Genomic DNA, 55648 nt, shown 5'->3' on the forward strand with positions numbered 1-55648 from the left:
CATGCCCTTGTCCAACCCCGTCCGCGCCGACCTTATCCCGGGCTATTTTGCGGTGCTGCGGGCGCGAACCCAGGACTAGTTCCTGCCGTCGCTAGCCGCGGCCCATGCTGGTGCCGGGGTCGCCGTCCGCTTCGGACGGATCAGCCCGCAGCTCGCCCGGGTCAGGCTCGGGAAGTCCGCCGGGGCCGGGTGCGCCATGCGCGGATGCGGCGCCCAGGCCGGTATTGCCCACATCCGGGCCTTCGCCCGGTTCCGGGGTTCCGCCGGGTGACGGGATCTGATGCGGATCATCCAGCGGCGGGGCGTCGTCAGGCCTGGTCTGGGGCCGCTCCGGAGTTCCCGGCGGGGTTTCCCCTGGATCCACGGTGTCCGTGGCATTGGAACCCTCACTGATGGAGGAATGAACCCGGATGTCCTCGTTCGGGTTGCCCGGATCCGGCACATGTCCGTCGTCAGTTCTGGGCGCCGTGCCCGCCAGGTCCTCAACGGCGTTCCTGGCAGCCTCTTCGATGCTGTCTCCGATACCCATCGATCTGCTCCTTACTCTTCCATCGACGTTGCCTGTCGGCAGGAACCGATAAGCAGTGCTGCTGACACTTCAGATTTATCAGCATGCTTATGAATAGTCCAGAGCCCGACGGCGGACCGGTGGGTCCGTTTGTAGAAGCTGCCGGTCAGTGACCGCGATGGAAAAGGCCTGCGGCCGAGGCGCCTGCAAGGGTCCGTCAGGTATCAAGTTCCATCATCAGGGCCGGCAGCTCATCGGCAAGCTCCCGGGCCAGGTACCCAAGGCTCCCTAGCCGGCTGGCCAGCCTGTCGCCGGCGGAGGCGTGGAGGTGGGTGCCCCAGCACGTGGCCTGCGCATCCGATGTTCCCCGGGCTCTGAGCCCTGCGATGGCACCGGCCAGGATGTCGCCGCTGCCGGAGGTACCCAGGCCGCCGTATCCGGTGGTGATTTCCCAGAGCTTGATGGTGCCGGTGCCATCGGCGTCCCCGGCGATGACTCCCTGGCAACTCACCACTGCACGGTAGCGCTGGGCGATCTCGGCAACGTCCTGATGCAGGTCCTTGACGTCCCGTCCCAGCAGGATTCCGGACTCGGTGATGTTCGGTGTCAGGATGAGCCGCCCGGCCCACGGACCGAGGTCATCGAGGATCTTTGGCAGGCAGCCCAAAGCGTAGGCATCAAGCACGACGGCGGGCCTGTCGGCGGACTCACCACCGGGGCTGTCGACGTCGGAGCTCCCGGACTCCAGCCGCAACAGCTCCCTCAGGAGGGACTCCGTTTCCCCCATGTCGTCCAGCCCCGGGCCCACCAGGATGGCCGCCGCTTTCTCCAGTTCGTCGGAGAGGGCGGATACCCCGTGCCCCAGGACGGCGCCGTCGTCCGTTTCAGAAAGGCCCACCACCCCTGCCTCCGGCAACGCCACCGCCACCTGAACCGCCGTCGAACCCGCCACCGCCAGGGTGAGCCGGCCCGCGCCGGCGCGCAAGGCGGCGGTGCCGGCCAGGAGTGCGGCGCCCGGAGTTTTGCGTGCACCGCCGATGACCAGCACGGACCCGCGGTCATCCTTGCCGGACCCGCCGCCCGGCAGCGGCCAGCCGCGCAGGAGGGTGGGAGTGACAAGCTCGGCTGCCGGTTTAGGCCGGGTGGACATTGGCGTCTCCCGCGTGTTCGGTCACCGGAACACCTTCACTGACCAGGTGATCGGCCATGTTGAAGCTCTCCAGGATCCAGGGGCCGGTCCCGTCCGGCCGGACGAACCGGGTGAGGGAGGCGTTGAGGACGGTGGACGTCGCGGCAATGTCCAGGACCTCCGGCTCGGTGAGCCCTTCCAGGATGTAGCGGAACAGCAGGATCAGGGCGTCGTGGCACACCAGCACCACCCGGTCAGCGCCCGGCTGGCGTTCAAGGTCAGCCAGCAGGGAGCGAAGGCGAAGCACGACGTCGGCCCAGGACTCGCCGCCTGGCGGCCGGTAGTAGAACTTGCCCAGCCACCGCCTACGCGCCGCTTCCTCCGGAAGCCGGGCTTCCACGCCCGCGGAGGTCAGCATGTCCAGGATGCCCAGTTCCCGGTCGCGAAGCCGTTCGTCGATGAGGATCGCTGCCGGCCAGCCGCCGGTTTTAACGGCGAGTTCGGCCGTCTGGCGGGCTCGGACGTAAGGCGAGGACCACACCGCCGCGGTGCGCTGCTCATCGGGAAAATCAGCGAACAACCGGCCGAGGGCCAGCGACTGGTCCCGTCCGGTGGCCGAAAGCTCCACGTCGGCGTCCCGTGCCGGCACCTCGATGACATGGGCTCCGGACTGTCTGGCCATGGTGGCGGCCACGTTGCCCTCGCTTTCGCCGTGGCGTACCAGCAGAAGCTCGGTCAATCCCGTAGTCATGGAACCCCTTCCTGAAGAGCGTCGGTCATCGGATTGCGGCATTGCTACCCCCTTGGTCCGGGCCCGTTCCCCAGGCCGTCATCGCGCATTCATCGGCTGTCGATAGCTCAGGAAGGCCCACGTTACTACTGCCGGTGCGTCCTTGTCGCGGCATCCAGGGAAGGCTAGGCTGGCCACCCATCGGCTTGCATGTCATTCACTTCCCCGAAGAACGGACGAAAACCATGAGCAGCTACCACCCGGAGCACGACCCCTCGAATCCGGACCGGCCCGGCCGGGACGAATCGGAGAAGGAGGGGCTGGCGTCCAAGGATTCCGGAGCCTCTGCGAACCCTGACCCGCTGGAAGGCAACATCACCGGCCTGGAGCCAGGCGGGGGAGTTCCGCCCGGCGAAACGCCTCCGGCGGAGGACTCGATGAGCGGGGACCAGGGGCACAAGGAATAGCGGAGTCGCCGCCGCGGGCTATCCTCGACGGATGAAGGATGCCGTAGCAACAGAGGTGGAGGCCGGCGGCCTTCGTGGACGGATGTACGTCTCGCGCGCCGTATCCGGTGCCCGGCCGGAGTCCGCGGCGGGGGACCCCGCTGTTGTCCTCATTCACGGCATCGGCGTCTCGCACCGTTACCTTGCCCGGCTGCACCAGGTCCTTGCAAGGACGGTTGAAACGATTTCGATCGACCTCCCCGGCTTCGGCTCCTCGCCGCGCCCCGACCGCCAACTGACGGCCGCGGACCACGGACGGTTCATCCACGACGTGCTGGACAGCGCCGGAGTGGGACCGCGCGTCCTGGTGGGCCATTCCATGGGGGCGCAATTCGTCCTGGAGGCGGCCCTGCAGCGGCCGGACCAGGTACCGCACGCGGTGCTGATGGGACCCGTGGTGGACGTCCGGCACCGCACGGTCCTCCGCCAGATGCTTGCGCTCACCAAGGACGCGCTCCTGTTTGAAACGCCGGGCTCGAACGCCCTGGTCTTCAGCGACTACCTGCGCTGCGGCCCTGGCTGGTACTTCAAGCAGCTGCGCGTCATGATGAACTACCGCACCGAGGATCGGATCCGGGAACTCGGCACGCCCGTCATGATCCTGCGCGGCGCCACTGACCCCATCGCCACAGGCGAATGGTGCCGGATCCTGGCCAGGCGGGCACCGGCGGGCACATTGGCTGAGGTCCCGGGCTGCGGGCACGTGGTCCAGTACACCGGCACGGCGCAGGTGGCCGAGGCCATTAGCAGCTTTGCCGGCCTTCCCGGTTCGGGGGCTCCGGAACAGGCGCTGCGCCGCCGGTAACCAGCCGCAGAACCGCGCCGCCCTGCGGAATCGTTCGTTCCTGCACCGTTCTTTACATTGCAGGTCTTTACACTGCAGGCAAGCGCTTTCCGGCGGATGCTGGCAGGATAGACCCATGCGCATTCTCATCGCTCCGGACAAGTTCAAAGGGTCACTGACCGCTGCCCAGGCAGCCAGCGCCATTGCCGAGGGAGCGCTGCGTGTCTATCCGGATGCCGTGGCCACGCAGTTTCCGGTGGCCGACGGCGGGGAAGGCACCCTCGAAGCCGCCGTCGCCGCCGGCTACGAAGAGCGGCTGAATGCCGTCGTCGGACCCATCCTGGCGCCTATCGGCGCGGCCTGGGCCCTCCGCCAGGACGCCTTTGGCGGTACCACCGCCGTCATCGAAACCGCACAGGCATCCGGGCTGGCGCACATGGAGCCCACGCCGGCGAATGCCCTGCGGGCCCACAGCTACGGCTGCGGCCAGCTGATCGCCGCAGCGTTGGACGCCGGAGCCACGGAAATCGTGCTGGGCGTGGGCGGTTCGGCAATGACCGACGGCGGCAGCGGCGCCTTGCGCGCCCTCGGCCTGAAGCCGCTGGACGCCGCCGGCAACGTGGTTCCCCTGGGCGGCGGTTCCCTGGCGGATGTTGTGGGCGTTGACGTTTCCGGCCTGGACCCCCGGCTGACCGCCGTGAAGTTCCGGATTGCCGTGGACGTCCAGAACCCGCTGTTCGGAAACGAGGGAGCGGCGCACGTCTTCGGCCCGCAGAAGGGGGCCGACGCGGACGCCGTGGAACTGCTGGACGCCGGGCTCCGCAACTGGGCATCCGTTCTCCGGCAGGCCACGGGCCACGACGTCAACGTTCCCGGGGCGGGCGCGGCCGGCGGCTTCCCGGCGTCGTTCCTGGCCTTCAGCGGCGCCACCCTCGAAGGCGGCTTCGCGCTGGTGGCGGGCCTGACTGGCCTCGCCAGCCAGCTGGCTGAAGCCGACCTGGTGATCACCGGCGAGGGTTCCATGGATTCTCAGTCGCTGGAGGGCAAGGCTCCGATTGCCCTGGCGGATGCGGCACGTGAGCGGGGGATCCCGGTCATTGTGGTGGCCGGCCGCATCCTGGTCACGCCGGAGGACCTCGCCAAGCATGGCGTGGTGGCTGCGGCACAGCTGCTGGACGTCGCAGCCAGCCCGGAAGACGCCGTCGCCAATGCTGCGAAGTACCTCGCCTGGGCAACCAGCCAGGTGCTGGAAGGCGCCTGACGGACGCGCCTGACAGAGACGCCCGACGGCGGCCGCTGGCCGCTAGCAGCGCCCGAGGCCGTTAGGCCCCGGTCTCGTAGTGCGGTTCGGCCACCGGCTTGGACTCGGGTGATCCCCGTTCGCGCAGGTAGACGGAGGCGCCCACCAGTACGGCAACGGCCAGGAATTCGCTCTGCCAGTTCTGGAAGGACTCGAACCAGAACCGGCTGGTGGCGAGGTAGCCGAGCAGCGTCACACGCGGCTGTCCGTGGCTTTGCTGTTCCTCGCTGTACTCTTCGCTGCCGCCAATGGCATGGATGGTGAAGGATGCGAGGAACAGCAGCAGGAACATGATGGACAGGGAGTGCTCATAGAGCTTCAGCACAAGTCCGCCGCGGCGAACCGGCCATGGCGTGGCCGCCTTGATTGTTGCGTCCCGCGGGTCCTGGTCCTGCGGCGCGGTGCGGCCCATCGGTTTGGATTCCGAGGAGCCCTTCTGGAAGAGGAAGACCGTCAGGATGACGTACATGCCCATCTGCAGGAACTCCGATTCCCAGTTCTCGAAGGTGGCTTCAAGGAAGGCCCCGGTGCCAAGGTACCCGGCGATGGTCACTGCCGGCTGGCCGTGGGCCGTCTGGTCTTCGCTGTAGTCGCTGGCTCCGCTGATGATCATGCCGCCGAAAAACACTACGAAAAGTCCGATGTTGGCCAGCAGCAGCCCGTGTTCCTTAGCCCACTTCTTCATGGCGCCTCCCGCGGGATTCGATTGGATTATGGCCGGGTTCCGGCCCTTTGGCTAGCCCCTTGACGCCCGCTTGTGGAGCCAGATGGGCACAAAGACGAGCAGCAGGACCATGACTGCGAGGAGGCCTCCGCCTGCGAGGAGTCCGGCCTCCCGTCCGGCGGTCACGTCGAACACCAGTGACGCCGTTCCGGCGCTCAGGAGTGCGACGCCGGCCAGGGCCACTTTGGCTATCCGGTCAGCACTGGAAACGAGGGTCTGCTTCAGCTGCTTTCGGAAGAGCCGGCGGTGCACGCTCACCGGCAGGAGGATGACTGCCGTGATGAGTGCGGCAAGGACCACGTTGCTCAGGTAGAGCCCCACCTGGTAGTCGTCCAGGCTCTCGAAGCGCTCCTGGAAGGGAATGGTCAGCAGGAAGCCTGCGAGGATTTGGACGCCTGTCTGCAGTACCCGGAGTTCCTGGAGCAGCTCTCCCCAGTTGCGGTCCATCTGCTCATTAACGGTCTCGTTCCTGCCGTCGCCAACCACCGCATCGTGTTCTGACATGGGCTCACCTCCAGGCCTGGCGCGCAGCGCGCACAACTGACTCTCAACCTAGGCTTGAAGCCTCTCACTAGCAATACTAAGTTTACTGACTAATTTGTCCAAAACGGTGGACTTGCCCTGTTCGCTGGGATAGTTTCGAAGAGCCGGTCACGCACCGGACGCAGGCAAAACCGAGACATTAGCGAGGTGGAGAATGACCGACAACAAACAGGACCACCAGCCGCAGGACCCCAGGACGGGCTACCACGAGGGGCCGTTCCCGGAACAGGTGCAGGAACAGCCGGGGCTCACGGCGCCCATGGAGCCGAAGCCGGATCATGGCGAGGAAAGCTACGAGGGAAGCAACGCGCTTTCAGGCAAGGCGGCACTCATCACCGGGGGCGACTCCGGCATCGGAAAAGCCGTGGCCATTGCGTTTGCCCGCGAGGGGGCCGACGTCGCCATCTCCTACCTTCCCGAAGAGGAAGCCGACGCCCAGGACACAGCCGCGTGGGTCAGGAAAGCCGGGCAGCGGGCCCTGCTGCTGCCGGGCGACGGACGCAGCGAAGAGTTCAGCACCAGGATTGTGGAGGACGCGCTGGCGGAGTTCGGCCACCTGGAGGTGGTGGTCCTGAATGCGGCCTACCAGAAGAACCGCGACAGCTTTGAGACGCTTCCCACCGAGGAATTCGACCGCGTTTTCAAAACCAACCTCTACTCGCTGCTGTGGACGGCCAGGGCCGCCGTGCCGCACCTCAAAGCAGGGGCATCCATCATCACCACCGCATCGATCCAGGCCTTCAACCCGTCCCCGGGCCTCATCGACTACGCCATGACCAAAGGTGCGCAGGTGGCCTTCACCAAGGCGCTGGCCCAGGAGCTCGGGCCCAAGGGCATCCGGGTTAACGCGGTTGCCCCGGGCCCCATCTGGACGCCCCTGATTCCCGCCACCGAATGGCCGGAGAAGCTGCCGAAATTCGGCCAGGACACTCCGTTGGGCCGGGCAGGTCAGCCCGCGGAGCTTGCGGCCGCCTACGTCCTGCTCGCCTCGGATCACGGGTCCTACATCTCCGGCGCCGTGCTTCCGGTGACAGGTGGCAAGGGCCTCTGATCCCCAGATTTACCAAACAAGTGCGACCAGCAGGAGGTATGACATGACGCAGGAGAACCAGGGAGCGCCCATCGAGGAAGAAGGCGGTTACGGAACGCCCACGGTCGAGCAGGAAATGGGTGGTGCGGACACGAAGAAGTTCGCCCAGCCGCGTGAGGAAGAGGCATTCGACGCGGCGGGCTTGAGCCAGGACAGCCCGGATGGCGAGACCTACCCCGCCGGGGCGCCGGACCTCAGCCAGTTCGGCGCCGAAGACCAAGACAGCGCAGGAGAACCCGGAGCGGGACGCTTCGGAGGGACGGAGGACCAGATGAGCGCGGAAAATGAAAGTGCGGACCCCGGCTTCCAGCCGGACACCACGGGGACAGATGGCGGGGACGCGGCTGTGCCTTCTTCGGAGGCGGAAATGGACGAGTCCAACACCGAGGATCCCGATGCCGGGCGGCCGTTCTCGTCGGAGCCGGGGCAGGACGCGGCCGGGATTCCGGACGGAAGCGGCACCGATTTGCCGGACAGCAAGGCACCCAAAGACCGTGACGACGACACCTTCGACGCCGGGTAGGTCCGGATAATCCAAGGCCGGGTTGAAGGGCGGGCGGGCGGCTTATGAAAGTTGCCCGCCCGCCGTCGGCTATCGACGCTTCTTCGGAGCCCGCTTGGCGGCGTTGATGGCGGCCTTGGCTGCCGGGGGCAGGCCCGCCTGCTCGGTCTCCGGTTCAGCCACGCTCCCGCGGGCCTTCGCGATCGCCGTCATGCCGTGGTAGATGACCAATGCGGCAGCGGATCCCAGGGCGATGCCGGTGAACGTCAGTTCGCCGATGGTCCAGGTGTAGTCGGCGATGCCGATGATCAAGGCCACCGCGGCGGTGGTCAGGTTAACCGGGTTGGAGAAATTGACCTTGTTCTGGACCCAGATCTTGACGCCCAGGACGCCGATCATGCCGTACAGCATGGTGGCCGCACCGCCCAGCACTCCGGCGGGGACGGTGGCGATCAGTTCGCCGAACTTGGGCGAGAAGCTGAGGATGATCGCAAAGACGCCGGCCACCCAGTAGGCGGCCGTCGAGTACACCTTCGTGGCGGCCATGACACCAATGTTCTCGGCGTAGGTGGTGGTTCCCGAACCGCCGCCGAAGCCGGCTAGCACGGTGGCGGCGCCGTCGGCCATCAGGGCGCGGCCGGAGACGCCGTCGAGGTTCTGGCCGGTCATGGCGGAGACGGACTTCACGTGGCCGATGTTCTCGGCCACCAGCACAAGCACCACGGGGACAAAGAGTCCCACAACGCCCAGGTGGAATTCCGGCGTCTGGAACTGCGGCAGGCCCACCCAGGCCGCTGCGTCCATCTTGGAATAGTCCACTTCGCCGCGGATCATGGCCACCAGGTAGCCGACCACCACGCCCACCAGGATGCTGAGGCGGCCCAGAATGCCTTTGAACAGCACGCTGACCAGGATGATGGTGGCCAGGGTGATCACCGCGGTGACGGGGGCGGCATCGAAGTTGTTCTTAGCTGCCGGGGCCAGGTTCAGGCCGATCAGGGCCACAATGGCTCCGGTGACAATGGGCGGCATGAGCCGGTTGATCCAGCCGGCCCCGAATTTCTGCACCACGGCGCCGATGACGGCCAGCCCGGCGCCGGCGAGCACCACTCCGCCCAGTGCGCCGGGAACACCGAACTGCTGCTGCGAGGCCATGATGGGGGCGATGAACGCAAAGCTTGAGCCGAGGTAGCTGGGCACCCGGCCCTGCGTGATCACCAGGAAGAGAAGCGTTCCGATGCCGGAGAAAAACAGTGTGGTGGCCGGCGGCATGCCGGTGATGATGGGCACTAGGAACGTGGCGCCGAACATGGCCACCACGTGCTGCATCCCCACTCCGATGGTCAGCGGCCAGGTAAGGCGTTCACCGGGGGCCACCACCTCGCCGGGGCGGACCGACTTTCCGTTGCCGTGAAGCTTCCATTTGGTACCAAGCATGCTCATGGCCGGGAGCCTTTCAAAGAAGTATGTGTCGGGAGGGGGAAGGAATCTTCCGGAGCAACATTACCGCGCAGGCCGTGCGGCGCGCCCCGGCCGGCAGGGGTACAGGCAGGCACCCGTTGCCGCAGCGTGTGGAACGTCACGCGCAGTCACGGGAAGAGGAACTATTCGCTTGAAGTTGCAACTATGGAAACCAGAACCGCCGGCCGCCTCCGGGTGAGCGGGCCCGTCGAAAGGTATGCAGATGACAATTGCCCATGAAGAAGCAGTGATCGACGCAGCCGCAGTGGACGCGATTTTCGCTGAAGCCCGTACGGCCAACGCCTTCACCGGTGAGGTCACGGATGAGCAGGCCCGCGCCATTTACGAACTGACCAAGTTCGGCCCCACGGCGTTCAACTCCCAGCCGCTGCGCGTGACCTACGTCCGCTCCGATGAAGCCCGCGCACAGCTCGTGGAGACACTCTCGGCGGGTAACCGCGCCAAGACCGCGTCCGCTCCGCTGGTCGCGGTCCTCAGCTACGACACCGCCTGGCAGGATCAGTGGGAGAACTTCCTGCCCGGCTACAACGCCCCCAAGGCCATGTACGATGCGTCGCCGGATCTCGCGGCCAGCACGGGCAACAACAACGCACACCTCCAGGCCGGTTACTTCATCCTGGCGGTCCGTTCCCTCGGTTTCTCCGCAGGCCCCATGACCGGCGCTGACTTCTCCGCCATTGATGCGGCGTTCTTCCCCGCCGGGGACCAGAAGAGCTTCCTGGTGGTCAACATCGGCCAGCCCGGTCCGGACGCCTGGGGCGAAGCAAAGCCGAAGTTCGCTTACGCGGACGTCGTACGCACGGTCTAGTCGTCGTCCGCACGGTCTAGTCGTCGTACGCACCGTCTGACGCTCTCTCACTTAACGCACGTTAATCAGCGACGCTCTCTCACTTACTGAAAGTTAAGCAGCGACGCTCTCTCACTTTCCCAAAGAAAGTGAGAGAGCGTCGCTGCTTTTCCGGCGTTAAGTGAGAGAGCGTTGGGTCAGGCGATAACCCCGTCAACCAGGGCCTTGGCTTCTGCCTGGACCTGCTTGAGGTGCTCGGCGCCCTTGAAGGACTCTGCGTAGATCTTGTAGACGTCCTCGGTGCCGGACGGGCGGGCGGCGAACCACGCATTCTCGGTGACCACCTTCAGGCCGCCGATCGACGCGCCGTTACCCGGAGCCTCGGTGAGCTTGGCCGTGATCGTCTCGCCGGCGAGTTCGGTGGCGGTGACGTCCGACGGCGACAGCTTGCCGAGCGCTGCTTTCTGCTCGCGCGTGGCTGCGGCGTCGATCCGTGCATACACGGGATCGCCGAACTGGTCGGTGAGGCCCTTGTAGAGCTGCGAGGGCGATTTGCCCGTGACGGCTGTGATCTCCGAGGCAAGCAGGGCCAGCAGGATGCCGTCCTTGTCCGTGGTCCAGACGCTGCCGTCCATCTTGTTGAAGGACGCGCCGGCGGATTCCTCGCCGCCGAACGCGCCTTCGCCGGACAGCAGCCCGGGAACGAACCACTTGAAGCCCACGGGAACCTCAACGAGCTTGCGGCCCAGGCTCTCGGCCACGCGGTCGATGATGGAGGAGGACACGAGGGTCTTACCGATCACCGACTCCGGGTTCCATCCGGTGCGGTGGCGGTAAAGGTAATCGATTGCGACGGCGAGGTAGTGGTTCGGGTTCATCAGCCCGCCGTCCGGTGTGACGATGCCGTGGCGGTCAGCGTCGGCGTCGTTGCCCGTGGCGACGTCATAGGCTGCGGACCCGTCCGCACCAACAGACATCCGGTTGATCAGCGAGGCCATGGCGGACGGCGAGGAGCAGTCCATCCGGATCTTCTCGTCCCAGTCCAGGGTCATAAAGGCCCACTGCGGATCAACAGTGGGATTCACCACGGTGAGGTTCAGGTGGTGGCGCTCGCCGATCTCCCCCCAGTAGTCCACTGAAGCACCGCCCATGGGGTCGGCGCCGATCCGGACGCCGGCCTCGCGGATGGCGTTCAGGTCCAGCACGGACGGGAGGTCGTCCACGTAGCTGCTCAGGAAGTCGAACTTCCCGGTTGTCTCGGCTGCCAGGGCATCCGCCACCGGGATGCGCTTGACGCCGCGGAGCCCGTTTTCCAGGAGCTCGTTGGCCCGGTTCGCGATCCAGCCGGTGGCGTCAGTGTCCGCAGGTCCGCCGTGCGGCGGGTTGTATTTGAAGCCGCCGTCACCGGGCGGGTTGTGGCTCGGAGTGACCACGATGCCGTCCGCCTGCGGTGCGCCGGCAGGGGCGTTCCGGTTGTGGGTAAGGATGGCGTGGCTCAACGCGGGCGTCGGCGTGTAGCCGTGGCGGGCGTCGATCAGCACATTCACACCGTTGGCTGCCAGAACTTCGAGCGCGGAATTTTGGGCCGGTTCGCTGAGGCCGTGCGTGTCTTTTGCCATGTACAGCGGGCCGGTGATGCCCTGCCCGGCACGGTATTCCACGATCGCCTGGGTGATGGCCACGATGTGGGGCTCATTGAACGAAGCCTTCAGGCTGGACCCCCGGTGCCCGGAGGTGCCGAACGCAACGCGCTGGCCCGGATCGCTCAGATCGGGGGAAACATCGTAGTACGCATCCAGGAGCGCAGTGAGGTCAACAAGGTCTTGGGGTTGGGCAACTGTGCCCGCGCGGCTAGCCATGGCACCAGCATGCCAGACGACAGCGGGGCACAACACGGTTTGTCCGGAATCCGGTCCCTATGACGCCGAATTTCATCCGGCATTTACCAATTTATTCCCTTTTGCATTTATTGAGGGGCAGTAATTCGCCGCGGAAAAGCGAGTAGTGGGGCCAAAACTACCTATATACCGGCCGTCCGCAGGCTGCTAATTTCTAAACAAATCACGACGGCGGTGCCCTCCGCCGCCGTCAGCGGCGCACGGTATCCAGTTGCGGCGGACCCGGTTGCGGCGAATCCAAGGGGAGGTCAGTCCATGGCAGCAGGCGACGGAGCGTCAGAGCAGTCACGGCTGGCGGCCGAGCGCATCGCGCGGCTCAAGCGCCGGCTGGACCACCCCGAGCTCGCCGCCGAACCGTGGGGTGCCGGCACGGAGGGGGAGCGCCTCACCGCGAAGCGGCTGGGCGAACTGACCCCGCAGGGCTGGTTCCTGCTGCACGACGTTCACTGGCCCGGCCGGCCGCTGGCCAATCTTGACCACGTGCTGGTGGGGCCCGGAGGAGTTGTGGTGGTGGATGCCAAGACGTGGTCCGGCACCGTTGAGGTCCGGGACGGCGTCCTCAGGCAGAACGGCTATTCGCGCAACCCGGCAGTGGACGGCGCCCTGGGGCAGGCGGCAGCCGTGGCTGCGCTGCTCGACGCGCCCCACCGCCACCTGGTCCGCTCCATCATCTGCCTGGCCGGCCAGCCAGACTTCGCAGACGTGACGGGCTCCGGTGTCGCTGTGCTGGGCATCAACCACGTTGTTGCGCGGGTGGTGGCACTCCCGGCAGCACTTGACCCGCCGGCGGTGGTCGGCCTTTATTCCCGGCTGGGACAGCAACTGACCCAACCGCAGTCACCCGGAGCGCGAAACTACCCTCCTGTCCCCGCCCGTTCGAACGAGGGTGCGGTGTATCCGCCGCCGCTTCCCAGCCGGTATCACGGCTCAGCGGCCGGCAACGTCACAGGCGGTCCCGCCTCCCTGCACATGGGGAGATCTGCGCAGGACAGCGGGAGACAGCTGGCAGCCGGTTTGTGGACCCTGCTGCTCCTGGGGGTCTTGGTGTTCTCACTCTCGGTGCCGCTCTGGGCCCGCTAGTCGCCGCTGGCTGCGGATCAGCTTGAGGATTACGGGTCTATCACGGCCGCCCACCTCCGGACGGCGCGTTGGTAGGCTGGGTTTAGCCACCAAAAAGGGGAATTCCCATGACGAACCAGCCTGCCTCCGGTGATGAGGGGACGCCCGAGGGCTACCAGCCGCCGTCGTATATACCACCGCAGGGTTCACAGCCCGTGCCTCCCGGACCTTACGGCCAGCCGGAAGGCTATGGCCAGCCGCCGGCGTACGGACAGCAGCCCGGACCGTACGGCACCGCCTACGGGCAGCCCTCCTACTACGGCGCCCCGCCCGAGCCCAAGGGGCTCAGCATCGCGAGCCTGTGCTGCGGCATCGCAGTGTTCCTCGGGCTGGGTCTTTTTATCCTGCCGCAGATTGCTGCCGTGGTCCTGGGTCATCTGGCACTGCTCCGGGAACCTGCCGGCCGCGGGCTCGCCATTGCCGGCCTGGTCCTTGGCTACCTCGGCCTGGCGCTGACGGCTATTGTGCTCACGTTCGCGGTGGCGGCGATCTTCGCCGCCGCCAACGGCTACGGCTACTGAAAGGTACGGCTGGCTGCGGGACTCCACCGGGCCTTTCGACGGCGGGCGACGGCGGCTCATCGGCTCAGCGTACGCCGCCCATGAGCTTCCTGATGGCCGGCGAGGCTGCTGCGAGGCCGACGGCGAGCACCATGGCGGTGCCGCCGATACCGATGAAGTACGGCAGTTCGTCGTCCGGGTTGTACAGCCCGGACAGGATGCCGGCCAGTGTGGTGCCGAGGGAAACCGAGAGGAAGAACAGGGCCACCATCTGCGTGTGGAATGCCTGCGGGGCCAGTTTGGTGGTGACGGACAGCCCGATGGGGGAGAGGAAGAGCTCAGCCAGGGTGAAGAGCAGCAGGATGCCGACCAGGGCCAGGAGGGGTGTCTTGCCGCTGCCGGCCAGCGGGATGAACGCCAGGAAGGCGAGCCCCATCACGAACAGGCCGATGGAGAACTTCAGGGCCGAGCCCGGCTGCCTGTTGCCGAGGCGGGTCCACAGGGCTGCCATGATGCCCGCGAAGATGATGATGAACACCGGATTGATGGACTGCACCCAGGCGGCCGGCATTTCCCAGCCGAACACGTTCCGGTCCAGTTTCTCCTCCGAGTACACGGCAATGAACGTGAACTGCTGCTGGAAGAGCGCCCAGAATGCCGCGGAGGCGACGTACAGCGGGATAAAGGCCACCACGCGCTTGCGCTCGGTGCCCGTCACCTTCCTGCTGGAGAAGATCAGGCCGAAATACAGCAGGGACGCGCCGATGGCCGCGTAGGCCATGGACATGGCCAGGTTTTCCGCGTTGACCGCTCCGGTGGCCAGGAGCGCCGCCACCGCGGCGGCGATGCCCAGGAAGATCAACCCGAACCGGGTGCGTTGGTTTGCCGGGAGCGGGTTGGGCACGCGGTGCGCCTCGTCGGGAAGCTTCTTGCGCCCAAGCGCGTAGATGCCAAGCCCAAGGGCCATGCCGACGGCGGCGGCGCCAAAGCCCCAGTGGAACCCCTGGCTTTCCTGCAGCCAGCCGGTGACGAGCGGGCCGATCAGCGCGCCGGCGTTGATGCCCATATAGAAGATGGAGAAGCCGGCGTCGCGGCGTTCGTCCTTCTCCCCGTACAGGGTGCCCACCAGTGCGGTGGCGTTGGCTTTCAGGCCGCCGGAGCCGACTCCCACCAGCACCAGGCCGGCGATGAGTCCCGGGATGCCGGGCACCAGCGCCAGGGCAATGTGGCCGGCCATGATCAGGACGGCCGACCCGAACAGGACACGTTCCGAACCGAAGAGCCGGTCAGCGAGCCACGCGCCGAGGATGGTCGAGAGGTAGACACCGCCGCCGTACGCGCCCACCAGGCCGGCGGCCAGGCCCTGCTCGATTTCCAGGCCGCCCTGGGCGGCCGTGAAGTACATGTAGTAGAGGAGGATGCCCTGCATTCCGTAGAAGGAGAAGCGCTCCCACATTTCCACGGAGAAGAGGCTGGCCAGCATCTTTGGGTGGCCGAAAAATGACGTGTCGCCCGGCGTCGTGGCGGGGCGATCGGATAAATGAGTGGTGCTCATTTACTTAAGAGTGGCACTGCGGTGCGTGATTGTCACATTCCCGCAGGGAGGAATCAAGGCGGACTCGCTGGCCGGACGCTCCGGTTAGAACCCGATCTGCGCCGCCACTTGCAGCAGCAGCGCCTCGGATCCGATCGGCCCCACCAGCTGGATCCCCATGGGCAGGCCCGCGCCGGGCGAGCCTTCCGTCCAGTGCACGGGGATGCTGATGGCGGGCAGGCCGCACACATTGACCATGCTGGACCACGGCGCGAATTCGCATTGCTTCCGGTAGTCGCCGTCGGCGTCGCCGGCCCATTCCGAGGCGGGCCAGTAGCCGTCCCCGTGGGAGGCTCCCGTGAACCAGCCCACGGGACGCGGTGTCTGGGCCAGCGCCGGCGTCATCATGAGGTCCCACTGGGCGTACTGGGAGACTGTGTCGCGCTCGAACTGCCGCAGGAAGCCCAGTGCCTCGTTGAGTTTCGACGCACTCCTTTGCTGCGCGCGACGCCGGAACGTGCGCGTGAGCGGGGTCAGCAGCGCTTCGCGCTGCGGCGCAATCCGGGCGCTCCCGACGCCGGCCGTCCACGCCGTCGTGAACGCATCCGGGTAGCGGTTGTCATACCGGACGGCCGCTTCGGCGGTGGAATGTCCCGCGGCTTCGAGCAGGCGGACGCCTTCCTGGAGCGCGTCCATGGCCTCCTGGTCCGGCGTAAACGGAAAGATTGCCTGCCAGGGGCTGTCCAGGCTCACGCCGATCCGCAGCCGGCGCGGCGGCCGGGGCAGGGATGTGAGGTACTGGCCTGCGCCGGCTCCCTGCGCGGACACCAGGGCGTCAAGCATCAATGCGGCGTCCCCGGCCGACCGCGCCAGCGGGCCTGCCACTACCAGCCGGGCGGGGTCTCCGGTGCTTTCGCCGGCCGGGACGAGGCCGCGCCCCGGTTTCAGGCCCACCAGCCCGCAGGCCGCCGCGGGGATCCGGACGGAGCCGCCGCCGTCGGACCCGGGAGCGAACGGGACCAGGCCGGCCGCGACGGCTGCGGCGCTGCCGCCCGAGGAGCCGCCCGAGCTGCGGCTCAACGCATGCGGGTTCCGCGACGGCGGCGCGATCAGGTTTTCGCTGTAGGCAGTCAGTCCGAACTCCGGAACCTGTGTCTTGCCCAACGAGATGGCGCCGGCACCCTTCAATACCGCCGCCAGGGCGCCGTCCACGGTTGCCGGCTTGCGGTCCAAAGCTGCGCTGCCGTGGGTAGTCACCACGCCCGCCACGTCTGTCAGGTCCTTGAAGGCCACCGGCATGCCGTGCAGCCGCGGAAGCTCCGGTTGGTGGGAGTGCGGCGTGCGGGTGTACAGCGCATCGGCGGCGGCGGCATCGGCCAGAGCCTGTTCCGCAGTGACTGTGATGAAGGCGCCGAGGCCGGGATTGCGGGCCGTTATCCGGGCAAGGAAATGCTCCGTCACCTCCCGGGCGGAGAGCCGGCCCGAGTGGAGCGCATCGCGAAGCACCACTGCGGATAATTCGTGGATTTCAGCCAAGGAAACGGGCCTCCAGCCGCTCTTCGGCCGCGGCAGCGGCGTCACCTTCCCCCTGGCGGGTGACGCGGTACGCGGACTTGCCGCGCACTTCGGTGACCGCCTCCACAAGGTCCGTCCCGAAGTAGACCAGCCCCGCGCCGTCGTCCGTGCAGTGTGTTTCGCCCAGCGTGCCGTCTGCCACGAGCCGGTGCACCAGCGGGCGGCGCTGGTCCTCGGAGTCATAGTGCACGCCGTTCGCATAGGGCAGGAAGCCCAGGGCGTTCGTCACGGGACGCAGCTGCGGTCCGAACGAATCCGTGGTGCCGCCCTGGAACCAGCAGATGGACCCCGCCGAGACCCCGGCGAGGACCACTCCGCGTTCCCACACCTGCCGCAGGATTCCGTCGAGGCCGTGCGCGCGCCACACGGCCAGCAGGTTCACCACCGACCCGCCGTTGACCCACACCACGTCCTGCTCCAGGAGGTGCGCTTCCGGATCGTCGATGCTGGGCATGGTGAAAAGGTTGAGGTGGCTGAAATCGAAGCCCGCGATTCTCGCCGCCTGGTCCATCTCCGCGTTGAACCAGCGCTGGTCGCCCGCCGCAGTGCCGATATGCGTGACGCGCGGCGCCCGCCCCGTAACGCCGGAAAGTTCGACGGCGTGGTGCAGCAATGCGTCAAACTCCAGGCGTGAACGCGACCCGGCTTTGTATCCGCCGGATGTTGCCAGGATGGTTGGCTGTTGGGCTGTCATCAACGTTCCTCCCTTGCGGTCCCCTTGAAGCGTAACGTGCCCCGGATTCGGGATGGCCGACCCGGGCGGAGGCTACGCTGGAGGTAGACCTTCATTTTCCGGAGAGGACACCCATGAGCGACATCGAAACTGTGACCGTGACCGACGTTCCGGCCGACGCCAAGATCCTTGACGTGCGGGAGGACTACGAGTGGTCGGCCGGGCACGCCGAAGGCGCCTTGCACATTCCACTGGACCAGCTGCCGGCCCGGCTTGGCGAGCTGGATCCGGACGAGGACCTGTACGTCATCTGCCGCACCGGCGGCCGTTCCTTCCGCGCGGCCCAGTGGCTCGTGGGGCAGGGTTACACCGCCCTTAACGTTGCCGGCGGAATGGACCAATGGCTCGAATCGGGCCTGCCGCTCGTTTCGGACAACGGCCTCAAGCCCGTCATCCTCTAAACCGTGCCCCGTCCGCCCGCCGGGCCTTAGCCGCCCGCCGGGCCCTATCCGCCCGCCGGGCCCGATCCGCCCCCGGTGCCCTATCCGCCCCCGGGCGGCCTTGAAGTTATCTGAGAAGGACAGTCCATGCCCGCGTTGCCCGTCACCTACACCTTCCTTGGCCCGGAGGGCACGTTCACCGAGGCCGCGCTGATGCAGGTGCCGGGTGCCAGTGAGGCGGTCCGCATCCCCTCCTCCAACGTGAACACCGCACTGGACAAGGTACGGACCGGATCCGCCGATGCTGCCATGGTGCCCATCGAGAATTCCGTGGAGGGCGGGGTCACCGCCACGCTGGACGCCATCGCCTCCGGCCAGGAATTGAGGATCATCCGCGAAGCGCTGGTGCCGATCAGCTTCGTCCTGGTTGCCCGCCCCGGGGTGGAAATCCCGGATATCCGCCGGATCTCCACCCACGGCCACGCCTGGGCGCAGTGCCGGCTATGGGTGGAAGCCAACATGCCCGCTGTGGAATATATCCCGGCGTCCTCCACTGCGGCCGGCGCCATGGGGCTTCTGGACGAAGACGGCGCCCACTACGACGCCGCCATCTGCGCCCCGATCGTGGCCACCGAGCAGCCCGGACTGCACGTTCTGGCCGAGAACATCGGAGACAATCCCGGGGCAGTGACGCGCTTTGTGCTGGTCAGCCGGCCCGGTGCACTGCCGCACCGCACCGGTGCGGACAAGACCACCGTGGTGGTCCCGTTGCCGGAGGACCGGCCCGGCGCGCTGATGGAAATCCTGGACCAGTTCGCCACCCGGGGCGTGAACCTGAGCCGCATCGAATCACGCCCCACCGGGCAGTACCTTGGCCACTACTTCTTCAGCATCGACGCCGACGGCCACGTGGAGGACGCCCGCGTGTCCGATGCGCTGGCCGGGTTACACCGGATCAGTCCGGCCACGCGCTTCCTGGGCTCCTACCCGCGGGCCGACGCGCAGAGCCCGGAGGTGGCGCCGCACACCTCCGACGAAGCATTCCACGCCGCACATGAGTGGGTGGCAGGAATACTCAAAGGGGCATCGATCGAGCCTGTTCATGCCCCGCAGGGTTCGCCCACAGCTTAGGCAAATGCCCCTCCGGGTACTTCCCCGCCTGCACGGCAGTGCGTATGCTTGCCTGATCCATTGGGGAGACCTCTACCGGAAGGAGCGGGTCATGTCAGGATCCAGCAGCGACAACGACGGCCAGGGAATGATTGTCAATCCCAAGCCCACTGCGGATAACCAGGATTGGGACGGCGACGACGCCGACAGGGCGGATCGCCTGCGCTTCGAAGAGGAGCAAGCCATGATCCGCGAGCAGTCCGAAGCCCGCGCGGCGGCAAAAGCCGCAGCCGAGGCGGAGGAGAAAAAGGCCAGCGCCTGAGTCCGGCCTACTGCCTCGGGGAGGACACGTCCCCTGCGGGCGTTTCGCCGCCTTTGCTTTCCGGAACCCGAACCAGCAGCGAGCCCGGCTGCACCTGCACGGTGACGTCGGTAGCCTCTCCGGAGGGATCGCCGTCCACCTGCGTGGCCACCGGCTCGGCGCATTTGATGACGATCTTGCCGGAGCGGTAGTAGCTCATCACCGGCAGGTTCCGCTTGTGCTTGAACATGATCTTTGTGTACATCGCGATCCACCCGATGGCGCTGCGCGGGCTCATCACCACGACGTCCAGCATGCCGTCGTCGATCATCGCCTGCGGGATGAAGTCGATGCCGCCGGGAATGAGTCCGCAGTTGGCGAAGAGCACACTGCGGATTTTCCGGGACTGTTCCGGCTGGTCGTCCAGGGCGATGGAAACCTTTTTGCGCCGCCCGGGCAAGTGCCTGACGCCGGCCTCGGTGTAGGCGAGCCATCCCACGGCCTTTTTCAGACCGTCGTTGGTATCCCCGACGACTTCGGCATCCATGCCCATACCGGCGATGACCAGGAATGCGTGCTCTGACGAGGCGCCGGTCCGCGAGTTCCTGATGCCCATGCGGGCCGTGTCGATGTGCCGCTGGTGTCCGAAGAGTGCTGTCTGGATGCTGCCGTGGACATCGTTGACGTCCAGGTGGATGTTCCTGGCCAGCAGGTTTCCGGTACCCAGCGGGATCAGTCCCATGGGTACGTTCGTGTGGGCCAGCTTCTCAGCCACCACGCGTACGGTGCCGTCCCCGCCGCCCACCAGGACGACGTCGGCCCCGCTCGCGAGTGCTGCCTCAGCCTGCGAATATCCGGGATCCTCGGCCGTGGTTTCGAAAAAGACGGGGGCTTCCCAGCCGGCGGACAGGCAGGCGCGCTGGATCAGGGCGCGGGCTTCGTCCGACTTTGCCTTGACCGGGTTCATCACCACGGCCACCTTCTGTTGCACCATGCCCGGATGGTGCGTGTCCTCCTGGACGGCACTGCGGGTATGCAGTGCTTTCAGCCTCCGCACGCCCCACCAGCTGGACACCGCGAAAGCCAAGGCCGCAGCCAGGATGAGGTAGAGCAGCCAGTCGTTCATGGTGCTCCAACACTATCCCGCGGCGACTATCCCGCGGCGACGCGCAGCGCCACCGCGTCATGGCGGGCGCATTCGATACTCTTGTCTGGTGATCGACGTAAAAGACCTCAGCGAAAATCCGGACAAGTTCCGTGCCAGCCAGCGCGCCCGCGGCGCCGACGAGTCCGTGGTGGATGCGATCATCTCGGCAGACGCGGCACGGCGCGCGGCCTTGATCCGCTTCGAAAACCTCCGCGCCGAGCAGAACGCGTTCGGCAAGAAGGTGGCCCAGGCCAAGGGTGAGGAAAAGCAGGCCCTGCTGGCGGAGGTCAAGGTGCTGGCCGCATCGGTCAAGGCCGCATCGGCTGAGGCTGACGTCGCCCAGGCCCAGCAGGAGGAGCTCCTCCGTGCCATCCCCAACCTGATAGTTGACGGTGTTCCGGAAGGCGGCGAGGACGACTACGTTGTGGTCAAGACCGTCGGCGAACCCCGGGAGTTCCCGGATTTCGAGCCGAAGGACCACCTTGAAATCGGTGAGTTGATCGGTGCCATCGACATGGAGCGCGGCGCCAAGGTATCGGGTTCACGCTTCTACTTCCTCCGCGGCGTGGGCGCCCGGCTGGAGATGGCGCTCCTGCAGATGGCCATGGAGCAGGCCATCGATGCGGGCTTCGTCCCCATGATCACCCCCACGCTGGTCCGTCCGGAAACGATGCAGGGCACCGGATTCGACGTCAAGCACGACGCCGAGATCTACCGCCTCGCCGAAGACGACCTTTACCTGGTGGGCACCTCGGAAGTTGCCCTGGCCGGGTACCACGCGGACGAGATCCTGGACCTCTCCGCCGGTCCCATCCGCTATGCCGGCCAGAGTTCCTGCTACCGCCGCGAGGCCGGCTCGCACGGCAAGGACACCCGCGGAATCATCCGCGTCCACCAGTTCAACAAGGTGGAAATGTTCATCTACACCACGGTGGAAGAAGCCGCCGCCGAGCACGAGCGCCTGCTCGCGTGGGAAGAGGAGATGCTGGCCAAGTGCGAGCTCCCTTACCGCGTCATCGACACCGCCGCCGGCGACCTCGGCAACTCTGCTGCCCGCAAGTTCGACTGCGAGGCCTGGGTGCCCACGCAGGGCGCCTACCGCGAACTGACGTCCACCTCGAACTGCACCACGTTCCAGGCCCGCCGCCTGAACATCCGCGAACGGGTGCTGAACGAGGACGGCGCACCCAAGGGAACCCGCGCCGTCGCCACCCTGAACGGCACGCTGGCCACCACCCGCTGGATCGTGGCCATCCTGGAGCACCACCAGAACGAGGACGGCTCGGTGAACGTCCCCAGGGCGCTCCAGAAGTACCTCGGCGGCCTGGAAGTGCTGCCCGTCCTGTAGTTTTGCTGGTTCGCTGGGAAATCCCCGTCACGTGGTCGAATCCCCGGGTAACGCCGGATGGATTTGGCCACGCGGCGGGGATTTTTGCCCTCTGATCCCGGCTGCCGCGAGCTTACGCCTCAGTAGCCCGGCGTTGGTTGCGGTCTTCCAGTCCCAGCGAACAACCTTGTAACCGAGCGCCCGCAGCCGGTCCTCCCGTTTCTTCTCCGGCAAGGATGGCCTCGCGAGTGCTCATGTCGCCGAGGAGTGCGTCGTCGAGGTACTTTGCGTCGCCGTCGAACTCGCCAATAACGCGTTGTTCGGGCCAGAAGAAATCCGTGCGCCCGATGAAGCCTTCGTCATCGTAGAAGGGGTGCTGCAGGACCGGCGCCGGTAGCCCGAGGACGTGGATGAGCGCCCTGCTCCGGGATTCACCTACCGACTCTGATGCCTCATCGGCCAGGGCAAGTACTTCCACGACCCGGCGGCGTTTGGCCGCCGACGGGAGCTGGTCCGACCAGTCCAGCAAATCCTTCCGGGTGAGGCCCTCGCCGTTTGTGCGGCGGCTTCCCAGCACCGCGTCCACAACGGCCACAGCCTCCGGCAGCTCCATTCGGACGATGCAGTCAACAACCGTCTGGACGAGCGAAGTGACTGCCATGCCCCTGTGTTCCACGACGTCAGCCGCCCAATGATGCCGGGAGATTCCGTAGCCCCGCACCTGTTCCAGCCCGGTGAGGCCGGTCTTCGGATCCTTGGCAGCACAGGTGGTTGCCGGGAGCCTGCCAGCCTTTTGCGGTGACTGCGTGATGATGTGTATGTGCTCAGGCACCCGGGGGAGGGGCAACCGCCATAGGCGAAGAGCGGTGAGGTAGCAGAATGCGGCCGACGGATCACTGCACGCCACCGCCGCCACCGTAGCCGCGTAGCGTTGCCAGGCTTTAAGCGCGAGCCATGCCGGCTTGCTGCAGTAGACGCCGAACCTGACCCGCACCAACTCGCCGTTGCTGTACGCGCGGCTCAGGCTCCGGCTACTTCCAGTGAGGGCACGCCGGCGGCTGGCAAGGATGAGGGAGGCGGAAGCGGAATCCATGCTCCCATGCTGGGCTTGCCATCCCGGCGCATCCAGACGCGCCTGCATGGATGTGGATAAGTCACGGCAAATCCCTGCCGTCCGGTCGAATCCCCGTGTAACACCGGAAGGATTTGGCCACGCGGCGGGGATTTGCCCGCAATCCGGTCCAACCGGGTGACACGCCGGTAAACACCCACAATGTGGACAAGCTGTGGGTGTTTACCACAAGTTCACAATGGCTGTGGTGTGCGTCCTAGCGGCTTTCCGTGGACGTCTGCTGTACTAGGTGAATGACAACATTGACTGAAACCTCAGTCGCTGGCAACGATGACCAGCGAAACAACGGCAAGAACAACTCAACCAAGCTCATGGTGGCCCTGGACGTGGACGGCACGCTGGTCAACCACGACGGCCACATGTCGGCTTCCGTGCGTGAGGCGGCCCAAGCGGTGGTCGCTGCCGGCCACGAGGTCCTGATCGCCACCGGCCGGTCGCTGAACGCCACCCTGCCCATCATTGAGCAGATCGGGATCGAGACCGGCTACGCGGTGTGCTGCAACGGCGGCGTGACCCTCCGCCTGGATCCGGCCCACCCCGACGGCTACGAGGTCATCCGCAAGGCAACCTTTGATCCCGGCCCGGCGCTCCGTGCCCTCCGCAAGCGGCTTCCCATGGCCAAGTACGCGCTGGAGGACGAGGACGGCAACTTCCTGTCCACTGAACGCTTCCAGGACGCAAGCTTCGGCGTGGAAGCAATCGGCGTGGACTTCCAGACCATGCTCGATGCCACGGCAGTGCGCGTGGTGGTGTTCAGCTCCGAAAACACGTCCGAGGAGTTCAACGAAGCCATCAAGCACATTGGGCTGTCCGGCGTCACGTATTCCGTGGGATGGACTGCCTGGCTGGACATTGCAGCCGAGGGCGTTACGAAGGCCAGCGCCCTGGAGCACCTCCGCGGGCACCTGAGCATCGAGTCGCACCTCACGGTGGCGATCGGCGACGGCCGCAACGACATCGAGATGCTCACGTGGGCAGGCCGTGGCGTGGCCATGGGCCAGGCTCCCGGCGAAGTGATTGCCGCCGCGGACGAGGTCACCATGTCAGTTCACGACGACGGCGCCGCGCACGTTCTCCGCAGCCTCCTTTAGCGCACCTCGAGGATCAGCTGGAGGAGCCGTGCCGCCGCCGGGCGGGCGGCGTGTTCCTCGTTCCACTGTGCCCTTGCCGCAGCCTTGCTGACGGCCTGCGTGGTGATGCCAAGCGCCTGGGCAACGGCCTTCTGCTGGCCCCGCACTCCGGGAGTCAACAGGTCCAGCACACGCCACTCAGCGGTGCTGCGGTCGTGCACGATATGGCCGAGAAGCTTCAGGACGGCCTCCGCTTCGGCAGCAAGGTCGGCCAAGGGGCCGTCAACCGCAACGGGAACGCGTTCCTTCCCGTTCCGGGCCCGGTCCACCGCCCGGCGCGCATAGATGAGGCCGTGTCCGGTGGCATCCTTGACCTGGTTTGGCAACGGCTCATTCACGGGTCCCACGCCGATCCCCACAAACCAGCTGCCACAGCGGAGCGCGATCAGTGCTGCCTCCACGGCCTGATGCGGGAACTCAACAATGCCCTGGACCTCGTCCTCAACGGAGCGGTCGAAATCGAGGCGCGCGGGGATGTGCCGCAGGTCCTTGAGTAGCTGCGGCACCCGGTCACCGTCGCGCCGGCTGTCCGTTTGATTGATGGTCAGCGTGAACATTCTGGATCACAGACTACCCGGTGGCTAATCCAAAGACACCGCGGAATGGACGACGGCGGGCGGCAGCGCTTGGAATGCCGCTGCGGCTTCCGGGGCGCCAGTATTTCTCAGACCGTTCTGGATCATGCCCACAAGCTGGTCAGGGCTATTCCGGGTGGTGAAGGTGTAGAAACGGAGGGGCTTACCGGTGCCGTCCGAACCTGATGCGGGCTGCGCTGTGGCTGTTACCCGTGATTCCTTGGCGCGGAACACTACGGCAAATTGGCCCCGCACGCCTAGTGAAATCTTGTCCTCAGGGTTCAGCGTCCTCAGCAGCCGGTCCGCGTCCGTTCCTGCGGGAGCCACAACGGAGCGAAGCGTTCCGGCGTCGATGTCCTCCCAGAAGATTGCCCTTGCGGCGTGCTTCTGGCTGTAGCGGTAGAGAAGGCCGCGGTCGAAAACGAGGAGCCGCCGGAAGCTCAAGAGGAGCGTTAGCGACCAGAGGACCAAGCCGGTCAGAATGCTCGCCACAGCGTATAGCGGAAGGTTGGAGAATAGTCCGGGACCTCGGGAGGACGTCGGCTGGCCTGTGAACTCGGCTACGGCGGCGAAGACGAAGCCTGCGCCGATGAACCACGGCAGGAGCTTCCAGCTGATGTGCCATGACAGCTCCGTGTGCCGCAACAGGCCCAGTTCCTGCCCGTACTGTCGCTCAGCCCGGCGTGCCAGCCAGGTCCTTCCGGGTTCAGCCACGCGGGTTGCCGTTGTCGTAGAGGTTGGGCAGCTGATCGTGCTGTTCAGCGGCGGCCTGTTCAGCAGCAACAAGCTGGGGATCCCGTACCGGGGCCGCCCCGCGGGAGACGCCTGACCGGAGGTCGACGGCAGTGAACTTCGCCTCGAACGTATCCCCGCCTCCTCCACCGAGGGCGGAAGCGAAGGCCACCAGGTAATAGAGCGGTGCGAATGACCAGCAGACGGCGCGCCAGCCGCCCAGCCAGGCTCCCGACGTCGTGCCGTCCGCGATTCTGACAGAACGCATCCCGGCGGCCGCGTCGCCCAGGCTGCCGGTAGTCCCCATGATCATGCCGTAGGCAAAAAGCACCAGGAACCAGACCGCTGTGAGGGTGGCGAGGAACAGCCCGTTGCTGTCAAGAAGTGCAAGGGAGAGGGAGCCCAGCGCGAGGTTCTGAATCAGGGAGTTCAGAACCCCCATAAGGATGCCGGCAACAGCAAACACTACGGCGGCATCCAGCGCACGTCCCCAGAAATGGGACCAGCCGGCCTTGCGGACGTAGCGCTCACCCGTGCGTGTGTAGGCGAGCACGGGGCGTCCCGTGACAGCATCCAGCAGTCCCGTGCTGCTTTTTGGGGTGCGGCTCATACGTTGCGGACCAGCGAAGCGAGGGCCGCTTCAAGGGTGACCTTGGAAGCTTCCCGTAATTCGAGACGGACCGGGTCCCCGGCAACCCCGGGAGTTGCCGTGCGCGATACCTTTGGCGTCAGCAGGTGTACGCCTGAGGGACCGGTGTAAACGGTCACCGTGGGGAAATCGTCCAAGCCGTTGCTGAAGGCGACGACATTGCTGGCAGCGAGCGTGTCGGTGAGAGCGGTGGAGGCGTGGGCTTCGAACTCGGCTTCGGAATAGCTGGTCGGTTCCGAGTCCCGGGCAGCTGCCCCTTCGGGGTCGACGAATTCCGCCAGGCGGGCCGGCAAACGTTCGGGAGTGATGACGGTGAAGCCGTGCAGGCCGCCGTCGTCCACTTCCTCCAGCAGCACGCCTTCCACATGGACGTAGGCATAGAGCCAGCGTTTCCCGGTGGAGACCGTCCGTTCAATGGATACGACGCTGTCGCCACTGCGACGAAGGGTCAGCGCTCCGGTGATTTCCTCCACGGCGTGCAACCTGCTCGGCTCGCTCTCGCCTTGGAAAATCACCGGGTACACGAGTTCCTTGGCCAGGAGGCCACGCAAGGCAACGGCGCACAGGACTGCTTTTTCTGTGGGCTGGGCCGAGAGCCAGGGCAGGGCGACAACCTGGTCATGCTGGACGCCGTCGAGGGCGACAACTTCCTCGTCCGTCAGGGTGGGCAGGACGGCCCCGTCAGCTGTAGCCGATTCCAGGACTTTGGCCGCACACTGAACGTCGCGTTCCGTCCATTTCATGGTGTTTGTGGTCATCCGAATATTCCTCCGACAAATTTACCGACTGATTTGGCCGCGTCGCCGACCCCATCTGCCACCTTACTGCCTACATCTTGTGCGAAATCGGCCACTTCACCGGCACCGTCCGCGAGGTAGCTACCGGGATTCCGTGCGAAATTGCTGATGGAATCCCAGTTGTCTGCCACCAGGTTTCCAAGGGCCCACGCGCCGGCCACGATGCCTGCACCCACGATGATGGGGGCGCCGATCGGCCCCAGCAGTGCCGCACCACCCGCCGTCATGAGCATGATGCTTCCCACGCCGCCTACCACCGAGAGTCCGCCGGCCACCTGGTCGCCGGTGCCGCGCCAGCCCTCGTGCTGCGGATTCACGATGTCGCTGATGCCGCCCACAATGTTCAGGGGCGCGGCCAAGGCCCCGGCAACGCGGAGTCCCTTGGAGAACTTGGTGGCGTCTTGGAAGGCCTGGCTGTACGGAATGTTGGCCTTGAGGTCGGCGATCACGTCAGTGATCTTGCCGCCGTTCCGCAGGGAGTCGAGGGCCTCGTTGAGCACGGTTCCGCCGGCTCGCCAGTTGGTGAGGACTTCCCGTGTCTTGGCGAAGTCCTCCCAGCCGAGCGTTCCGAGCTTGTAGGCAGCCCAGAGGTTTGATCCGAGGTCCTTTGCCGCCATCCCGGTGTCGTATACGTCCTTGATGACGCCCAGGGAGCTTTCGCCGCCTTTGTGGCTGGCGAACTCCTGCTGCGCAGCTTGCGCCTTGAGTTCTTTGGCACTGGCCTGCAGCAGGCTGACAGCTTTCATCAGGGATTGCCGGTTCTGGCCGTTCCAGTCTGCAGTGAAGCGAACGGCATCCTGGCCTCGCCATGAGGTGTCTGCGTTGATGACCTTATTTAGTTGCAGGCTTTGCAGGTTGATGCTGTCCGCCACCTTGCTCATGGTGCCTGCAAGCGTCCGCAGCTGGGCAATGTCTGCCCCGTAAAATCCGGCCATCTGCAGTCCCCCCGAGTGGTGCTTCGCCCTTAAGTTTCCGACCCAGCCTAGACGTTCCCGCGGCCTGGCGCGATGGAGAGACCTGCCCATCGCCGTGAACTGCCCATCGAGAGTGTCCGGGGTTGTGTCAGCCGCGTGGAGATGTTGCGATGGGAGCTGTGCCACCGACAGATAGCCCTAGTGAAGCGAGGACTGCAGTGACCAGTGACGTGAGTGATGCCCTGCTTGGTAACTCCGAACTCGGGCTCGTGGACCGCTGGTGGCGGGCGGCCAACTACCTGTCCGTGGGCCAGATCTACCTCCGCTCCAACCCGCTGCTGCGGGAACCGCTGCGCGCTGAGCACACCAAATCCCGGCTCCTGGGCCACTGGGGGACCACCCCGGGCCTCAACTTCGTCTATGCCCACCTCAACCGGGCCATCCGACGGGACCGCCAGGAGATGCTGTTCATCGCCGGGCCCGGTCACGGAGGTCCCGCGGTGGTGGCCAACGCCTGGCTGGAGGGCACCTACTCGGAGATCTACAGCAATGTAGGCAATGACGAACCGGGGCTCGCCGAGCTCTTCCGGCAGTTCTCCTACCCCGGCGGCATCCCCAGCCACGCTGCTCCGGAGACCCCGGGTTCCATCAGCGAGGGCGGCGAACTCGGCTACTCCCTGGCCCACGCGTACGGGTCCGTCTTCGACAATCCCAAGCTGATCACCGCCGTCGTCATCGGTGACGGTGAGGCCGAAACCGGGCCGCTGGCGGCAAGTTGGCACTCGCACAACTTCCTGGACCCCGTGGCTGACGGTGCAGTGCTTCCCATCCTGCACCTGAACGGCTACAAGATCGCCAATCCCACAGTCCTGGCCCGGATGCCGGAAGCCCAGCTGGAACAGCTGCTCCGCGGCTACGGCCACAAGCCGCACTTTGTCACGGTCAACGACCCCGACGACGTCGAGGGGGCGCACCGCGACTTCGCCGCCGTCCTGGACGCGTGCCTCGCCGAAATTCGTACCATCCAGGCGGAGCGGCGCAACGACGGCGGCTCCGTTGACGGCGGCGGTGCTGACGCTAATGCCGCCCAGTGGCCCATGATTGTGCTGCGTTCACCCAAGGGCTGGACCGGCCCGAAGACCGTGGACGGCAAGCAGGTGGAGGGCACCTGGCGGAGCCACCAGGTGCCGCTGTCCGAGGTCCGCACCAACCCCGGGCACCTGGCCCAGCTGGGCGAGTGGCTTGAATCCTACCGGCCCGGCGAACTCTTCGACGAGGACGGCCGGCTCCGGCCCGACGTCGCGGAAAACGCGCCCGCGGGGGAACTGCGGATGAGCGACACACCCTACGCCAACGGCGGCGTCCTGCTGCGCGACCTCAAGCTGCCGGACTACCGCAAGCACGCCGTCGAGGTGCAGCAGCCGGGTGTGGAGCGGGTCAGCGCCATGATCACCCTGGGCTCCTGGATGCGGGACGTTATCTCGCAAAACCCGGAGACGTTCCGGCTTTTCGGCCCCGATGAGACGGCGTCCAACCGCCTGCAGGACGTCTACGACGTCACCGACAAGGTGTGGCAGTACCGGATCGACGACGTCGACGAGCACCTTGCGCGCGCCGGCCGCGTGATGGAGGTGCTCAGCGAGCACCTGTGCCAGGGCTGGCTGGAAGGCTATCTCCTGACCGGCCGGCATGGCGTATTCAGCTGCTACGAGGCCTTCATCCACATCGTGGATTCCATGTTCAACCAGCACGCAAAGTGGCTGAAGGTCCACCGGGAGCTCGCCTGGCGCCAGCCGGTGGCCTCGTTGAACTACGTGCTTTCCTCGCACGTCTGGCAGCAGGACCACAACGGTTTTTCGCACCAGGACCCGGGCTTCATCGACCACGCGGTCAACAAGAAGGCAGAGGTCATCCGGGTGTACCTCCCGCCGGACGCCAACACGCTGCTGTCCGTGATGGAGCACTGCCTGGCTTCCAAGGACTACGTCAACATCGTGGTCAGCGGCAAGCAGCCATCCCCCACCTGGCTGGGACCGGCCGACGCCGCGCACCACTGCCAGCGGGGACTGGGCATCTGGGAGTTTGCCGGATCGGAGGTCCCCGGCGAGGAGCCGGACGTCGTCCTGGCCTGCGCCGGGGACGTTCCCACGGTGGAAACGGTCGCGGCCGCCCAGCTGCTCAAGGAGGGCGCGCCCGGGCTGAAGATCCGAGTGGTCAATGTGGTGGATTTGATGCGGCTGCAGGACGCCAGCGAGCATCCCCACGGCCTCACCTCACGTGACTTCGACGGCATTTTCACCGCGGACAAGCCGATCATCTTCGCCTACCACGGCTACCCGTCCCTGATCCATCGTCTGGCGTACCGGCGGACCAACCAGGAAGGCCTGCACGTCCGCGGCTACAAGGAGGAGGGCACCACTACGACGGCGTTCGACATGGCCATGCTCAACGGAATCGACCGTTTCCAGCTGGCCATCGACGCCATTGACCGGGTTCCCGGACTGGCGGAGCGGCACTCCCTGCTGCGCCAGTCGTTGCAGGACCGTCGGATCAGGGCCCACAACCACACGCGCACCCACGGCGAAGACCAGGAGGAGATCCGCGACTGGACGCTGAACGGCGGGTAGCCCGAGGGCGGGGGTGCGGGCTACCCGCGCAGGCCGGCGAGCGGACCGGACGGCAGATGGATCCAGCCTTCGCTCAGGGCTGCGGCGGCATGGTCATCCGGCGGCGTCAAGGTCTGACCGAGGCTGACGGCCCGGGCAGTAAGGGAGGCGATGACGGCGTCGAACATGTCATCCGAGGCGGCCAGGACCTCCCGCCGTCCGGCCAGGTCCAGCCAGGGCGCGGCCATGGCGAGGCTGTCCAGGATGACGCCCAGCCGCTCCGACTCCGGGATGCCGCGCCCCTTGTAGCCGCGGGCGTGGATTCCCCAGAGCTTCAGCGAAGCCGCCGGATAGACCTCCGCCAGCCGGCCGGAGCCGTCCCTGGCCTGCGGTCCGTGGTCCCGTGCGATCTTGGCCTGGATGACCGCACAGCGCATGGCCGGGTGGGCCAGCCGGTCAGCGGAGACGCTGAGCGGGATCAGCCCCGTCTCGCGCGTGACGAACCGGTCGGTGTCCCGGTAGGCCAGGAGCCGCCGGCCCTCGATCCCGTCGTGGTCCAGCACCGGATGCGCGTCGAAATTCAGGTGCCCGGCAAGGAAAGGAAGGAAGGCGTCCGGCCAGCCCACCGGGCAGTCAATGCCCGTCATGTCACAGCTGCCGAACAGCTCCACGATCTCCTCGTCGGTGACGTCCAGGCCGAGATGCACCAGCCGCGCACCGCCGCCCGCCCACTCGATCACGGCCGCCGCGGTCTTCCTGGTGGCTGCGGCGAGGTCCACGCCCAGGGTTCTCACGGTCAGACCGCTCGGTAACGGAGTGTGCCGGGAAGCTCTCCCTGGCTACCCAGGCCTTCCCCGGAGGCGAACTTGGCCCAGATGGCTCGGAGGGCGCGGCCCTGGGCGTTAATCTCGTCCCAGGTGGCGCCCGCAACGAGTCCGGCCGCCGCCCACGTCCGTTCGTCGCCGAACAGCAGCGGCAAGTCAACCGTATGGGCCGCGCCGAAGAAGTTGCCGGGCGCCGCCCAGGTCAGCACGTAGCTGTAGGCTTTTCCTCCCGCCCGGGCGTGCCGCCGGGCGAACTTCCTGGCGGCCCGGCCGTACACGGCTTCGGTCACAGCCCGGCTGACGGCGTTGACGACGGCGGTTCCGATCACCGGAATTTTGGCCAGGCGGCCGGCGACGGGGTTTCCCGGCAGGAACATGCGTGCCTCGTCGGCGGTGTGGCCGATCAGGACCTCGATCCCGGGGGCGGTGGCGTTCCAGGCGGCATCAATGTCATGTTCCGGCGGCAGGGGTGCGTGCCCGTACTGCGTGCCGAACGGCATTGCTGCCTTCAGCCCGAATTTCCTGGCCACCTGGGAAACATGCCCTTCGATGGCCACCACGTCCATCGCCGGGGTGTCTTCGGTGACATGTTCAGCCGCTACGCCCATGGCGGCGCTCATCGTTTGACGGCCCCGGGTGATGCCCAGGGGCGCGCTTTGAATGATGGCGCGCTGGAACAGCGCGGGTGCCTCCGGCGTCGCCATCAGGTGGGCCACGGCGTCGCCGCCGGCTGACTGGCCAAAAGCGGTCACGCGTTCCGGATCGCCGCCGAAGGCGCCGATATTGCGCTGCACCCAGCGGAACGCTTCCAGTTGGTCCAGCAGGCCGAGGTTTGCCGGCCGGCCCGTTCCGGTTGCAAGATAGCCAAACAGGCCCAGGCGGTAGGTGACGGACACAACGATGATCCGGTTCTCGGCCACCAGGGTCCGGGGGTCGAAAATGGCCAGGTCTCCGGAGCCGGACGTGTAGGAACCGCCATGGAGCCACACCATCACAGGGACGCGCTCGCCGTCGGTGAGGCCGGCCGGAATGGTGATGGAGAGTCGCTGGCAGTCCTCGCTGCCGGGCAGTTCACCGTAACGGGTCCCCAGGATGTCATCCAGGAACGGGACAGGACCCTGCGGACATGCGGGAGCGGGGGAGGTGGCTGCAAAGGCCTCCGTCCAGGCGGGTGCACTTGCCGGCGGCTGGAAACGGCCCGCCGTCGCGTACGGGATTCCGGTGGCGCGCAGCACGTCACCGTCCCGCCAGCCGGTGACCGGGCCGCAGGGCGGGTCAAAATAGGGGGGATTCAAAGACTCGGAACTCACGAGGCAACGATTTCACAGATTCACTGCGGTGGGGCAACAGAAAATCCCCGCCTCCCGGACCTTTCCCCTTCGCATGATGCGGGGATTTGTCCGGGGGACGGGGATTTGCGGGGCAGGACGCACTAACGCGACCTGCCGGTGGAAATTAGTGGCCGGCTGCCGGAACGTAGCGCTTGATGGAGGCTTCCAGCTCGGCTTCGGCGGCGGCGCGGTCGCCCCAGCCTTCGGCCTTGACCCACTTGCCCGGTTCCAGGTCCTTGTAACGGGTGAAGAAGTGCTCGATTTCCTTGATCAGGTATTCGCTGACGTCGCTGACCTCTTTGATGTGGTCGAAGCGGGCATCGGTGGGAACGCAGAGGACCTTGGCGTCCCCGCCGCCGTCGTCCGTCATGTTGAAGACGCCGATGGGGCGGGCTTCAACGATGACGCCCGGGTGCAGATCGAAGTCCTGCAGGAGCACCAGTGCGTCCAGCGGGTCGCCGTCTTCGCCGAGGGTGTTCTCGAAGAAACCGTAGTGGGTGGGGTACTGCATGGAAGTGAACAGAACGCGGTCCAGGCGGACGCGGCCGGTCTCGTGATCGACTTCGTACTTGACGCGTGATCCCTTGGGAATCTCGATGGTCACGTCATGCTTCATGGAATGCTCCTCGACTTCAGGGTGTTCGCGGCACACAAAAAGACCAGCAAAAGGAGTATCGGTGCCGCCGACTACTATTGAGGATATAGCGATAGGCCCAGGTTTCATGAACTAGTGGGGACATTTCAGGACTATAAGGACCAACAGCAGCATGAAACGCATGATGAGCCGCGCGGCCAGCCGTCCCTGGATTGCGATCATCAGGCGGCAGCTGCCGATGGTCCTGCTGAGCATCCTGGTTGTGGCCCTGGCTGTCCCCGCGGCCATGCTGGTCGTCCCTGCCCTCACCGGCCAAGGCTCCGACTCCAAAACCACGGGGACCGCTGTTCCGGCCTGGCAGCAGGTCCCGCGGGACCTTTCCCTTCCGCAGGGCATTTCACCGCTCAAGGACTCGGCGCCTGTCCCCTGGCCGGACACCCTCACCGCGCAGCTCAACGCCACACTCCAGGCCGACGGCGGCGGGTCGTTTACCGGCGTGGTGCAGGACGCCGCCACCGGCCAGGTGCTGTTTGACCGCGACGGCTCGCAAGCCCGGGTGCCTGCCTCCAACATGAAGCTCCTTACTGCCGCCGCCGCTGTCCGCGCCATCGGACCGGACCAGCGCTTCAGCACCAGGGTGGTGGCCGGCGCCGAGGCGGGGTCCGTGCTCCTGGTCGGCGGTGGCGACGTCCTGCTTGGCGCCGGCGAGTCATCCGGCGACACCGTCATGGGCCACGCCGGACTGGCCACGCTGGCCCGGCTCACGGTCCAGTCCCTGCAGCAAAACGGCGTTAAGGGCCCGGTGCAGGTGCGGCTGGATGATTCCTTGTTCACCGGACCCGCACTGAACCCCACCTGGAACCTGGAGGATGTGGCCGCCGGCGAGACCGCGCCTTTGTTCCCGCTGGCCCTCAACTCCGCCCGCTACGATCCCGCCGTCATCACCGGACCGCGTCCGCAGGATGCCGCCATGAACGCGGCCGAGGCGTTCACCGCGCAGCTCACGGCCGCAGGCGCCGCCACCGGGCTGTCGGTGACGCCCGGCGTCGTGCGCGCCATTGCGCCGGAGATGCAAAAGCAGGAGGCGCAAAAGCAGGAGGTACAGGAACCGTCCGACGGCACCGTGGGCGAGGCCACCGAGGGCGACGCCGGCGCGCCCGCTGCGCTGAACCCGGGCACGCTGCTGGCCGAAGTGCAGTCCGCCACACTCCGCCAGCAGGTTGACCTGATGCTGCAGACCTCGGACAACTATCTGGCCGAGGTGCTGGGCCGGATGGCGGCCGTTGCCGCAGGGCAGCCCGGCAGTAACGACGGCGCCACCGCCGCCGTGTTCAAACAGGTGCAGGACCTGGGGATCCCCACCGAGGGCCTGCGCGTGGCGGACGTCTCCGGCCTGTCCCTGGGCAACCAGGTGTCGGCGGGCCAGCTGTCGGAGGTTGTCAGGGCCATCACGTCCGGCGCCGAACCCAGCCTGCGTGCTGCCATCGGCGGTTTTCCGGTGGCCGGCCTTACCGGAACGCTGGGCAGCAGGTACACCGACCCGTCCACGGAGCGCGGTGCGGGGCTGGTTCGGGCCAAAACCGGAACCCTGAACTCCGTGATTGCCCTCAGCGGCTATGTTGTGGATGCAGACGGCCGCCTGCTGGTGTTCTCCTTCATTGGGAACGGACTGCAGCCGGGCGCGGCAGGGAACAGGACGGCGATAGACCGCACGGCGTCGGCCCTGGCCTCCTGCGGCTGCCGCTAGCCGGCGCCCTCGGTGGTGGGGACTTCTGTACCAACTGTGGCCCCGGACATTTGTGTTCTTCTGTTCCGGCCCTGTGCCCGGCCTGTGCATTGCAGGGGCGCCGTGCCCGTTCGCCGGTCAGCGAACTTAAGGCGGAACCGCGGGGTGCTGTGATCTGATGGACGCTATGGAGTCAACTGCAGGCGATTCATCAGCACAGGCCCAGGCACTTATCAACTGGGAGCTCGCAGCGTCAACCGCCGCGCGCCTGGCTCCTGCGGGTCCTTCGCTGGGGTCCGCCGAAATCGGGGCGGCCGTGGAGAACCTGCGCCTCATGGCCGACATTTCCGTGCCGCACGTCCACGACATCACCGGCCTGGAGGCGGCACGCGACCTCCGGGATTCCTCCGTGCTGGTGGTGGACCGGGCCTCCTGGGCCAAGGCCAACACCCAAAGCTTTGCCGTCATGCTCAAACCCGCCATGGAAAAGATGCTGGAAGGCCGCCGCGGAAGCATGAGCCCCGGTGCCGCGTCCGTCAGCGGGGCCATCACCGGCAGCCAGCTCGGCGCCGTGCTCGCGTTCCTGTCCAGCAAGGTCCTGGGCCAGTACGACCCCTTCTCCGCGCTCGCCGAAGACTCCACCGCGCCCTCCGGCGGGCGGCTCCTCCTCGTCGCGCCGAACATCGTCCAGGTGGAGCGCGAACTCAACGTCGCGCCCGAGGACTTCCGGCTGTGGGTCTGCCTGCACGAACAGACCCACCGGGTGCAGTTCGCGGCCGCCCCCTGGCTGCGCCACCACATGCTCAGCGAAATCGACAACCTCAGCGAACACCTGCTGGGCAACGTCGACACGCTCCTCGAGCGTGCCTCGGCTGCGGCCCGTTCGCTCAAGGACCGCGCCGCCGCCGGAACCGCCCCGGGCCGCGGCGCTATCCTGGACCTGCTCCAGGATCCGGAGGAAAAGGCCTCGCTCTCGCACCTGACCGCTGTGATGAGCCTGCTGGAGGGCCACGCCAACGTGGTGATGGACGCCGTGGACGCCAGCATCGTTCCGTCCGTCAAGACCATCCGGCAACGATTCAACGCCCGCGGCAAGGACCGGGGGGTGGTGGAGAAGTTCATCCGCAACCTGCTGGGCCTTGACGCCAAGATGCGCCAGTACACGGACGGTGCCAAGTTCGTCCGTGCCGTGGTGGATGTTGCAGGCATGGAGGGTTTCAACCGCGTGTGGGAATCGGCGGGGAACCTGCCCACCGAGGCGGAAATCCATGACGCCAAGCTCTGGCTCGAACGGATGGGCCTCTAGTTGTCCCAGCACCTCAGCGGACGACGGCGGCCCGGCCGGCTGTCGCCCGTCGTCGGCAAGGCGCGCAAAATGTTGCAGAACGCCCTGGCCGACGCCGGCTACCCGGAACGGGTGCTCGTCGCCTGCAGCGGCGGCCCGGATTCGCTGGCCCTCGCGGCCGTTGCGTCCTACTTCGGCCGCCGCGGCCATGTGGACGGCCATCCCGTGTCGGTGGGCGCCGTCGTCGTCGACCATCAACTGCAGCCCGGCTCGGCCGGCGTGGCCGCGCAGACCGCGGACGTCCTTCGGGACCTGGGGCTCTCGCCCGTGGAGGTGCGGCGGGTTGACGTCGCCGCCACCGGGATCGGACCCGAAGCTGCGGCCCGGGACGCCCGGCACGGCGCCCTCGAGGAGGCTGCCGCCGGTTCCGGGGCGGGCGTGATCCTCCTCGGCCACACTCTGGACGACCAGGCGGAACAGGTGCTCCTCGGCCTGGCCCGCGGCTCAGGGACACGCTCGCTGGCCGGAATGCGGCCGGCCCGCGGACTCCTGCTCCGGCCCTTCCTCGGCCTCCGCCGCGCGGACACCCTGAAGATCTGCGCCGTCGAAGGACTGGACCCGTGGCACGATCCCAGCAACGCCGACCCCTCCTTTGCCCGGTCCCGGACCCGGGTGGAGGTCCTTCCCATGCTGGAAGAAAAACTCGGTCCCGGCGTCGCGGAATCCCTCGCCCGGACAGCAGCGATCCTGCAACTGGATGCCGATTACCTCGACGACGTGGCGAACCGCACGTATGAGCAACTGGCGGAACAGTCCGGCGTCGAAATCAGCCTTCCCGAAGCAGCGCTGGGCGAGCTGGCCCCCGCCATCCGGTTCCGGGTGATCGCCAAGGCGGCCGCCGCCCTCGGAGGCCAGCAGCCGAGCTACCAGCGGCTGCTCGCCGCGGAGGCGCTCCTGCGCCGGCAGGGATCGGCCGGGCCGGTGGAACTCCCGGGCGGGGTCAACGCCTACCGCCTGTCGCTGGCACAAATCCTGGCCGGGGAAGGGCGGAACCAGCCGGACCGGGAACGGGATGCGGCCAGCGGCGGTCCCCGTGAAGCCGCCCGCTGTGGGAAGCTAGTATTCCGGCTTCACAAGCCGCCCCAAAAATAGTCGCACCCGCATCTACACAGGAGCCATTGGTGGATTCAAACGACGTCCAGGCAGACCTCAAGCACGTTCTCTACACCAAGGATCAGATCCAGCAGCGGATTACCGAGCTCGCTGCCGAGATCGACAAGGACTACGAGGGCCGGGAGCTCCTCATTGTCGGCGTTCTGAAGGGCGCCGTCATGGTCATGGCAGACCTGGCGCGGGCACTTCACAGCCACGTTTCCATGGACTGGATGGCAGTTTCCTCCTACGGCTCCGGGACGCAGTCGTCCGGTGTGGTGCGGATCCTCAAGGACCTCGACACCGACCTCATGGGCAAGGACGTGCTGATTGTTGAGGACATCATCGATTCCGGACTGACGCTGTCCTGGCTCAAGACCAACCTGGAATCCCGCGGCACCGCTTCCGTGGAAATCTGCACCGCCTTCCGGAAGCCCACGGCTGCCAAGGTCCAGATCGACGTCAAGTACGTCGGCTACGACATCCCGAACGAATTCGTGGTGGGCTACGGCCTCGACTACGCCGAGAAGTACCGCAACCTGGACTTCGTGGGCACCCTGGCTCCCCACGTCTACGAATAGGCACCTTCCCGGGACGACTCCCGGCCGGCTGGGCTCCGCAACGGGCTGCGGCCCTGTACCGCTACGCCTAGAGGGAACTTTTGCCCTGCATCGTGCGTGATTCACTCCGAACGGTGTATAGCTAGAAGCTGACGCAGCACCACACGCGCGCAGACCAGTCGCCGTGCAGCACTACCAGGAGGGACGGGGCCAGCCCCCGATCAGATGAAAGCTAAGAGTTTCTTCAAGGGCCCGGGCATCTGGATCGTTGTTGTGGTCGGAATGCTCCTGCTGGCCTTTGCCACGCTCGCCCCCGGCGGGGCATCCCGGATCGATACGAAACCGGGCCTCGAGCTCCTCGCGGACAGCGGCAAGGTGGAACAGGCCAAGATCTTCGACGCGGAGAACCGCGTGGATCTTGTCCTCAAGGACAACCTGGTCATTGACGGGCAGGACAAGGGCAAGAACGTCCAGTTCTTCTACGTCAACGCCCGCGCCGCAGACGTGGTCAAGGCCGTCACGAACGCCAACCCCTCGAGCGGCTTCACTGACCAGCCCATCGAGAACAACTGGTTCTCCGGGCTGTTCTCCCTCCTGATTCCCGTGCTCCTGCTGGGCGTCCTCTTCTGGTTCCTGCTTTCCCGGATGCAGGGCGGCGGATCCAAGATCATGCAGTTCGGCAAGTCCAAAGCCAAGCTGGTCAACAAGGACATGCCCCAGGTGACCTTCAGCGACGTCGCCGGTGCCGACGAAGCTGTGGAGGAACTCCAGGAAATCAAGGAATTCCTCCAGGAACCGGCCAAGTTCCAGGCCGTGGGAGCCAAGATCCCCAAGGGCGTGCTGCTCTACGGCCCTCCGGGTACCGGTAAGACCCTCCTTGCCCGCGCCGTCGCTGGCGAAGCGGGAGTGCCGTTCTTCTCCATCTCGGGTTCCGACTTCGTCGAAATGTTCGTCGGCGTGGGTGCGTCCCGTGTCCGCGACCTCTTCGAGCAGGCCAAGGCCAGCTCGCCGGCCATCATCTTCGTGGACGAAATCGATGCCGTGGGCCGTCACCGCGGCGCCGGCATCGGCGGCGGCAACGACGAACGCGAGCAGACCCTCAACCAGTTGCTGGTTGAGATGGACGGCTTTGACGTCAAGACCAACGTCATCCTGATCGCCGCCACCAACCGCCCGGACGTCCTGGACCCGGCCCTGCTGCGCCCGGGCCGCTTCGACCGCCAGATCACCGTTGAAGCCCCGGACCTTGTGGGCCGCGACCAGATCCTGCAGGTCCACGCCAAGGGCAAGCCGATGGCTCCCGGCGTCGACCTCAAGGCTGTTGCCAAGAAGACCCCCGGCTACACCGGCGCGGACCTCGCAAACGTCCTGAACGAAGCTGCCCTGCTCACGGCCCGGTCCAACGCCAACCTGATTGACGACCGCGCCCTCGATGAAGCCATTGACCGTGTCATGGCCGGCCCGCAGAAGCGCAGCCGCGTCATGAAGGAGCACGAGCGCAAGATCACGGCGTACCACGAAGGCGGACACGCGCTAGTGGCTGCCGCGCTGAGGAACTCCGCCCCGGTCACCAAGATCACCATCCTGCCCCGCGGCCGCGCCCTGGGCTACACCATGGTGGTTCCGGAGAATGACAAGTACTCCATCACCCGAAATGAACTGCTGGACCAGATGGCCTACGCCATGGGCGGCCGCGTCGCCGAGGAAATCGTCTTCCACGACCCGTCCACCGGCGCCTCCAACGACATCGAAAAGGCCACCGGAACGGCCCGCAAGATGGTCACGGAGTTCGGCATGAGCGAACGCGTCGGTGCCGTCCGCCTCGGCCAGGGCGGCGGCGAGCCGTTCCTTGGCCGCGACGCCGGCCATGAGCGCAACTACTCGGACCAGATCGCCTACATCGTGGACGAGGAAGTGCGCCGCCTGATCGACCAGGCCCACGACGAGGCGTACGCCATCCTTACGGAAAACCGCGACATCCTGGACTCCCTGGCCTTGGAACTCCTTGAGCGGGAAACCCTCAATCAGGCGGAGATTGCGCACGTCTTCCGGGACATCCGCAAGCGTGACTTCCGTGAAGTGTGGCTCTCCAAGGAAAGCCGTCCGGTGCAGACTGCCGGCCCCGTGGAGTCACGGCAGGAGCGGGCCGAACGTGAAGCCCAGGAAGAAGCCAAGGAAGCCCGCCTGGAGGAGCCGCTGGATGCCCGGCCGCCGCACCCCCAGGGCGTAGCAGGTCAGGAGACCTTCGGCGGCGGTGTTACGGACGCGGACGCCGGCGGAACGCATCACGGCTAAGCTTCTTCTGTGAATCATTTCGACGACGACGACGTTCCCGCCTCCGCCGGCCACTCCGCCTCGAGCCACTCCAGGCATGGCGGCGGCACCAAGGTGGACCGTCCGCGGATCGAGGCGGCCGTCAGGGAAATCCTGCTGGCCATCGGGGAAGACCCGGACCGCGGCGGGCTCCTGGACACCCCCAAAAGGGTGGCCAAGGCCTACGCGGAGGTCTTCGCCGGCCTGCACCACGATCCCGCGGAAATCCTGTCCACCACCTTTGACCTGGACCACGAGGAACTGGTCCTCGTGAAGGACATTCCGTTCTACTCCACCTGCGAGCACCACCTGGTGCCGTTCCACGGAGTGGCGCATGTGGGCTACATCCCGTCCCATGACGGCAAGGTCACCGGCCTGAGCAAGCTCGCCAGGCTGGTGGACATGTTCGCCAAGCGCCCCCAGGTGCAGGAACGCCTCACCACCCAGATCGTCGAAGCACTGGTCACGCACCTGAAACCGCGCGGCGCGATCGTGGTGGTGGAATGCGAGCACCTGTGCATGTCCATGCGCGGCATCCGCAAGCCCGGTGCCAAGACCGTCACCAGTGCCGTGCGCGGTCAACTGCATGACCCGGCCACCCGCGCCGAAGCCATGAGCCTCATACTCGGAAGGTAATAAAACAGACTATGGACTCCCTCGCTGCAGCCCCTGGAACCGGACCCGCAACAAGCCCCTTGCCCATCCTGCGTAAACCGCGGGCGGCAGCCAAGTTTGACGACCTCCCCACGGACCGCGCGCTGGTGATGGGCATCCTGAACGTCACCCCGGATTCCTTCAGCGACGGCGGCAAGCACCCGACTCCGGACACCGCCATCGCGGAAGGCCTCCGGATGTTCTACGCCGGCGCCGACATCATCGACGTCGGCGGTGAATCCACCCGCCCCGGCGCAGACGAAGTCAGCCCCGACGAGGAACAGCGCCGGGTCCTGCCCGTGATCGAGGCCCTGGTCAAGGCCGGCGCCCTGGTCAGCGTCGACACCACCCACGCGTCAACGGCAGCCGCGGCCCTCAAAGCCGGTGCCGCCATCATCAACGACGTGTCCGGGCTGACGATCGAGCCCGAAATGGCCGAACTGGTTGCCCGCACCGGCGTCCCGTACGTGCTGACCCACCGCCGCGGCGACGCCAAGACGATGACCTCGCTCACGGATTACGGCAACGTGGCAGAGGACGTTGCCGCTGAACTGGTGGGCGTGCGGGACAAGCTGTACGCAGCCGGCGTGGCACCTGAACAGATCATCGTGGATCCGGGCCTGGGCTTCTCCAAGAACGACGCCCAGAACTGGGAGCTCCTGCGCAACATGGCTCCGCTCGAGGCTCTTGGCCACCGGATCCTCGTAGGGGCGTCCCGCAAGCGCTTCCTCGGCACCCTGCTGACCGTGGCCGGCAAGGCCGCGGCCCCCCAGGAACGGGACCACGCAACCGCCGCCATCACGGCCATCAGCGCCGCACGCGGTGCGTGGGCCGTGCGCGTGCACGACGTCGGATCCAGCCTTGACGCCGTCAAGGTCGCCGCCCGGATGGCCGCGGGGCCGCTCGGCGACTCCAGTCCCACTAACTAGGCAGCCACGATGGACACAATCACGCTGAGCGGTGTAACCGCCGTCGGCCATCACGGGGTGTTCGATTTCGAGCGCCGCGACGGCCAGCCGTTCATCGTTGATGCCGTGCTGCACCTGGACTTCACCAAGGCCGCCGCCTCGGACGACGTCCTCGACACCGCCCATTACGGCGAGGTGGCCGAACGCATCAAGCACTGGATCACGGGGGAGCCGCTCAACCTCATCGAGGCCCTTGCCGTGCGCATCGCCGACGACCTCCTGCAGGAGTTTCCGCTGGCCGCAGTGGATATCACGGTGCATAAGCCCAAGGCCCCCATCGAGGTTGAGTTCGCCGACGTGTCCGTCAGCGTGCATCGGCGGCGGCCATGAACCCGCCGTACTCGAACAATCCCTACGTCCGTGCGGTGCTGGCACTCGGCAGCAACCTGGGGGAGCGGAACGACACGCTCTCCAGCGCCGTCGCGGACCTCGTGGACCGGCCCGAGGTGCGCCTGATCGCGGTGTCCCCGGTGGTCCAGACGAAGGCCGTGGGCGGACCGGAGGGCCAGCCGGACTTCCTGAACATGGTGATCACCGTGGAGACCTCGCTGCCGCCGGCAGAGCTGCTGCGCCATTGCCAGGCGGTGGAAAACAAGCACCACCGGGTGCGTGAAGTCCGGTGGGGTCCGCGGACCCTGGACGTGGACATCATCACCTACGGGGACGTGGAGAGCTCGGATCCTGCCCTGACCCTGCCGCACCCCCGCGCCGCGGAACGTGCATTTGTGCTCTACCCGTGGTCTCTGATCGACCCTGCGGCCGAGCTCAACGGCGTCCGCGTGGGGGAGTTGGCGGTCCGGGCCGCAGACTTCCCGGACCTGGCCCCGTTCGACGGTTTCGGCGACTTCGACGGCCTCCCCACAGCGGGAGCAGTGGAGTAGGCCGTGAAACCAGTCAACCCGTTCCTGCTGATCGTTGTGGGGCTCATCCTCGCCGTTGCAGGCTGGTTCGCGACGGTCATGACCACCCGCTACGGACTGGCCACCCCGGTGCTGCCGCAGACCGGCCTGGTGACCATGGCCGTGATCGTCGTGCTCACGCTGGTGCTGGGCATCCGGGTGCTGCGCTGGCGGAACGGCAACAAGAAGAAAATGCTCAACCCCATCCTGGCCGCCTGGACGCTGGTCCTCGCCCAGGCCTGTGCGTACACGGGGGCGGTTCTGCTGGGCTGGCACGCAGGAATCTTCCTGGACCTCCTGAGGCTCTGGAACCTTCGCAGCGAGCAGGGAATCACCTGGATGGCCCTCTCCATGGCCGGCGGGGGACTGGCCATGATCGTCGTGGGCCTCGTCGTCGAACGCTTCTGCCGGATTCCGCCTGAAGACGGCGACGCGGACGGCACGCCGGGGGTGCCCGGACGGCGCGCCCGCAAACCCAAGGGGGAGGGCGAATATGCCTACGGAGGCGATTGATCCGCCGGGGATCTCCTGGCTCCGGGTCTCGCCGAAATACGTGACAGTCCGCCTCGTTGAGTGGGCGTTCGGGAACCTGATCGCCGTGGCACTGCTCTCGCTGCCGCTGCTGTTCACGCTGGCGGGCTGGTGGGACTGGGTTCCGCTCTGGCTGGCCATCACGGTCCCCGCGTTCATGCTGGTGCTGGCGGTCTGGCGGCTCCTGCTGATTCCGCGCCAGGTGCGGGCCATCGGCTACGCCGAGCGCGACGACGACCTCCTGATCCGCGGCGGCATTTTCTTCCAGCGCACCCTGGTGGTTCCCTACGGCCGGATGCAGTACGTGGATATCGGCGTAGGCCCCGTGGAACGCAGCCTCGGCCTGTGCACCCTGAAGCTTCACACCGCCTCGGCCGGCACCAACGCCGAGATCCCCGGGCTGCCGGCCGACGAAGGGGCGCGGCTCCGCGAGCAGCTGTCCGCCCGGGGCGCTGCACGGCTGGCCGGACTGTGACACCTGCCGGGGCAGGGGAGACGCCCGCCACCTCCGGCACTGCCCGGCCGGTTTCCGTGGTGCCCGACGGCGAGTGGCTGCGTGTGCATCCCGCCTCGCCGTTCATCCGCGGCTGGGTGGCTCTTGCCGCCATCGGCTTTTTCTTCGGCCGCGACACCTTCGAACGCCTCCTGCAGGGCAGGCCGCTGATGGACGACATGTTTGCCGGCCGCGTGCCCTTCCTGCTCGCCGGCGGCGGACTTGTCCTGCTGCTGGCCGTGCTGGGGTTCATCATGACGTGGTACTTCACCCGCTACCAGGTGGCGGAAGGCTACGTCAGGGTGAACACGGGCTTCCTGTTCAAGCAGCAGCGCCAGGCACGGCTTGACCGCGTGCAGGCCATCGACATCGTGCAGCCGCTGCTGGCCAGGATCTTCGGCCTTGCCGAACTGAAGTTCGAGGTGGCCGACGCCGGTGAATCGGCGGTGCGCCTTGCCTACCTGCGCATCGACGACGCCCGCCAGTTGCGGGCCACCATCCTCGCGCGCGCGGCCGGGCTCGAACCCGACCCGGAACGGCCTGACGCAGCCCTGCCGGAAGCACCGGAATTCGCCGTTCTGTCCGTGCCGCCGTCGCGCCTGGTCGGTTCCCTGCTGCTCAGCGAGCAGAGCTTCTTCGTGGCCCTGGGTGCCGTGGCATCCGTGGTGCTGTCCGCCCTCACGGAGAACCGCAGCTTCTACTTCTACCTGATCCCCGCCGCCCTTGGCCTGGCCGCCGCCTACTGGGCGTCGTTCAACAAGGGCTACAACTTCACCGCCGCCATTTCGCCGGACGGCATCCGGCTCCGGTACGGGCTCCTGGACACGCAGGCCCAGACCCTGCCGCCTGGCAGGATCCAGGCCTTGAAGGTCTCGCAGCCGCCGCTCTGGCGGATCTTCGGCTGGTACCGGATGCAGGTCAACGTGGCCGGCTACGGCCCCGGCAGCGACGGCGAGGGCGCCTCGCGCACCACGCTTCTTCCGGTGGGCGTCCTGGCGGACGTCATGAGGATGCTGTCGCTGGTGCTCCCCGACCCGGGGACGCCGGACCCGGCACGCGTCTTTGCCGCCGGCCTTACGGGCTTGGCCCCGGCCGGAGGGTCTTATGCAGAAGAGCCAGGTGCCGGAGTTCCCGACGGCGGTTTTGTCACCAGCCCTCGCCGGGTGCGGCTGCTGGCTCCCCTGGGCTGGCGCCGCAACGGCTTCGCCGCGACCGGTACAGCGTTGCTGATTCGCTCCGGCCGGCTCTGGCGCGAACTGGTGGTGGTTCCCCACCAGCGCACCCAGTCGATGGCCCTGCACCAGGGGCCGCTGGCGCGTCGCTTCCGGGTGGCCGACCTGGTCCTGCACACCACGGCCGGGCCGGTGTCGCCGCGGGTCATCCAGGCCGGACTGGACGAAGCCCGTGCCCTGTTCGATGCCCAGGCGGCCCGAGCCCGGGAAGCCCGCAAACGCCAGACCAGTGAGCAGTGGCTCGCGCAGGTCGCCCCTGCCTCGGTGGTGGAGCCTGGGGGCGAAACCGGGCCCGTCGAAACCGGGCCAGTCGACCGACAGAACCAGCAGGAGGGCCAGCAACATGGCTAAGCCAGGACGCCTCGGCGTTGGAATCATCGGAGCCGGCAAGGTGGGAGCAGTGCTCGGCGCGGCGCTCCGCGCGGCCGAGCACGCCGTCGTCGGGGTTTCCGCAGTGTCCGACGAAAGCCGCGAACGCGCCGAAACCCTGCTGCCCGGCGTGCCGGTGCTCGAGGTGCAGGACATCGTGGAACGGTCCGAGCTGGTGCTGCTGGCCGTCCCGGACGACGCCCTCGGCGGACTCGTGGAGGGCCTCGCCAAGCTTGGTGCGTGGCAGCCCGGACAGCTCGTGGCCCACACTTCGGGCCGCTTCGGCGTCGGGATCCTGCATCCGGTGCGGGCAGCCGGCGCCGTCCCGCTCGCGCTGCACCCCGCCATGACTTTCACCGGCATGAGCCTGGACCTCACCCGGCTGCTGGACTGCACGTTCGGTGTCACGGCGGACGCAGCGATGCTGCCCATCGCGCAGGCCCTGGTAGTGGAGATGGGGGCCGAGCCGGTGGCCATCGCCGAGGGCGACCGCATCCAGTACCACGCAGCCCTGGCCCACGGTTCGAACCATCTGGTCACCCTTGTTGCACAGGCCTCGCAGCTTCTGCGGGAAGTGGGCGTTGAATTCCCTGAACGGATGCTGGGGCCGCTGCTGCGTGCGACGCTGGAAAACGCCCTCGCCTCCGGCGAGTCGGCCCTGACCGGGCCGGTGGCGCGCGGCGACGCCGGCACGGTTGCCGCGCACGCCGAGGCGCTGCGGGAACACGACGCCGGTGCCGGCGGCGATATTCTGGAGGCCTACCTGGCCATGGCGCGGGCCACGGCGCGCCGGGCAGCGAGCCGCGGGCTGCTGAAACCGGACCAGCTGGAGGCGATCCGGAACGCCCTGGACGGCGTGGACAACGACGGCGTGGACAACGACGGGGTGGACAACGACGGTGGGGACAACGACGGGCCGCGGGCCACTGGAGGAAACTGACTTGGCGATCAAACTCGTAACCACCGCGGCAGAGCTGCGGGCCGAAAGCGCACGGCTGCTGACGGAGAAACAGGGTGCGTCGCAGGGCCTTGTTCCCACCATGGGCGCCCTGCACGAAGGCCATGCCAGGCTTGCCCGCACCGCCGTCGAACATAACGACGTTGTGGTGGCCAGCATCTTCGTGAACCCGCTGCAGTTCGGCGAGGCCGTGGACCTGGACCGCTACCCCCGGACCCTTGAAGCGGACATGGAACTCCTGGACGCCGAGGGCGTTGACCTGGTCTTCGCGCCGTCAGTGGACGAGGTCTACCCGGGCGGCGAGCCCCTCGTCCGGGTCACTGCCGGCCGCCTGGCCGAAAAGTGGGAAGGCGCGTCCCGCCCCGGCCATTTCGATGGTGCCCTCACCGTGGTGGCCAAGCTGCTGCACTACGGCATTCCCGGGACCGGCCTGCCGGGCGGAGGCGCCTTCGTGACCGGCGCCGGTGCGGGCCTGCCCGCCTACCGCGCCTACTTCGGGCAGAAGGACGCCCAGCAGCTGACCCTGGTGCGGCGCATGGTGGCGGACCTGAACTTTCCGGTGGAGATCGTGGCTGTTCCCACGGTCCGGTCCGCGGACGACCTGGCCCTGAGCAGCCGGAACAGGTTCCTGTCCGGGGAGGAACGCGAGGCCGCCCTGGTCCTGTCGCGGGCCCTGCGGCTCCTTGAAGAGCGCGCCAACGCCCACGAGCCGCTGGATCTGGAATCCGCCCAGGCGCTGGTGGAATCGCAGCCCTTGGTGGGGCTGGACTACTTCGACGTGGTGGACCCGGAGACTCTCGAGCCGTTGGCAGAGAACTGCAAGGAGACGCCGTTCCGCGGCGAAGGCCTGGCCATCATCGCAGCGAAGGTGGGGCCGGTCCGGCTGATCGACAACGTTCCGCTCAGTTCCTGAAAATTTTTCCAATGACGGGAATTACCCCGGGGGATACACTGTTGGAATCTGCAGCGACGACGCTCGCCGGAAACCACTTCACCTCTCCTTAGGGAATTCCCCATGTCTACAGACGTCTCTTCCAACGCCCACGGCGATCCCGTGGCCCCGCCCGATCCGGCGGCCGGGGCGGCACAGGCGGCCGGTCCGGTGAAGATGTCCCGCGAGTCGGTCACCATCATCGTCACCCTGCTGGTTGCCACGTTCGTGGTCATCCTCAACGAAACCATCATGAACGTCGCCCTCCAGCGGCTCATGGTGGACCTGGGTGTCGATGCCCCCACGGTGCAGTGGCTGTCCACGGGCTTCATGCTCACCATGGCCGTGGTCATCCCCACCACCGGGTTCATCCTGCAGCGGCTGTCCACCAGGGCCGTGTTCATGCTGGCCATGGGACTATTTTCGGGCGGCACGCTCCTCGCCGCCCTTGCTCCGGGATTCGAAATCCTGCTGCTGGCCCGCATTGTCCAGGCCGGCGGCACGGCCATCATGCTTCCCCTCCTGATGACCACCATCCTTACCTTGGTCCCCGTCGAACGGCGCGGCGCCGTCATGGGCAACGTGAGCATCGCCATTTCCGTTGCCCCCGCGATGGGTCCCACCGTCTCCGGCCTGATCCTCGAGCACTTCACGTGGCGCTTTATGTTCGTGTTCGTCCTGCCCATCGCCCTGGCGGCCTTCGCCATCGGAGCCCGCTACCTCACCAACATCGGTGAGACCGAGAAGACCCGGCTGGACATCCTGTCCGTACTGCTGACCGTGCCTGCCTTCGGCGGCCTGGTGTACGGGCTGAGCCAGATCGGCGGCGGCCACGGCGGGCAAAGCGGCCCCGGAACCGCTGCTGTCGCTGCGCTGGCCGTGGGGTTGGTGGCGATGGCCGCGTTTGTGTTCCGCCAGCTGAAGCTGCAGAAGTCCGACGGTCCGTTGCTGGACCTGCGTGCGTTCAACTTCCGCATGTTCACGGTGTCCGTGCTGCTCCTGGTGGTGGCCATGATCGCCCTGTTCGGCGCCGTCATCCTGCTTCCGCTCTACCTTCAGGAAATCCGCGGGCTGAAGTCCCTGGAAACCGGCCTGGCGCTCCTGCCCGGCGGCCTGGCCATGGGCCTGCTGGGGCCGTTCATCGGCCGCCTGTTCGACAAGGTGGGCCCGCTTCCGCTGACGGTCACCGGCTCCCTCATGATGGTGCTGTCGCTCTGGCAGTTCTCCATGCTGAACGCGGACACGGCTGTCTGGTGGATCGTGGCGCTGCACGTGGTCCTCAGCCTGGGCCTGGCGCTGCTGTTTACCCCGGCGTTCACCACCGGACTCAACCCGTTGCCGCCGCACCTGTACTCGCACGGTTCAGCCATCATGAGCACGCTGCAGCAGGTGGCCGGTGCCGCCGGAACCGCGCTCCTGGTGTCGATCTACGCCGTGGTGTCCGCAGGCTCGGGCATCGTCGCCGGAATGCATGCCGCTTTCCTGACGGCGGCCGTCATAGCCGTCGCCGCCGTCGTGCTTTCCGCCATGATGCGCAAGACCGCAGGTGCGGAACACCCGGTGCCCGCGGCCCACTAAAGGTGCACACTTTAAGCGCGAACGGACACTTGAGGCCCAAAAAACCGGGGCCTCAAGTGTCCGTTCGCGTTGCTGTGGTGCGGGGACTCAGCCGGCGAAGAACTCGCTGAGTTCGGTGATCAGCTTGTCCGGCGCGCGGTTGACGCCGTCGTGGCCGGCTCCCGGCAGGATGGTGTAGCTCGAGCCGGACAGGACGTCATGGATCTGGCCGCACGCGATGCCGAAGTACGCCGGGCTCTTTTCGCCCACAATGATCAGGGTTTCCAGCGGCAGTGCCAGGAACGGCTCGGCCGGCATGTCCGCCGCGATGATTGCCTTGATCTCGCGGACGCCGGCTTTCATCAGGTCCCGCTGTTGCCTGCCGAGGGGTGTTCCGGCGGTGAGCTTGTTCGCCAGCGTCAGCATCGAGAGCGGCATCCGGGAGGACAGGGCGCCGCCCGTCTCGAGGCCCCTGAGCAGTACGGCGAGGGCGCGGTCGTCGTCCCCGGCCGCGGTGGCGCGTTCGTATTCGGCGATCCAGTCGGCCTTGACGCTGTGGTTGACGGAGACGGCGGGGTCATAGACCGCCAGCCGTTCCACCGGCAGGGTGCGTGCGGCGTGCAGCGCCACGGCGCCGCCGAAGCTGTGCCCGAAGACGTCCGTGCTGGCCGTATGCCTCATCACGGTTTCCAGGTCGCGGATGTCCACGTCCAGCGTGTAGTCCTCGGGCTGCGGTGACGATGCGCCACGTCCGCGCCGGTTGAAGGTGTGTACCGGCCGGCCCAGTGAGGCGCTCAGTTTCTGGGCAAAGCGCGTGTAGTCCGCGGCGGTGACCATTGAAGCCTGGACGACGACGACGCCCGAGCCCGCCGAGGCCAGTTCGGCTCCGGTGGTGTAGAGCTCCAGCGTTCCGCCGTCGGGTGTCTTGATGTTCTCGCGCGTCATGTTCCGAGCCTACCCGGGGCGGCAGGAACCGCGCAGTAGCGGGGCGGGATATACAGGGAAGCGGCAGGAAACAGCCGGGGGCCGGTCAGCCTTTGAAGTATTCAGAAATGTCGGAGACGAGTTCCTTCACAGCGGCCGGGATGGAGCCGTGGAAACCCTTGGGCGACAACTCATAGGTGCTCCCCGGCACGGCGGCGTGGAGTCGCTGGGCCGTGACCTTGTAGTAGCTGGGGCTCTTGCCGCCCGCCATGAAGTGGGTGGCGGCCGGCAGGACGCTAAAGTCCCGGGCGTGGTCGGCTTCGTTGTAGGCAGCCCGCAGCTCTCCCACCGCGCTGGGCATGACCCCGCTGAACATCTTGTTGAGCCTGGTGCGGGACACGAGCGCCATCAAACCGGCAAGTATGGGTTCGGGGATCCTGGCCATCGCTGTTCCGGGCTTTGTGGCCTTCTTCATGTGGGCCAGGGCGTGGCCCACATTGCCGCTGTTGACGGCCTGTTCAAATCCGTCCAGCCAGGCGGTGTCAATGCTGCCGTCGATGTTCACGGCGGCGTCGTAGACGGCCAGCTTGTCCGGCACATACGGGGTGCCGGTGAACTCCTGGACCGCGTTCAGCGCCACCGAGCCGCCCAGGCTGTGGCCGAAGAGGTTGCGGGCGCCGGTGGCGTCCATGATGGTCCGGACATCGGCGATCTCGGTGGCCATGGAGTAGTCCGCCGGCTGCGGGGTGGAATCGCCGCGTCCGCGCCGGTCGTAGACGTCCACGGCCCAGCCGTCGCCCAGGCCCTTGGTCAGCGCCTCGGAAAACGGCCGGTAGATCAGTGCCGTCAGGAAGGCTCCGCCGATCACTACCACCCGGCGCTCGCCGGGGGCATCCACGGTTCCGTAGCTGTACAACGCCAGCCGGCCGCCGTCGTGCGTGTCCACGACCTGCTGCTTCACGGTTCCGTCACGTTCGCGGGTTTCTTTCACGGGCCTATCCTAAAGCGGCCGCCCTGCGGGAGCCGGGCGGCACGGATGCGCTGGAGCCGCAGGCCGGCGTCGTTGGCCAGGAACCGCGCGGTGGTGAGGGCCAGGCGGTGCCCGGGGCGGAGCGGGCCCTCGTGCAGCTGCCCGGGGACCAGGGCGAAGTCGATCGCCGGGACAGCCGCCGCCAGCTGGCGACCGGTCTCAGCGAAGTACGCCGGGCTCCAGCCGCCGCTGAGCATCAGGGTGGGTGTGGTGACGCCCGCGAAGTCCCCAAGTTCCGCGTCGGCCTGGAGCACCGCCCGCATTTCGGCAACGGCGGTGGGCAGCAGCTGCCGCATTTCCGCGCCGAGGCGGGTCCGGGCGGACAGGATGCTCAGCATGCGCAGGGCGCCGAGGGGGAGTTTGGAGACCGGCCCGGCCGTTTCCAGCCCCTGGACCAGGTGCGCCCACGCGTGGTCGAGCTGTCCGGCGGCCATGGAATGCTCAAGTTCCGGACGCCAGCGGCGGCTGAGGCTGCCGGACAGGGAAACCGCGGCGTCGTAGGTTACCAGCCGCCGGATGGGCTCGGTCCTGGCCGCCTGCAGGGCCACGAACCCGCCGTAGCTGTGGGCGACGACGTCCGTCGAAGCGGTGGCCTGCATGACGGCACGGAGGTCGCCGACCTCCGTCGCCGCCGAGTAGTCCCCGCACTGGCCCGAGGAGCCGCCGCGGCCACGGCGGTTGTAGGTGTGCACGGGCCGTCCCAGCAGGCGCGCGATCTTCATCGCGAAGGGCCGGTACAGTGCGTCGGTCACCAGGGTTCCGTGGACGACGACGACGCCGGGTTGCGCCGTTGCGTCCGGGCCCAGGCCGTGGGCAGGCCTGAAGGAGTGCACCTGAAGGTGACCGTCGCCGTCGTCCGTCCTGATCGTCCGAGTTTCCACAGCCCCGAGTCTATTCCCGCCCCTCGGCAAACTCAGCCACGAGTTTTTGTCCAGATAATGGGGGATAAGCGGCCCGTTGGAGCCATTATCTGGACAAAAACTCCCGGGTGAGGGGGATCATGGGCGGCCGGAAAAACATGCCGGAGAACTCCCGGTAAACTTAGGGATTGTGACTTCCCAAAACACCCCCGCCCCGACCAATGCTGCCGAACCGGCGGACGCCAGCGAGCAGATGCGCATCCGCATGGAGAAGCGCGCCAAGCTGATTGAACGCGGCGAGGCCTACCCGGTGGGTGTTGAACGCACGCATTCCCTCAGCGAGATCCGGGAGAAGTACGCACACCTCGAGGCCGATGAGACCACCGGCGACGTCGTGGGCGTCACCGGCCGCATCGTGTTCATCCGCAACACCGGCAAGCTGTGCTTCGCCACGCTGCAGGAGGGCGGCACGGACGGCAAGGGAACACGCCTGCAGGCCATGCTGAGCCTGGCGAATGTGGGCGAAGAGTCCCTTGCGGACTGGAAAGCACTGGTTGACCTCGGCGACCACGTCTTTATCAAGGGCGAGGTCATTTCCTCCCGCCGCGGCGAGCTGTCCGTCATGGCCGACTCCTGGTCCATGGCCTCCAAGGCCCTCCGCCCGCTGCCCGTGCTGCACGCCGGCCTGAACGAGGAAACCCGTGTCCGCCAGCGCTACGTGGACCTGATGGTCCGCGATGAAGCCCGCGAAATGGTGTACACCCGCGCTGCGATCACCCGTTCCATCCGCGAAAGCCTGCACCGGCGCAACTACGTTGAGGTGGAAACCCCGATGCTCCAGCTGGTCCACGGCGGCGCCCTGGCCCGGCCGTTCGAGACCCACATGAACGCCTTCGACCAGAAGATGACCCTGCGCATCGCCACCGAGCTGTACCTCAAGCGTGCCGTGGTGGGCGGCATCGAACGCGTCTACGACATGGGCCGGGTCTTCCGCAACGAAGGCGTGGATTCCACTCACAGCCCGGAATTCACCACGCTCGAATGCTACGAAGCCTGGGCCGACCAGTTCGTCATGGCGGACCGCATCAAGGAGATCATCCTCGACGCTGCCGACGCCGCCGGTGTGGGCCGCACCATCCAGACCGAAGCCGGGGAGATCAACCTCGACGGCGAATGGAAGTGGCTGGCCGTCTACCCGGGGCTTTCCGACGCCGTGGGCCAGGAAATCACCCCCGACACCACCGTGGAGGAACTGCGGGCCGTGGCGGCCAAGCACGACGTCAAGGTTGATCCGAAATGGGATGCGGAGAAGCTGGCCGTTGAACTGTTCGGCGAAATCGTGGAGCCCACCCTGCTGAACCCTACGTTCGTCTACAACTACCCGCCCTCCGCGCAGCCGCTTGCCCGCCAGCACCGCGACGACGACCGCCTGATCGAGGCCTGGGACCTGATCATCGGCGGCATGGAGCGCGGCACGGCCTTCTCGGAGCTCATCGACCCCGTGATCCAGCGGGAACGGCTGACTGAGCAGTCCATGCATGCAGCGGCCGGAGATGTCGAGGCCATGCAGCTTGATGAAGACTTCCTGCGTGCCCTGGAATACGGCGCTCCGCCCATGGGCGGCATCGGTCTGGGCATCGACCGCCTGGTGATGCTGTTCACCGGTGCAGGCATCCGCGAGACCATCCTGTTCCCGCTGCTGAAGCCCGAAGGGCACTGACCGTGGAGTACGTTGCAGTCCTCCTGCCTTCGCTCGTGGTGGGTTTGCTCTTCTGGTTTGCGATGAAGTCGATTTTCAATGCCGACAAGTCGGAGCGGCAGGCAGAAGCACGGGCGCAGGCTGAGGCGGATGCCCGCGCGGCCGGATCTATTGACGGACAGAATGGTGCACCGAATACCGGCACGAATGCCGGCAACGGGAACGGCACAAAGTAATACTTCCGGTGTATTCCTGCCCACCATTCACAGGAACCTTTTGCCGCTTTGACGCGTTGCCATAAACCGGGGGATACTTTTTACAGATACATCCTGCTTTTCTGCAAACCCGCCCTTTCCAAAAGAGAGAATTTATATGGCACAGAAAGTAAAAATCATCCTTGTCGATGATCTGGATGGGGGAACCGCGGACGAAACAGTCCGATTTGGCCTTGACGGCGTCAGTTACGAAATTGACCTGTCGGCTGCCAATGCTGCAGAACTCCGCTCCTCAGTGGAGCGGTTTGTTTCAAGCGCCCGCAAGACGTCCACCGGCCGCGCCACGCGCACCAAGGTCTCAGGCGGCCGGAACCAGGACTCTGCACAGATTCGTCAGTGGGCCAGGGAGAATGGCTATGCGGTTAACAGCCGCGGCCGCATCCAGGCTGAAATTCAGGAAGCCTACCAGAAGGCAAATTCCTAGCACTGCCGCAGTTTTGCGTGGAAAAGCAATGCCCCTGCCTCACGGCGGGGGCATTGCCATTTGTTTGGCCCCCTGCGTCGGAGCCTGCCGCGGTAAAGAGCCGCGGTAAAGATGGGGCGGCTATTTCGGGGTTATTGCGGCGGGGCGGGCGGGGAACTTGTTGTGGAACTAGCCAGGTTCAAGTTCCAGGCCACTGCAGCGCAATTGATGCCCCGCAGTAAGCCGGATTAGCGGCCGCATCAAAGCTTAAAAGCGGCCGGTTCGGCTGGTCCGGGACCCTCCCAGGCGGGCGGCGTCAACCCCGGACACCGGTCCCGGGTTTCCCCTGTGGCGAACACGCTCCACAAGTCCGGGTCCGCCACGTAGCATCAAAGTACGTCGTAGCTAGGAGTGTGGCGAAATGTTTGAGCGATTTACGGACCGTGCCCGTCGCGTAGTTGTGCTTGCCCAAGAAGAGGCACGCATGCTGAACCACAATTACATCGGTACCGAACACATCCTCTTGGGTCTGATCCATGAGGGTGAGGGCGTTGCCGCCAAAGCTCTGGAGTCCTTGAGCATTTCGCTCGACGGCGTACGCGAGCAGGTGCAGGAGATCATCGGACAGGGCCAGCAGGCCCCGTCGGGCCACATCCCCTTCACCCCGCGCGCCAAGAAGGTGCTGGAGCTTTCGCTCCGCGAAGCGCTGCAGCTGGGCCACAACTACATCGGCACGGAGCATATCCTGCTGGGGCTCATCCGCGAGGGTGAGGGCGTGGCTGCGCAGGTGCTGGTGAAGCTCGGAGCTGACCTTAACCGCGTCCGCCAGCAGGTGATCCAGCTGCTCTCGGGTTACCAGGGCAAGGAGACCACCGGCGCAGGCGTCGGTGCCGGCCAGCCGGAGGGCACCCCTGCCGGTTCCGTGGTCCTGGACCAGTTCGGCCGCAACCTGACCCAGGCCGCGCGCGAGAACAAGCTGGACCCGGTGATCGGACGCGAACAGGAAATGGAACGCGTTATGCAGGTCCTTTCCCGGCGCACCAAGAACAACCCCGTCCTTATCGGCGAACCCGGCGTCGGCAAGACCGCCGTCGTCGAAGGGCTCGCCCAGGCAATTGTCCGCGGGGACGTTCCGGAGACCATCAAGGACAAGCAGCTCTACACGCTGGACCTTGGCTCCCTGGTGGCAGGCTCCCGGTACCGCGGTGACTTCGAAGAGCGCCTGAAGAAGGTCCTCAAGGAGATCCGCACCCGCGGCGACATCATCCTGTTCATCGACGAAATCCACACCCTTGTGGGTGCGGGTGCCGCCGAAGGCGCCATCGACGCCGCGTCCATCCTGAAGCCCATGCTGGCCCGCGGTGAGCTGCAGACCATCGGTGCCACCACGCTGGACGAATACCGCAAGCACATCGAAAAGGACGCAGCGCTTGAGCGCCGCTTCCAGCCGATCCAGGTCAAGGAGCCGTCGGTCGCGCACGCGATCGAGATCCTCAAGGGCCTGCGCGACCGCTATGAAGCCCACCACCGCGTGACCATCACCGACGGCGCCCTCGCCTCCGCGGCCAACCTGTCCGAACGCTACATCTCGGACCGGTTCCTGCCGGACAAGGCGATTGACCTCATCGATGAAGCCGGTGCGCGCCTGCGCATCCGCCGGATGACCGCTCCGCCGGAGCTGAAGGCCATGGACGAGCGCATCGCCGAACTCAAGATGGAGAAGGAGTCCGCGATTGACGCGCAGGACTTCGAAGGCGCCGCCTCGCTGCGCGACAAGGAGCAGAAGCTCATTGCCGAGCGGGCCGAGAAGGAACGCCACTGGAAGACCGGCGGCA

At 66.6% G+C, this 55648-nt stretch carries 57 protein-coding genes (2 of these 57 running past the window's edge); 34 read left to right on the forward strand and 23 right to left on the reverse strand.

Going from position 1 to position 55648, the window contains the following annotated elements:
- Positions 1 to 79: the 3' portion of a class I SAM-dependent methyltransferase gene (locus Q8Z05_RS08650; RefSeq protein ID WP_305943060.1), read on the forward strand. Its footprint begins 755 nt before the window's first position; the window shows 79 of its 834 coding nt (coding positions 756-834); the start codon falls outside the window, past its left edge; it ends in the stop codon at positions 77 to 79.
- Between the two features lie 12 nt (positions 80 to 91).
- Here Q8Z05_RS08650 and Q8Z05_RS08655 read toward each other — a convergent pair whose 3' ends face one another.
- The 3 genes from Q8Z05_RS08655 to Q8Z05_RS08665 form a co-directional block, all read right to left on the reverse strand.
- Positions 92 to 529 carry a hypothetical protein gene (locus Q8Z05_RS08655; RefSeq protein WP_305943061.1) on the reverse strand — a complete coding sequence of 146 codons (438 nt, stop codon included), beginning with the start codon at positions 527 to 529 and terminating at the stop codon, positions 92 to 94.
- Positions 530 to 725: 196 nt separating this feature from the next.
- A complete protein-coding gene (locus Q8Z05_RS08660) occupies positions 726 to 1658 on the reverse strand; it encodes an ADP-dependent NAD(P)H-hydrate dehydratase (protein ID WP_305943062.1) in 933 nt (310 codons plus the stop codon).
- Entirely contained in the window at positions 1642 to 2388 is a 747-nt protein-coding gene (locus tag Q8Z05_RS08665) for a histidine phosphatase family protein (protein WP_305943063.1), read from the reverse strand. Before Q8Z05_RS08665 ends, Q8Z05_RS08660 begins: the two co-directional genes overlap by 17 nt.
- Positions 2389 to 2612: 224 nt before the next feature.
- Here Q8Z05_RS08665 and Q8Z05_RS08670 point away from each other — a divergent pair, with 224 nt between their 5' ends.
- From Q8Z05_RS08670 to Q8Z05_RS08680, 3 genes are all read left to right on the forward strand, one after another.
- Complete coding sequence (locus tag Q8Z05_RS08670) at positions 2613 to 2834, forward strand: DUF6480 family protein (protein ID WP_305943064.1); 222 nt, start codon at positions 2613 to 2615, stop codon at positions 2832 to 2834.
- Between the two features lie 31 nt (positions 2835 to 2865).
- A complete protein-coding gene (locus Q8Z05_RS08675) occupies positions 2866 to 3678 on the forward strand; it encodes an alpha/beta fold hydrolase (protein WP_305943065.1) in 813 nt (270 codons plus the stop codon).
- 115 nt (positions 3679 to 3793) lie between these two features.
- Positions 3794 to 4918, forward strand: coding sequence for a glycerate kinase (locus Q8Z05_RS08680; protein ID WP_305943066.1), 1125 nt, complete (start codon positions 3794 to 3796; stop codon positions 4916 to 4918).
- A gap of 61 nt (positions 4919 to 4979) precedes the next feature.
- On the opposite strand, the gene Q8Z05_RS08685 is transcribed toward Q8Z05_RS08680, so the two are convergent.
- Both Q8Z05_RS08685 and Q8Z05_RS08690 read right to left on the reverse strand, forming a co-directional pair.
- Positions 4980 to 5642, reverse strand: a complete 663-nt coding sequence (locus Q8Z05_RS08685; protein WP_305943067.1) for a DUF6766 family protein — start codon at positions 5640 to 5642, stop codon at positions 4980 to 4982.
- A 51-nt stretch (positions 5643 to 5693) separates the two neighbouring features.
- Positions 5694 to 6185, reverse strand: a complete 492-nt coding sequence (locus Q8Z05_RS08690) for a DUF6328 family protein (protein ID WP_305943068.1) — start codon at positions 6183 to 6185, stop codon at positions 5694 to 5696.
- Between the two features lie 193 nt (positions 6186 to 6378).
- On the opposite strand from Q8Z05_RS08690, the gene Q8Z05_RS08695 reads away from it, so the two are divergent.
- Positions 6379 to 7275, forward strand: coding sequence for an SDR family oxidoreductase (locus Q8Z05_RS08695; protein ID WP_305943069.1), 897 nt, complete (start codon positions 6379 to 6381; stop codon positions 7273 to 7275).
- Between the two features lie 43 nt (positions 7276 to 7318).
- Positions 7319 to 7837 (forward strand): hypothetical protein, encoded by a 519-nt coding sequence (locus Q8Z05_RS08700; RefSeq protein WP_305943070.1) that lies wholly within the window; start codon positions 7319 to 7321, stop codon positions 7835 to 7837.
- A 69-nt stretch (positions 7838 to 7906) separates the two neighbouring features.
- Here the strand turns inward: Q8Z05_RS08700 and Q8Z05_RS08705 are convergent, their stop codons facing one another.
- Positions 7907 to 9259, reverse strand: coding sequence for a uracil-xanthine permease family protein (locus Q8Z05_RS08705; RefSeq protein ID WP_305943071.1), 1353 nt, complete (start codon positions 9257 to 9259; stop codon positions 7907 to 7909).
- A 241-nt stretch (positions 9260 to 9500) separates the two neighbouring features.
- Between Q8Z05_RS08705 and Q8Z05_RS08710 the strand changes: the two genes are divergently transcribed.
- Entirely contained in the window at positions 9501 to 10106 is a 606-nt protein-coding gene (locus tag Q8Z05_RS08710) for a malonic semialdehyde reductase (protein ID WP_305943072.1), read from the forward strand.
- Positions 10107 to 10282: 176 nt separating this feature from the next.
- Here Q8Z05_RS08710 and pgm read toward each other — a convergent pair whose 3' ends face one another.
- Positions 10283 to 11944 (reverse strand): phosphoglucomutase (alpha-D-glucose-1,6-bisphosphate-dependent), encoded by a 1662-nt coding sequence (gene pgm / locus Q8Z05_RS08715; protein ID WP_305943073.1) that lies wholly within the window; start codon positions 11942 to 11944, stop codon positions 10283 to 10285.
- Positions 11945 to 12238: 294 nt separating this feature from the next.
- On the opposite strand from pgm, the gene Q8Z05_RS08720 reads away from it, so the two are divergent.
- On the forward strand, positions 12239 to 13063 hold the full coding sequence (locus tag Q8Z05_RS08720; protein ID WP_305943074.1) for an NERD domain-containing protein: 825 nt from the start codon (positions 12239 to 12241) through the stop codon (positions 13061 to 13063).
- A gap of 107 nt (positions 13064 to 13170) precedes the next feature.
- Entirely contained in the window at positions 13171 to 13623 is a 453-nt protein-coding gene (locus tag Q8Z05_RS08725) for a DUF4190 domain-containing protein (RefSeq protein WP_305943075.1), read from the forward strand.
- A 64-nt stretch (positions 13624 to 13687) separates the two neighbouring features.
- Here the strand turns inward: Q8Z05_RS08725 and Q8Z05_RS08730 are convergent, their stop codons facing one another.
- From Q8Z05_RS08730 to Q8Z05_RS08740, 3 genes are all read right to left on the reverse strand, one after another.
- On the reverse strand, positions 13688 to 15157 hold the full coding sequence (locus Q8Z05_RS08730) for a peptide MFS transporter (protein ID WP_305943076.1): 1470 nt from the start codon (positions 15155 to 15157) through the stop codon (positions 13688 to 13690).
- Between the two features lie 84 nt (positions 15158 to 15241).
- Positions 15242 to 16672, reverse strand: coding sequence for an amidase (locus Q8Z05_RS08735; protein ID WP_305943077.1), 1431 nt, complete (start codon positions 16670 to 16672; stop codon positions 15242 to 15244).
- Positions 16665 to 17405 (reverse strand): peptidase E, encoded by a 741-nt coding sequence (locus Q8Z05_RS08740; RefSeq protein WP_305943078.1) that lies wholly within the window; start codon positions 17403 to 17405, stop codon positions 16665 to 16667. Before Q8Z05_RS08740 ends, Q8Z05_RS08735 begins: the two co-directional genes overlap by 8 nt.
- A 113-nt stretch (positions 17406 to 17518) precedes the next feature.
- Here Q8Z05_RS08740 and Q8Z05_RS08745 point away from each other — a divergent pair, with 113 nt between their 5' ends.
- From Q8Z05_RS08745 to Q8Z05_RS08755, 3 genes are all read left to right on the forward strand, one after another.
- Entirely contained in the window at positions 17519 to 17845 is a 327-nt protein-coding gene (locus Q8Z05_RS08745; protein WP_305943079.1) for a rhodanese-like domain-containing protein, read from the forward strand.
- A 126-nt stretch (positions 17846 to 17971) separates the two neighbouring features.
- Positions 17972 to 18955, forward strand: coding sequence for a prephenate dehydratase (pheA, locus tag Q8Z05_RS08750; RefSeq protein ID WP_305943080.1), 984 nt, complete (start codon positions 17972 to 17974; stop codon positions 18953 to 18955).
- A 91-nt stretch (positions 18956 to 19046) separates the two neighbouring features.
- Positions 19047 to 19256, forward strand: coding sequence for a hypothetical protein (locus tag Q8Z05_RS08755; RefSeq protein ID WP_043429215.1), 210 nt, complete (start codon positions 19047 to 19049; stop codon positions 19254 to 19256).
- 7 nt (positions 19257 to 19263) lie between these two features.
- On the opposite strand, the gene Q8Z05_RS08760 is transcribed toward Q8Z05_RS08755, so the two are convergent.
- Positions 19264 to 20361, reverse strand: coding sequence for a diacylglycerol/lipid kinase family protein (locus Q8Z05_RS08760; RefSeq protein WP_305943081.1), 1098 nt, complete (start codon positions 20359 to 20361; stop codon positions 19264 to 19266).
- 88 nt (positions 20362 to 20449) lie between these two features.
- Here Q8Z05_RS08760 and serS point away from each other — a divergent pair, with 88 nt between their 5' ends.
- On the forward strand, positions 20450 to 21730 hold the full coding sequence (gene serS, locus Q8Z05_RS08765) for a serine--tRNA ligase (protein ID WP_305943082.1): 1281 nt from the start codon (positions 20450 to 20452) through the stop codon (positions 21728 to 21730).
- A 112-nt stretch (positions 21731 to 21842) separates the two neighbouring features.
- Here the strand turns inward: serS and Q8Z05_RS08770 are convergent, their stop codons facing one another.
- Positions 21843 to 22802 (reverse strand): type IV toxin-antitoxin system AbiEi family antitoxin domain-containing protein, encoded by a 960-nt coding sequence (locus tag Q8Z05_RS08770; protein WP_305943083.1) that lies wholly within the window; start codon positions 22800 to 22802, stop codon positions 21843 to 21845.
- Positions 22803 to 23074: 272 nt separating this feature from the next.
- Between Q8Z05_RS08770 and Q8Z05_RS08775 the strand changes: the two genes are divergently transcribed.
- On the forward strand, positions 23075 to 23932 hold the full coding sequence (locus Q8Z05_RS08775; protein WP_305943084.1) for an HAD family hydrolase: 858 nt from the start codon (positions 23075 to 23077) through the stop codon (positions 23930 to 23932).
- Here the strand turns inward: Q8Z05_RS08775 and Q8Z05_RS08780 are convergent.
- Genes Q8Z05_RS08780 through Q8Z05_RS08800 form a run of 5 tightly spaced genes read right to left on the reverse strand, consistent with a single transcriptional unit; the run spans position 23929 to position 27659 of the window.
- Complete coding sequence (locus Q8Z05_RS08780) at positions 23929 to 24528, reverse strand: hypothetical protein (protein ID WP_305943085.1); 600 nt, start codon at positions 24526 to 24528, stop codon at positions 23929 to 23931. The two genes, Q8Z05_RS08775 and Q8Z05_RS08780, sit on opposite strands and share 4 nt — an antisense overlap.
- 24 nt (positions 24529 to 24552) lie before the next feature.
- On the reverse strand, positions 24553 to 25260 hold the full coding sequence (locus Q8Z05_RS08785; protein WP_305943086.1) for a hypothetical protein: 708 nt from the start codon (positions 25258 to 25260) through the stop codon (positions 24553 to 24555).
- Entirely contained in the window at positions 25253 to 25888 is a 636-nt protein-coding gene (locus tag Q8Z05_RS08790) for a hypothetical protein (protein ID WP_305943087.1), read from the reverse strand. The genes Q8Z05_RS08785 and Q8Z05_RS08790 overlap by 8 nt, the downstream gene beginning before the upstream one ends.
- Positions 25885 to 26685 carry a hypothetical protein gene (locus tag Q8Z05_RS08795; RefSeq protein WP_305943088.1) on the reverse strand — a complete coding sequence of 267 codons (801 nt, stop codon included), beginning with the start codon at positions 26683 to 26685 and terminating at the stop codon, positions 25885 to 25887. The genes Q8Z05_RS08790 and Q8Z05_RS08795 overlap by 4 nt, the downstream gene beginning before the upstream one ends.
- A complete protein-coding gene (locus Q8Z05_RS08800) occupies positions 26682 to 27659 on the reverse strand; it encodes a hypothetical protein (RefSeq protein WP_305943089.1) in 978 nt (325 codons plus the stop codon). Before Q8Z05_RS08800 ends, Q8Z05_RS08795 begins: the two co-directional genes overlap by 4 nt.
- A 149-nt stretch (positions 27660 to 27808) precedes the next feature.
- Between Q8Z05_RS08800 and Q8Z05_RS08805 the strand changes: the two genes are divergently transcribed.
- Positions 27809 to 30265 carry a phosphoketolase family protein gene (locus Q8Z05_RS08805; RefSeq protein WP_371745948.1) on the forward strand — a complete coding sequence of 819 codons (2457 nt, stop codon included), beginning with the start codon at positions 27809 to 27811 and terminating at the stop codon, positions 30263 to 30265.
- 20 nt (positions 30266 to 30285) lie between these two features.
- Here the strand turns inward: Q8Z05_RS08805 and Q8Z05_RS08810 are convergent, their stop codons facing one another.
- The 3 genes from Q8Z05_RS08810 to Q8Z05_RS08820 form a co-directional block, all read right to left on the reverse strand.
- The gene (locus Q8Z05_RS08810; protein WP_305943091.1) at positions 30286 to 31038 is read right to left on the reverse strand and encodes a DUF429 domain-containing protein; all 753 of its coding nucleotides are present in this window, start codon (positions 31036 to 31038) and stop codon (positions 30286 to 30288) included.
- 2 nt (positions 31039 to 31040) lie between these two features.
- Positions 31041 to 32378, reverse strand: coding sequence for a carboxylesterase family protein (locus Q8Z05_RS08815; protein WP_305943092.1), 1338 nt, complete (start codon positions 32376 to 32378; stop codon positions 31041 to 31043).
- Positions 32379 to 32523: 145 nt separating this feature from the next.
- Positions 32524 to 33015, reverse strand: coding sequence for an inorganic diphosphatase (locus tag Q8Z05_RS08820; protein ID WP_055801965.1), 492 nt, complete (start codon positions 33013 to 33015; stop codon positions 32524 to 32526).
- 151 nt (positions 33016 to 33166) lie between these two features.
- On the opposite strand from Q8Z05_RS08820, the gene dacB reads away from it, so the two are divergent.
- From dacB to Q8Z05_RS08895, 15 genes are all read left to right on the forward strand, one after another.
- Entirely contained in the window at positions 33167 to 34741 is a 1575-nt protein-coding gene (dacB, locus tag Q8Z05_RS08825; RefSeq protein ID WP_371745949.1) for a D-alanyl-D-alanine carboxypeptidase/D-alanyl-D-alanine endopeptidase, read from the forward strand.
- 166 nt (positions 34742 to 34907) lie between these two features.
- Entirely contained in the window at positions 34908 to 36026 is a 1119-nt protein-coding gene (locus tag Q8Z05_RS08830; RefSeq protein WP_305943093.1) for a zinc-dependent metalloprotease, read from the forward strand.
- Between the two features lie 69 nt (positions 36027 to 36095).
- Positions 36096 to 37157, forward strand: a complete 1062-nt coding sequence (gene tilS / locus Q8Z05_RS08835) for a tRNA lysidine(34) synthetase TilS (protein WP_305943094.1) — start codon at positions 36096 to 36098, stop codon at positions 37155 to 37157.
- Between the two features lie 29 nt (positions 37158 to 37186).
- Positions 37187 to 37738, forward strand: a complete 552-nt coding sequence (gene hpt / locus Q8Z05_RS08840; RefSeq protein WP_028270320.1) for a hypoxanthine phosphoribosyltransferase — start codon at positions 37187 to 37189, stop codon at positions 37736 to 37738.
- Positions 37739 to 37942: 204 nt separating this feature from the next.
- The gene (gene ftsH, locus Q8Z05_RS08845) at positions 37943 to 40012 is read left to right on the forward strand and encodes an ATP-dependent zinc metalloprotease FtsH (RefSeq protein ID WP_305943095.1); all 2070 of its coding nucleotides are present in this window, start codon (positions 37943 to 37945) and stop codon (positions 40010 to 40012) included.
- A gap of 9 nt (positions 40013 to 40021) precedes the next feature.
- The gene (gene folE, locus Q8Z05_RS08850; protein ID WP_305943096.1) at positions 40022 to 40666 is read left to right on the forward strand and encodes a GTP cyclohydrolase I FolE; all 645 of its coding nucleotides are present in this window, start codon (positions 40022 to 40024) and stop codon (positions 40664 to 40666) included.
- An 11-nt stretch (positions 40667 to 40677) separates the two neighbouring features.
- Positions 40678 to 41613, forward strand: coding sequence for a dihydropteroate synthase (folP, locus tag Q8Z05_RS08855; RefSeq protein WP_305943097.1), 936 nt, complete (start codon positions 40678 to 40680; stop codon positions 41611 to 41613).
- Positions 41614 to 41622: 9 nt separating this feature from the next.
- A complete protein-coding gene (gene folB / locus Q8Z05_RS08860; protein ID WP_305943098.1) occupies positions 41623 to 41982 on the forward strand; it encodes a dihydroneopterin aldolase in 360 nt (119 codons plus the stop codon).
- The gene (folK, locus tag Q8Z05_RS08865; RefSeq protein WP_305943099.1) at positions 41979 to 42533 is read left to right on the forward strand and encodes a 2-amino-4-hydroxy-6-hydroxymethyldihydropteridine diphosphokinase; all 555 of its coding nucleotides are present in this window, start codon (positions 41979 to 41981) and stop codon (positions 42531 to 42533) included. Before folB ends, folK begins: the two co-directional genes overlap by 4 nt.
- A 3-nt stretch (positions 42534 to 42536) precedes the next feature.
- On the forward strand, positions 42537 to 43064 hold the full coding sequence (locus Q8Z05_RS08870; protein WP_305943100.1) for a DUF3180 domain-containing protein: 528 nt from the start codon (positions 42537 to 42539) through the stop codon (positions 43062 to 43064).
- Positions 43045 to 43557 (forward strand): PH domain-containing protein, encoded by a 513-nt coding sequence (locus Q8Z05_RS08875; protein WP_305943101.1) that lies wholly within the window; start codon positions 43045 to 43047, stop codon positions 43555 to 43557. The genes Q8Z05_RS08870 and Q8Z05_RS08875 overlap by 20 nt, the downstream gene beginning before the upstream one ends.
- Before the next feature lie 56 nt (positions 43558 to 43613).
- Positions 43614 to 45158, forward strand: coding sequence for a PH domain-containing protein (locus tag Q8Z05_RS08880; RefSeq protein ID WP_305943513.1), 1545 nt, complete (start codon positions 43614 to 43616; stop codon positions 45156 to 45158).
- A complete protein-coding gene (locus Q8Z05_RS08885) occupies positions 45151 to 46116 on the forward strand; it encodes a Rossmann-like and DUF2520 domain-containing protein (RefSeq protein WP_305943102.1) in 966 nt (321 codons plus the stop codon). Before Q8Z05_RS08880 ends, Q8Z05_RS08885 begins: the two co-directional genes overlap by 8 nt.
- Position 46117: 1 nt before the next feature.
- Positions 46118 to 47047 (forward strand): 4-phosphopantoate--beta-alanine ligase, encoded by a 930-nt coding sequence (locus Q8Z05_RS08890; protein WP_305943103.1) that lies wholly within the window; start codon positions 46118 to 46120, stop codon positions 47045 to 47047.
- A gap of 102 nt (positions 47048 to 47149) precedes the next feature.
- Complete coding sequence (locus Q8Z05_RS08895) at positions 47150 to 48643, forward strand: MDR family MFS transporter (RefSeq protein ID WP_305943104.1); 1494 nt, start codon at positions 47150 to 47152, stop codon at positions 48641 to 48643.
- An 87-nt stretch (positions 48644 to 48730) separates the two neighbouring features.
- Here the strand turns inward: Q8Z05_RS08895 and Q8Z05_RS08900 are convergent, their stop codons facing one another.
- The 3 genes from Q8Z05_RS08900 to Q8Z05_RS08910 form a co-directional block, all read right to left on the reverse strand.
- Positions 48731 to 49567, reverse strand: coding sequence for an alpha/beta fold hydrolase (locus Q8Z05_RS08900; protein WP_305943105.1), 837 nt, complete (start codon positions 49565 to 49567; stop codon positions 48731 to 48733).
- An 85-nt stretch (positions 49568 to 49652) separates the two neighbouring features.
- On the reverse strand, positions 49653 to 50507 hold the full coding sequence (locus tag Q8Z05_RS08905; RefSeq protein ID WP_305943514.1) for an alpha/beta fold hydrolase: 855 nt from the start codon (positions 50505 to 50507) through the stop codon (positions 49653 to 49655).
- A gap of 26 nt (positions 50508 to 50533) precedes the next feature.
- Positions 50534 to 51457: an alpha/beta fold hydrolase gene (locus Q8Z05_RS08910; RefSeq protein ID WP_305943106.1), complete on the reverse strand. Its 924-nt coding sequence runs from the start codon at positions 51455 to 51457 to the stop codon at positions 50534 to 50536.
- A 169-nt stretch (positions 51458 to 51626) separates the two neighbouring features.
- Here Q8Z05_RS08910 and lysS point away from each other — a divergent pair, with 169 nt between their 5' ends.
- From lysS to Q8Z05_RS08930, 4 genes are all read left to right on the forward strand, one after another.
- The gene (lysS, locus tag Q8Z05_RS08915) at positions 51627 to 53156 is read left to right on the forward strand and encodes a lysine--tRNA ligase (RefSeq protein ID WP_305943107.1); all 1530 of its coding nucleotides are present in this window, start codon (positions 51627 to 51629) and stop codon (positions 53154 to 53156) included.
- 2 nt (positions 53157 to 53158) lie between these two features.
- The gene (locus Q8Z05_RS08920; protein WP_305943108.1) at positions 53159 to 53371 is read left to right on the forward strand and encodes a hypothetical protein; all 213 of its coding nucleotides are present in this window, start codon (positions 53159 to 53161) and stop codon (positions 53369 to 53371) included.
- 136 nt (positions 53372 to 53507) lie between these two features.
- The gene (locus Q8Z05_RS08925) at positions 53508 to 53834 is read left to right on the forward strand and encodes a histone-like nucleoid-structuring protein Lsr2 (protein ID WP_011690038.1); all 327 of its coding nucleotides are present in this window, start codon (positions 53508 to 53510) and stop codon (positions 53832 to 53834) included.
- A gap of 400 nt (positions 53835 to 54234) precedes the next feature.
- Positions 54235 to 55648 carry the 5' portion of an ATP-dependent Clp protease ATP-binding subunit gene (locus tag Q8Z05_RS08930; protein WP_305943109.1) on the forward strand. Its footprint extends 1079 nt past the window's final position, so only the first 1414 of its 2493 coding nucleotides appear in the window; it begins with the start codon at positions 54235 to 54237; its stop codon lies beyond the right edge, outside the window.

Origin of the sequence: Arthrobacter oryzae, from assembly GCF_030718995.1 — a bacterium.
In the GTDB taxonomy this organism is placed as follows: Bacteria; Actinomycetota; Actinomycetes; order Actinomycetales; family Micrococcaceae; genus Arthrobacter; species Arthrobacter oryzae_C.

Bases quoted from the DNA above. Each gene is read 5' to 3' on its own strand.
- Q8Z05_RS08655 (WP_305943061.1), bottom strand. From the start codon at position 529: ATGGGTATCGGAGACAGCATCGAAGAGGCTGCCAGGAACGCCGTTGAG.
- Q8Z05_RS08660 (WP_305943062.1), bottom strand. From the start codon at position 1,658: ATGTCCACCCGGCCTAAACCGGCAGCCGAGCTTGTCACTCCCACCCTC.
- Q8Z05_RS08665 (WP_305943063.1), bottom strand. From the start codon at position 2,388: ATGACTACGGGATTGACCGAGCTTCTGCTGGTACGCCACGGCGAAAGC.
- Q8Z05_RS08670 (WP_305943064.1), top strand. From the start codon at position 2,613: ATGAGCAGCTACCACCCGGAGCACGACCCCTCGAATCCGGACCGGCCC.
- Q8Z05_RS08675 (WP_305943065.1), top strand. From the start codon at position 2,866: ATGAAGGATGCCGTAGCAACAGAGGTGGAGGCCGGCGGCCTTCGTGGA.
- Q8Z05_RS08680 (WP_305943066.1), top strand. From the start codon at position 3,794: ATGCGCATTCTCATCGCTCCGGACAAGTTCAAAGGGTCACTGACCGCT.
- Q8Z05_RS08685 (WP_305943067.1), bottom strand. From the start codon at position 5,642: ATGAAGAAGTGGGCTAAGGAACACGGGCTGCTGCTGGCCAACATCGGA.
- Q8Z05_RS08690 (WP_305943068.1), bottom strand. From the start codon at position 6,185: ATGTCAGAACACGATGCGGTGGTTGGCGACGGCAGGAACGAGACCGTT.
- Q8Z05_RS08695 (WP_305943069.1), top strand. From the start codon at position 6,379: ATGACCGACAACAAACAGGACCACCAGCCGCAGGACCCCAGGACGGGC.
- Q8Z05_RS08700 (WP_305943070.1), top strand. From the start codon at position 7,319: ATGACGCAGGAGAACCAGGGAGCGCCCATCGAGGAAGAAGGCGGTTAC.
- Q8Z05_RS08705 (WP_305943071.1), bottom strand. From the start codon at position 9,259: ATGAGCATGCTTGGTACCAAATGGAAGCTTCACGGCAACGGAAAGTCG.
- Q8Z05_RS08710 (WP_305943072.1), top strand. From the start codon at position 9,501: ATGACAATTGCCCATGAAGAAGCAGTGATCGACGCAGCCGCAGTGGAC.
- pgm (WP_305943073.1), bottom strand. From the start codon at position 11,944: ATGGCTAGCCGCGCGGGCACAGTTGCCCAACCCCAAGACCTTGTTGAC.
- Q8Z05_RS08720 (WP_305943074.1), top strand. From the start codon at position 12,239: ATGGCAGCAGGCGACGGAGCGTCAGAGCAGTCACGGCTGGCGGCCGAG.
- Q8Z05_RS08725 (WP_305943075.1), top strand. From the start codon at position 13,171: ATGACGAACCAGCCTGCCTCCGGTGATGAGGGGACGCCCGAGGGCTAC.
- Q8Z05_RS08730 (WP_305943076.1), bottom strand. From the start codon at position 15,157: ATGAGCACCACTCATTTATCCGATCGCCCCGCCACGACGCCGGGCGAC.
- Q8Z05_RS08740 (WP_305943078.1), bottom strand. From the start codon at position 17,405: ATGACAGCCCAACAGCCAACCATCCTGGCAACATCCGGCGGATACAAA.
- Q8Z05_RS08745 (WP_305943079.1), top strand. From the start codon at position 17,519: ATGAGCGACATCGAAACTGTGACCGTGACCGACGTTCCGGCCGACGCC.
- pheA (WP_305943080.1), top strand. From the start codon at position 17,972: ATGCCCGCGTTGCCCGTCACCTACACCTTCCTTGGCCCGGAGGGCACG.
- Q8Z05_RS08755 (WP_043429215.1), top strand. From the start codon at position 19,047: ATGTCAGGATCCAGCAGCGACAACGACGGCCAGGGAATGATTGTCAAT.
- Q8Z05_RS08760 (WP_305943081.1), bottom strand. From the start codon at position 20,361: ATGAACGACTGGCTGCTCTACCTCATCCTGGCTGCGGCCTTGGCTTTC.
- Q8Z05_RS08770 (WP_305943083.1), bottom strand. From the start codon at position 22,802: ATGGATTCCGCTTCCGCCTCCCTCATCCTTGCCAGCCGCCGGCGTGCC.
- Q8Z05_RS08775 (WP_305943084.1), top strand. From the start codon at position 23,075: ATGACAACATTGACTGAAACCTCAGTCGCTGGCAACGATGACCAGCGA.
- Q8Z05_RS08780 (WP_305943085.1), bottom strand. From the start codon at position 24,528: ATGTTCACGCTGACCATCAATCAAACGGACAGCCGGCGCGACGGTGAC.
- Q8Z05_RS08790 (WP_305943087.1), bottom strand. From the start codon at position 25,888: ATGAGCCGCACCCCAAAAAGCAGCACGGGACTGCTGGATGCTGTCACG.
- Q8Z05_RS08795 (WP_305943088.1), bottom strand. From the start codon at position 26,685: ATGACCACAAACACCATGAAATGGACGGAACGCGACGTTCAGTGTGCG.
- Q8Z05_RS08800 (WP_305943089.1), bottom strand. From the start codon at position 27,659: ATGGCCGGATTTTACGGGGCAGACATTGCCCAGCTGCGGACGCTTGCA.
- Q8Z05_RS08805 (WP_371745948.1), top strand. From the start codon at position 27,809: ATGGGAGCTGTGCCACCGACAGATAGCCCTAGTGAAGCGAGGACTGCA.
- Q8Z05_RS08820 (WP_055801965.1), bottom strand. From the start codon at position 33,015: ATGAAGCATGACGTGACCATCGAGATTCCCAAGGGATCACGCGTCAAG.
- dacB (WP_371745949.1), top strand. From the start codon at position 33,167: ATGAAACGCATGATGAGCCGCGCGGCCAGCCGTCCCTGGATTGCGATC.
- Q8Z05_RS08830 (WP_305943093.1), top strand. From the start codon at position 34,908: ATGGAGTCAACTGCAGGCGATTCATCAGCACAGGCCCAGGCACTTATC.
- tilS (WP_305943094.1), top strand. From the start codon at position 36,096: ATGTTGCAGAACGCCCTGGCCGACGCCGGCTACCCGGAACGGGTGCTC.
- ftsH (WP_305943095.1), top strand. From the start codon at position 37,943: ATGAAAGCTAAGAGTTTCTTCAAGGGCCCGGGCATCTGGATCGTTGTT.
- folP (WP_305943097.1), top strand. From the start codon at position 40,678: ATGGACTCCCTCGCTGCAGCCCCTGGAACCGGACCCGCAACAAGCCCC.
- folB (WP_305943098.1), top strand. From the start codon at position 41,623: ATGGACACAATCACGCTGAGCGGTGTAACCGCCGTCGGCCATCACGGG.
- folK (WP_305943099.1), top strand. From the start codon at position 41,979: ATGAACCCGCCGTACTCGAACAATCCCTACGTCCGTGCGGTGCTGGCA.
- Q8Z05_RS08875 (WP_305943101.1), top strand. From the start codon at position 43,045: ATGCCTACGGAGGCGATTGATCCGCCGGGGATCTCCTGGCTCCGGGTC.
- Q8Z05_RS08885 (WP_305943102.1), top strand. From the start codon at position 45,151: ATGGCTAAGCCAGGACGCCTCGGCGTTGGAATCATCGGAGCCGGCAAG.
- Q8Z05_RS08895 (WP_305943104.1), top strand. From the start codon at position 47,150: ATGTCTACAGACGTCTCTTCCAACGCCCACGGCGATCCCGTGGCCCCG.
- Q8Z05_RS08900 (WP_305943105.1), bottom strand. From the start codon at position 49,567: ATGACGCGCGAGAACATCAAGACACCCGACGGCGGAACGCTGGAGCTC.
- Q8Z05_RS08925 (WP_011690038.1), top strand. From the start codon at position 53,508: ATGGCACAGAAAGTAAAAATCATCCTTGTCGATGATCTGGATGGGGGA.